The organism is Actinomyces faecalis (genome assembly GCF_013184985.2).
In the GTDB taxonomy this organism is placed as follows: domain Bacteria; phylum Actinomycetota; class Actinomycetes; order Actinomycetales; family Actinomycetaceae; genus Actinomyces; species Actinomyces faecalis.
In genome coordinates, this window is record NZ_CP063418.1 from 2,414,982 (window position 1) to 2,472,652 (window position 57,671).

Annotated in this window: 49 protein-coding genes, 1 tRNA gene and 1 riboswitch (2 of these 51 cut by a window edge); of the genes, 19 read left to right on the plus strand and 31 right to left on the minus strand. The window is 69.4% G+C overall.

Features of this window, described 5'->3' with window-relative positions; translation table 11 throughout:
• The 14 genes from efeO to HRL51_RS10420 form a co-directional block, all read right to left on the minus strand.
• On the minus strand, positions 1-906 hold the 5' portion of the coding sequence (gene efeO, locus HRL51_RS10355) for an iron uptake system protein EfeO (protein ID WP_244960166.1). It extends 438 nt beyond the left edge of the window; the window shows 906 of its 1,344 coding nt (coding positions 1-906); its start codon is at positions 904-906; its stop codon lies off the left edge, out of view.
• A 68-nt stretch (positions 907-974) separates the two neighbouring features.
• Positions 975-1,895, minus strand: coding sequence for an iron uptake transporter permease EfeU (gene efeU, locus HRL51_RS10360; protein WP_172119326.1), 921 nt, complete (start codon positions 1,893-1,895; stop codon positions 975-977).
• A 233-nt stretch (positions 1,896-2,128) separates the two neighbouring features.
• Positions 2,129-3,415 (minus strand): adenylosuccinate synthase, encoded by a 1,287-nt coding sequence (locus tag HRL51_RS10365; RefSeq protein ID WP_172119325.1) that lies wholly within the window; start codon positions 3,413-3,415, stop codon positions 2,129-2,131.
• Between the two features lie 137 nt (positions 3,416-3,552).
• On the minus strand, positions 3,553-5,472 hold the full coding sequence (locus HRL51_RS11950; RefSeq protein ID WP_172191696.1) for an ATP-binding cassette domain-containing protein: 1,920 nt from the start codon (positions 5,470-5,472) through the stop codon (positions 3,553-3,555).
• The gene (locus tag HRL51_RS10375; RefSeq protein WP_172191698.1) at positions 5,472-6,737 is read right to left on the minus strand and encodes a peptidoglycan-binding domain-containing protein; all 1,266 of its coding nucleotides are present in this window, start codon (positions 6,735-6,737) and stop codon (positions 5,472-5,474) included. Before HRL51_RS10375 ends, HRL51_RS11950 begins: the two co-directional genes overlap by 1 nt.
• Positions 6,734-7,489, minus strand: coding sequence for a hypothetical protein (locus HRL51_RS10380; protein WP_172191700.1), 756 nt, complete (start codon positions 7,487-7,489; stop codon positions 6,734-6,736). Before HRL51_RS10380 ends, HRL51_RS10375 begins: the two co-directional genes overlap by 4 nt.
• Positions 7,490-7,747: 258 nt before the next feature.
• Positions 7,748-7,963 carry a peptidoglycan-binding domain-containing protein gene (locus HRL51_RS12035; protein ID WP_172191702.1) on the minus strand — a complete coding sequence of 72 codons (216 nt, stop codon included), beginning with the start codon at positions 7,961-7,963 and terminating at the stop codon, positions 7,748-7,750.
• Positions 7,964-8,526: 563 nt separating this feature from the next.
• Positions 8,527-9,582, minus strand: a complete 1,056-nt coding sequence (gene fbaA / locus HRL51_RS10390; RefSeq protein ID WP_172191704.1) for a class II fructose-bisphosphate aldolase — start codon at positions 9,580-9,582, stop codon at positions 8,527-8,529.
• Between the two features lie 254 nt (positions 9,583-9,836).
• Entirely contained in the window at positions 9,837-10,457 is a 621-nt protein-coding gene (locus HRL51_RS10395) for a TrmH family RNA methyltransferase (RefSeq protein ID WP_244960297.1), read from the minus strand.
• Between the two features lie 131 nt (positions 10,458-10,588).
• Positions 10,589-11,260, minus strand: a complete 672-nt coding sequence (locus HRL51_RS10400) for a hypothetical protein (protein WP_172119319.1) — start codon at positions 11,258-11,260, stop codon at positions 10,589-10,591.
• A gap of 23 nt (positions 11,261-11,283) precedes the next feature.
• Positions 11,284-11,853 carry an orotate phosphoribosyltransferase gene (pyrE, locus tag HRL51_RS10405; protein ID WP_172119318.1) on the minus strand — a complete coding sequence of 190 codons (570 nt, stop codon included), beginning with the start codon at positions 11,851-11,853 and terminating at the stop codon, positions 11,284-11,286.
• A gap of 120 nt (positions 11,854-11,973) precedes the next feature.
• Positions 11,974-12,471, minus strand: a complete 498-nt coding sequence (gene tpx / locus HRL51_RS10410; protein WP_172119317.1) for a thiol peroxidase — start codon at positions 12,469-12,471, stop codon at positions 11,974-11,976.
• Positions 12,472-12,688: 217 nt separating this feature from the next.
• Positions 12,689-13,573: a serine hydrolase domain-containing protein gene (locus HRL51_RS10415; protein WP_172191706.1), complete on the minus strand. Its 885-nt coding sequence runs from the start codon at positions 13,571-13,573 to the stop codon at positions 12,689-12,691.
• Positions 13,574-13,588: 15 nt separating this feature from the next.
• Entirely contained in the window at positions 13,589-14,386 is a 798-nt protein-coding gene (locus HRL51_RS10420) for an NADPH-dependent oxidoreductase (protein ID WP_172191708.1), read from the minus strand.
• 207 nt (positions 14,387-14,593) lie between these two features.
• Between HRL51_RS10420 and HRL51_RS10425 the strand changes: the two genes are divergently transcribed.
• Positions 14,594-15,364, plus strand: coding sequence for a 3'-5' exonuclease (locus tag HRL51_RS10425; protein WP_244960167.1), 771 nt, complete (start codon positions 14,594-14,596; stop codon positions 15,362-15,364).
• Positions 15,365-15,474: 110 nt separating this feature from the next.
• Here HRL51_RS10425 and HRL51_RS10430 read toward each other — a convergent pair whose 3' ends face one another.
• The 3 genes from HRL51_RS10430 to HRL51_RS10440 form a co-directional block, all read right to left on the minus strand.
• Positions 15,475-16,674, minus strand: coding sequence for a hypothetical protein (locus HRL51_RS10430; RefSeq protein ID WP_172191712.1), 1,200 nt, complete (start codon positions 16,672-16,674; stop codon positions 15,475-15,477).
• Positions 16,671-17,354: a dCTP deaminase gene (gene dcd, locus HRL51_RS10435; RefSeq protein WP_172119342.1), complete on the minus strand. Its 684-nt coding sequence runs from the start codon at positions 17,352-17,354 to the stop codon at positions 16,671-16,673. The genes HRL51_RS10430 and dcd overlap by 4 nt, the downstream gene beginning before the upstream one ends.
• Positions 17,355-17,439: 85 nt before the next feature.
• Entirely contained in the window at positions 17,440-17,982 is a 543-nt protein-coding gene (locus HRL51_RS10440; RefSeq protein ID WP_172191714.1) for a TM2 domain-containing protein, read from the minus strand.
• 77 nt (positions 17,983-18,059) lie between these two features.
• On the opposite strand from HRL51_RS10440, the gene HRL51_RS10445 reads away from it, so the two are divergent.
• Positions 18,060-18,133 (plus strand) — tRNA-Gly (locus tag HRL51_RS10445).
• A 117-nt stretch (positions 18,134-18,250) separates the two neighbouring features.
• On the opposite strand, the gene HRL51_RS10450 is transcribed toward HRL51_RS10445, so the two are convergent.
• From HRL51_RS10450 to HRL51_RS10460, 3 genes are all read right to left on the minus strand, one after another.
• On the minus strand, positions 18,251-18,490 hold the full coding sequence (locus HRL51_RS10450; RefSeq protein WP_172191716.1) for a hypothetical protein: 240 nt from the start codon (positions 18,488-18,490) through the stop codon (positions 18,251-18,253).
• Positions 18,448-18,960: a hypothetical protein gene (locus tag HRL51_RS10455; RefSeq protein WP_172191718.1), complete on the minus strand. Its 513-nt coding sequence runs from the start codon at positions 18,958-18,960 to the stop codon at positions 18,448-18,450. Before HRL51_RS10455 ends, HRL51_RS10450 begins: the two co-directional genes overlap by 43 nt.
• Before the next feature lie 188 nt (positions 18,961-19,148).
• Positions 19,149-19,997: an exodeoxyribonuclease III gene (locus HRL51_RS10460; protein WP_172119257.1), complete on the minus strand. Its 849-nt coding sequence runs from the start codon at positions 19,995-19,997 to the stop codon at positions 19,149-19,151.
• 58 nt (positions 19,998-20,055) lie between these two features.
• Here HRL51_RS10460 and HRL51_RS10465 point away from each other — a divergent pair, with 58 nt between their 5' ends.
• A complete protein-coding gene (locus HRL51_RS10465) occupies positions 20,056-20,859 on the plus strand; it encodes an SDR family NAD(P)-dependent oxidoreductase (RefSeq protein ID WP_172191720.1) in 804 nt (267 codons plus the stop codon).
• 145 nt (positions 20,860-21,004) lie between these two features.
• Here HRL51_RS10465 and HRL51_RS10470 read toward each other — a convergent pair whose 3' ends face one another.
• Complete coding sequence (locus tag HRL51_RS10470) at positions 21,005-21,850, minus strand: M50 family metallopeptidase (protein ID WP_244960168.1); 846 nt, start codon at positions 21,848-21,850, stop codon at positions 21,005-21,007.
• A 218-nt stretch (positions 21,851-22,068) separates the two neighbouring features.
• On the opposite strand from HRL51_RS10470, the gene HRL51_RS10475 reads away from it, so the two are divergent.
• The 6 genes from HRL51_RS10475 (at position 22,069) to HRL51_RS10500 (ending at position 28,352) form a co-directional block, all read left to right on the plus strand.
• Complete coding sequence (locus HRL51_RS10475; protein ID WP_172191722.1) at positions 22,069-22,614, plus strand: (deoxy)nucleoside triphosphate pyrophosphohydrolase; 546 nt, start codon at positions 22,069-22,071, stop codon at positions 22,612-22,614.
• Between the two features lie 76 nt (positions 22,615-22,690).
• Positions 22,691-23,386: a TetR/AcrR family transcriptional regulator gene (locus HRL51_RS10480; protein ID WP_172119254.1), complete on the plus strand. Its 696-nt coding sequence runs from the start codon at positions 22,691-22,693 to the stop codon at positions 23,384-23,386.
• Between the two features lie 124 nt (positions 23,387-23,510).
• Positions 23,511-24,623, plus strand: coding sequence for a variant leucine-rich repeat-containing protein (locus HRL51_RS10485; RefSeq protein WP_172119253.1), 1,113 nt, complete (start codon positions 23,511-23,513; stop codon positions 24,621-24,623).
• Positions 24,624-24,640: 17 nt separating this feature from the next.
• Entirely contained in the window at positions 24,641-25,915 is a 1,275-nt protein-coding gene (locus tag HRL51_RS10490; RefSeq protein ID WP_172191724.1) for an MFS transporter, read from the plus strand.
• Positions 25,916-25,965: 50 nt separating this feature from the next.
• Positions 25,966-27,174 carry a glycosyltransferase 87 family protein gene (locus HRL51_RS10495; RefSeq protein ID WP_244960169.1) on the plus strand — a complete coding sequence of 403 codons (1,209 nt, stop codon included), beginning with the start codon at positions 25,966-25,968 and terminating at the stop codon, positions 27,172-27,174.
• Positions 27,175-27,230: 56 nt separating this feature from the next.
• Positions 27,231-28,352 (plus strand): App1 family protein phosphatidate phosphatase, encoded by a 1,122-nt coding sequence (locus HRL51_RS10500; RefSeq protein WP_172191728.1) that lies wholly within the window; start codon positions 27,231-27,233, stop codon positions 28,350-28,352.
• A gap of 228 nt (positions 28,353-28,580) precedes the next feature.
• On the opposite strand, the gene HRL51_RS10505 is transcribed toward HRL51_RS10500, so the two are convergent.
• Positions 28,581-29,459: a VIT1/CCC1 transporter family protein gene (locus tag HRL51_RS10505; RefSeq protein WP_218957636.1), complete on the minus strand. Its 879-nt coding sequence runs from the start codon at positions 29,457-29,459 to the stop codon at positions 28,581-28,583.
• A 282-nt stretch (positions 29,460-29,741) separates the two neighbouring features.
• On the opposite strand from HRL51_RS10505, the gene HRL51_RS10510 reads away from it, so the two are divergent.
• Positions 29,742-30,047, plus strand: coding sequence for a YtxH domain-containing protein (locus tag HRL51_RS10510; RefSeq protein ID WP_172119249.1), 306 nt, complete (start codon positions 29,742-29,744; stop codon positions 30,045-30,047).
• Between the two features lie 184 nt (positions 30,048-30,231).
• Here the strand turns inward: HRL51_RS10510 and HRL51_RS10515 are convergent, their stop codons facing one another.
• Positions 30,232-31,068 (minus strand): trimeric intracellular cation channel family protein, encoded by an 837-nt coding sequence (locus HRL51_RS10515; protein ID WP_172192018.1) that lies wholly within the window; start codon positions 31,066-31,068, stop codon positions 30,232-30,234.
• Between the two features lie 173 nt (positions 31,069-31,241).
• Between HRL51_RS10515 and HRL51_RS10520 the strand changes: the two genes are divergently transcribed.
• The 4 genes from HRL51_RS10520 (at position 31,242) to HRL51_RS10535 (ending at position 35,427) form a co-directional block, all read left to right on the plus strand.
• On the plus strand, positions 31,242-31,703 hold the full coding sequence (locus HRL51_RS10520; RefSeq protein ID WP_172191730.1) for a hypothetical protein: 462 nt from the start codon (positions 31,242-31,244) through the stop codon (positions 31,701-31,703).
• Positions 31,704-31,713: 10 nt separating this feature from the next.
• Positions 31,714-32,493: an ATP-binding cassette domain-containing protein gene (locus HRL51_RS10525; RefSeq protein WP_172191732.1), complete on the plus strand. Its 780-nt coding sequence runs from the start codon at positions 31,714-31,716 to the stop codon at positions 32,491-32,493.
• Between the two features lie 242 nt (positions 32,494-32,735).
• Complete coding sequence (locus tag HRL51_RS10530; RefSeq protein WP_172191734.1) at positions 32,736-33,803, plus strand: DUF7224 domain-containing protein; 1,068 nt, start codon at positions 32,736-32,738, stop codon at positions 33,801-33,803.
• Between the two features lie 706 nt (positions 33,804-34,509).
• Entirely contained in the window at positions 34,510-35,427 is a 918-nt protein-coding gene (locus HRL51_RS10535; protein ID WP_172191736.1) for a cation diffusion facilitator family transporter, read from the plus strand.
• Positions 35,428-35,569: 142 nt separating this feature from the next.
• Here HRL51_RS10535 and HRL51_RS10540 read toward each other — a convergent pair whose 3' ends face one another.
• Positions 35,570-37,417, minus strand: a complete 1,848-nt coding sequence (locus HRL51_RS10540; RefSeq protein ID WP_244960170.1) for an ABC transporter ATP-binding protein — start codon at positions 37,415-37,417, stop codon at positions 35,570-35,572.
• Positions 37,414-39,414, minus strand: coding sequence for an ATP-binding cassette domain-containing protein (locus HRL51_RS10545; protein WP_244960171.1), 2,001 nt, complete (start codon positions 39,412-39,414; stop codon positions 37,414-37,416). The genes HRL51_RS10540 and HRL51_RS10545 overlap by 4 nt, the downstream gene beginning before the upstream one ends.
• A gap of 151 nt (positions 39,415-39,565) precedes the next feature.
• On the opposite strand from HRL51_RS10545, the gene HRL51_RS10550 reads away from it, so the two are divergent.
• Complete coding sequence (locus tag HRL51_RS10550) at positions 39,566-40,492, plus strand: copper homeostasis protein CutC (protein ID WP_172192024.1); 927 nt, start codon at positions 39,566-39,568, stop codon at positions 40,490-40,492.
• Positions 40,493-40,827: 335 nt separating this feature from the next.
• Positions 40,828-41,658, plus strand: a complete 831-nt coding sequence (locus HRL51_RS10555; RefSeq protein WP_235954000.1) for a hypothetical protein — start codon at positions 40,828-40,830, stop codon at positions 41,656-41,658.
• Positions 41,659-41,827: 169 nt separating this feature from the next.
• Here HRL51_RS10555 and metE read toward each other — a convergent pair whose 3' ends face one another.
• Together metE and HRL51_RS10565 are read right to left on the minus strand one after the other, a co-directional pair.
• Complete coding sequence (gene metE / locus HRL51_RS10560) at positions 41,828-44,245, minus strand: 5-methyltetrahydropteroyltriglutamate--homocysteine S-methyltransferase (protein WP_172191740.1); 2,418 nt, start codon at positions 44,243-44,245, stop codon at positions 41,828-41,830.
• Between the two features lie 123 nt (positions 44,246-44,368).
• Positions 44,369-45,445 carry a methylenetetrahydrofolate reductase gene (locus tag HRL51_RS10565; protein ID WP_172191742.1) on the minus strand — a complete coding sequence of 359 codons (1,077 nt, stop codon included), beginning with the start codon at positions 45,443-45,445 and terminating at the stop codon, positions 44,369-44,371.
• Positions 45,439-45,523: riboswitch (SAM riboswitch) on the minus strand. It overlaps the preceding gene by 7 nt.
• 309 nt (positions 45,524-45,832) lie before the next feature.
• Between HRL51_RS10565 and HRL51_RS10570 the strand changes: the two genes are divergently transcribed.
• Entirely contained in the window at positions 45,833-46,657 is an 825-nt protein-coding gene (locus tag HRL51_RS10570; protein WP_172119242.1) for an alpha/beta hydrolase family protein, read from the plus strand.
• A gap of 115 nt (positions 46,658-46,772) precedes the next feature.
• On the opposite strand, the gene HRL51_RS10575 is transcribed toward HRL51_RS10570, so the two are convergent.
• Positions 46,773-47,894 carry an endonuclease/exonuclease/phosphatase family protein gene (locus tag HRL51_RS10575; RefSeq protein ID WP_172191744.1) on the minus strand — a complete coding sequence of 374 codons (1,122 nt, stop codon included), beginning with the start codon at positions 47,892-47,894 and terminating at the stop codon, positions 46,773-46,775.
• A gap of 240 nt (positions 47,895-48,134) precedes the next feature.
• On the opposite strand from HRL51_RS10575, the gene HRL51_RS10585 reads away from it, so the two are divergent.
• Complete coding sequence (locus tag HRL51_RS10585) at positions 48,135-53,186, plus strand: DUF3418 domain-containing protein (protein WP_244960173.1); 5,052 nt, start codon at positions 48,135-48,137, stop codon at positions 53,184-53,186.
• A 175-nt stretch (positions 53,187-53,361) separates the two neighbouring features.
• Here HRL51_RS10585 and HRL51_RS10590 read toward each other — a convergent pair whose 3' ends face one another.
• Together HRL51_RS10590 and HRL51_RS10595 are read right to left on the minus strand one after the other, a co-directional pair.
• On the minus strand, positions 53,362-54,891 hold the full coding sequence (locus tag HRL51_RS10590; protein ID WP_172191746.1) for a phospholipase D-like domain-containing protein: 1,530 nt from the start codon (positions 54,889-54,891) through the stop codon (positions 53,362-53,364).
• A 111-nt stretch (positions 54,892-55,002) separates the two neighbouring features.
• A complete protein-coding gene (locus tag HRL51_RS10595; protein ID WP_244960174.1) occupies positions 55,003-55,911 on the minus strand; it encodes a hemagglutinin in 909 nt (302 codons plus the stop codon).
• 94 nt (positions 55,912-56,005) lie between these two features.
• Between HRL51_RS10595 and HRL51_RS10600 the strand changes: the two genes are divergently transcribed.
• Positions 56,006-56,542 (plus strand): SprT-like domain-containing protein, encoded by a 537-nt coding sequence (locus HRL51_RS10600; protein WP_172119239.1) that lies wholly within the window; start codon positions 56,006-56,008, stop codon positions 56,540-56,542.
• A gap of 261 nt (positions 56,543-56,803) precedes the next feature.
• Here HRL51_RS10600 and HRL51_RS10605 read toward each other — a convergent pair whose 3' ends face one another.
• On the minus strand, positions 56,804-57,671 hold the 3' portion of the coding sequence (locus HRL51_RS10605) for an ROK family glucokinase (RefSeq protein WP_172191748.1). It continues 80 nt past the right edge of the window; only the last 868 of its 948 coding nucleotides appear in the window; the start codon falls outside the window, past its right edge; it ends in the stop codon at positions 56,804-56,806.

A 57,671-nucleotide genomic window follows, 5' to 3' on the forward strand; every position in this document is an offset into this window, starting at 1 on the left:
GCCAGGCCCCTCGACCTTGCCATAGACCAGGTCGTAGAGCTTCTGGGTGTCCTCGACGAGCTTGTCGGCCACTGCCTGGCGGGCGGCAGCATCAGCGAAGGCGAAGGGGGAACCCTCACCGCCGTCCCACAGGTCCGCCTCGATGCGGTGCCAGCCGGTCCACTCGGCGATCACCGAGGGGTCGGTCGTCTCGACGCGGGCGTCAGCCGCCAGGTCCTGGATACGCAGGTCAAGAGCCTCGTCCAGGTCACCCGCGGTCTCGATGCCGAAGGACTCGGCCGTCGGCTCGATGCGCTCGTAGTGCTGGCGTGCCAATGGGAAGAGCTCCTTGGCCTTCTCCGTGTCCCCGCCGGTGTAGGCCTCAGTGAAGGTTGTGGTGGCCTCCAGCAGCTGGCCCACCTGGTCACGCACGTAGGCGGTGTAGTTGGTCACCGCTTGCTTCTCCAGCTCGGCGACGTCCTCAGAGACCTCGACGGCGACGCCCTTGGTGATCGTCAGCTCGGTGACTCCCTTGAGCTCTCCTACCATGTTCGGCTTGCAGGCGGCGTAGTACGTGCCCTCGGACAGGGCCGTGGTCAGCGAGGCCGTGGTGCCCGGGCCGATGTTCTCCTGCTCGGAGACGATCTGCAGCTTGTTCTCCGTCAGGATCTCAAACTCGTTGGCCACCGTGCCGTTGTTGGTCATGGTGAAGGTGACCACGCCGGAGGGGAAGGAGGTGGTGGACAGCTCCAGGCCGTCGTCGGTGATGGTGACGGTGACCTCGGTGGCCCCCGCAGAGGGGCCGGAGGAGGCGGGCTTGTTGTCCACGCAGCCAGCCAGGCCAAAGCCGGCCAGGGCCAGCAGCGGCAGGGTGAGGGCGGTGCGGCGCGAGGTGCCACGCAGGGCGGGTCGGACGGGAGTGTTCACGTCGTTCTCCTATAGGTGTGGTTGTGGGACAGGTAGCAGTAGTCGATGGGGTGGGTGCCCAGCCGCGCTCAGACAGAGGCGACGACGGAGCGGGAGCCGGCTGCGTCGTCGGCCCCGGAAGCCGGCACGCTCGGGACCTGGGCTGAGGCCACGCGCCTGGCCGTGCCGCGAACCTGGCGGGTGAAGAGAAGGAGCGTGGGCACGATGTAGAGCCACCAGGCGACGACCTGGAGCACCGTGGGCTGGACCTCGACCTGGAACATCGCCTTGGCCACGATGTAGAGCCAGTGGACCGGCGAGCTCTGTCCCGGCAGGTAGTCGGAGACGTCCCAGGCGTGGTTCATGATGCCGGGCAGGAGGCCCGCCTCCTGGAAGTCGGCGACGGCGTAGGAGACCACACCCGCTGCCACGAGGATGAGGAAGTAGCCGGTCACGGCAAAGAAGAGCCGCATGTTGATGCGGGCAGCCCCCTTGTAGACGAGCCACCCCAGCACGACTGAGATGACGAGGCCCACCACCACGCCGGCGCTGGTGGCCACCACGTGGTTCTCCACCGAGGACTTGACGGTGGCCCAGATGAACAGGGCGGTCTCCAGGCCCTCGCGACCCACCGAGATGATGGCGATCCACACCACGCCCCAGCCGGATGAGGACCCCGACAGCGCGTGCTCCAGGTTCCCCTCGATGCCCTTCCGGAGCATGCGGGCGTTGCGGCCCATCCAGAAGATCATCCAGGTCACCATGGCGACCGCGACGAGCGAGAGGCTGCCGCCGATGATCTCCTGGGCCCGGAAGGTCAGGGTCTTAGGCCCCCAGGTGAGGACCGCGCCCAGCGCCAGGGGCAGGCAGGCGGCGACGGCGACGCCGAGCCACATCTTGGGCAGGACGTCGCGCCGTCCGCTTCGAACCAGGTAGGCAGCGATGATGCCGACGATGAGCGCGGCCTCAAAGCCCTCGCGCAGCGCGATGAGCAGGTTGGCGATGAACACGACGAGTCCTCAGGAAGCGGCAGCGGGGCCTCCCGCCCCGCCAGAACTTTCCGAAGGCTAACCTTACTTAGGCAATCCTGACAACCCTGATCGTTGGCGTCCTTCCGGTAGTCGGGCGACGCCGTCGTCACCCCTCACGACGCAACGGCGGCCAGCCACCCGAGGTGACCGGCCGCCGTCGTCATGGACCAGGCACTCAGGCTGGCAACCAGCCCTCGCACCCAGCCGTAGGCTCAGCCCAGCAGCTTGTGGCGCGTGATCGTGGCCTCCCGCCCCGCACCCACGCCAATGGCACTGACACGCGTGCGCGCCAGCTCCTCGATACGCAGCACGTAGTCCTGCGCGGCCCGGGGCAGATCAGAGAACTCACGCACACCGGTGATGTCCTCGCTCCAGCCAGGCAGCTCCTCGTAGACCGGCTTGGCGTGGTGGAAGCTGGTCTGGGTCAGCGGCATCTCCTCGGTGCGCTCGCCGTCGACGTCGTAGGCCACGCACACCGGGATGGTCTCGTGGCCGGTCAGCACGTCGAGCTTGGTCATGACCAGGTCCGTCAGGCCGTTGACACGGCAGGCGTAGCGGGTGATAACAGCGTCGTGCCAGCCACAGCGGCGCGGGCGCCCGGTGGTGACGCCGAACTCACCACCCTCGTTGCGCAGACGCTCACCCATGTCATCAAGCAGCTCAGTGGGGAAGGGACCCTCACCCACACGGGTGGTGTAGGCCTTGACCACGCCTACCACCGAGTCGATGCGCGTGGGGCCCACGCCCGTGCCCGTGCAGGCACCACCCGCGGTGGGGTTGGAGGAGGTGACAAAGGGGTAGGTGCCGTGGTCGATGTCTAGCATCGTGGCCTGACCAGCCTCGAAGAGAACGGTCTTGCCAGCGTCCAGGGCGTTGTTGAGCTCCAGGGAGCAGTCGATCACCATGGGACGCACGCGCTCGGCGTAGGACAGCAGCTCGTCGGCAACCTCGTCCGGGTCGATGGCTGGGCGGTTGAAGACCTTGAGGAACAGGCCATTCTTCTGGTCCAGGGCCGAGTGGACCTTCTGACGCAGGATCGACTCGTCGAACAGGTCCTGGACACGGATGCCCACACGGTTCATCTTGTCCGCGTAGGTGGGGCCAATGCCACGGCCGGTGGTGCCCAGCTGACGGGTGCCGAGGAAGCGCTCCGTGGTGCGGTCCAGGACGCGGTTGTAGGAGGGGATGATGTGGGCGTTGGCGGACAGGCGCAGGCTGGAGGCGTCCTTGCCACGCGACTCGATCTCCGCGATCTCGCTGAAGAGGACCTCCAGGTCCACCACCACGCCGTTGCCAATGATCGGCACGACGCCAGGCGTGAGCACGCCGGCAGGCAGGAGGTGGAAGGCAAACTTCTCCCCGTCGATGACGACGGTGTGGCCGGCGTTGTTACCGCCGTTGAACTTCACCACGTAGTCGACGTCCTGACCGAGCTGGTCAGTCGCCTTTCCCTTGCCCTCATCGCCCCACTGGGCACCGACGACAACAACCGCAGGCATGGCTGCTCCCCTTGCTAGAGACCGGCGCGACTGAGCGCACGCCGCGCGCCAGCCTACCGGAGAACGGCGACTGGCCCCGGGCCATCCGCCCCGCGAAGGGTGCGAGCGGGGGTAGGGGCGGGCGCCCGCGCACCCGATCACACCCGCAGGGCGTCCGAGGGCTCGATCCGGGATGCACGCCATGTCGCAAGCGCACCGCCGAGCATGCCGACGACGATCCCGCCGACGAGCCCGAACGGCAGCAGCACCGGGTCGAGGACCGGCTGCCACCCGCGTGCGACGGTGACGCCGAGAATCGCGAGGACGGAGGCGTACGCGCCCAGGACCCCGCCGACGAGCCCGATGACGATGCTCTCCACCAGGACGAGCGCCGTCACGTGCGCGCGTCTGCCGCCGATCGCGCGACGCAGTCCGAACTCCCCTGCGCGCTCGTACACGGCCGTCGTCATCGCATTCGTCAGGGAGAGCACCGCCGCGAGCAGGGTGACACCGGTCAGGGTCATGAGCATCGTCGCGAGGTTGGACTCGATGGTCTCGCGCAGCCCCTGAGGGTCGGGCGGGGCATCGACGGAGACCTGCTCGGACGCGCTGGGGATCCAGGCGACGGGTGCCTGGCCCGCGACCTGGGCCGCCGCGCCAGGGTCGACGTGCAGCTCGACGCTCGCCCACTGGATGGGGGCTATCCCAGCGGCGTCGTGCTCCGTGACGATAAGGGAGCTAAGTAGCCCCGCCTGGAGACCGGCTTCGGTCACGACGCCGACGACGCGATGGGGGGCGCCGTCGATCCACAGGACGGGCTCGGCGAGGAGGGGCCCGAGGTTGAGGTCCGCCGCAGCCTGGGAGCCGACGAGCACCTCGCCGTCCCTGAGAGTGTCGAGCACCGCGCCCTGCGTGTCGACGGCGAGGAGGTCGCCGGGCAGGCGTGCGCCCACGACGCCGATGAGGTTGCGCTCGACAGCGCCGCTGGCTCGTGCGCGCTGCGCGGACTGCGGCAGGGTGCTCGCCACGACCTGGCCGTGGTTGACGGTGACGAGGCAGGAACGCACGCCTGCGACGTCACCGAGCCTGTCGAGCGACTCCTCGGAGACTGCCTGGGCGGTCACAGCGGCGCGGGACTCCTCGGTGAGGGCGGGGCTCGTGAGGGTGACCCGCTGGTTGCGCTGCGCGTCGAAGAGCCCGGAGACCTGCGCCTGGGCCGTCGTCGACAGGCCGGCCGTCGTCAGTGCCAGCGCGACACCGAGGGTGACGGAGGCGATGAGGGCCACCGCCCGCGAGCGCTTGGACCACAGGCCCTTCCAGGCGTCAATGAGGCCGTCGACCGGTCGGAGGCGGGAGGGACGCCCCTCCGGGCGGGGCGCCTCGACCGGGTCGCGCGAGCTGACGGCGGGCTCGTCCTCGTGCACGCGCCCGTCGAGTACGTGGAGCCTGCGTGCGGCACGGGCGGCGACGGCGGAGTCGTGCGTGACGACGAGGAGGGTGGTGCCCCGTTCATGGAGCCTCTCCAGCGTCCTCATGACCTGCGCCCCGGTGGCACGATCGAGGTTGCCGGTGGGCTCGTCGGCGACGACGACGGGGGCTCCTGAGGCGACGGCCCGGGCGATGGCGACGCGCTGGCGCTCCCCGCCCGACAACCGCGAGGCCCTCTGCCACTCCTTGTGCGCGAGGCCGACGAACTCGAGGGCCTCGTGGGCGAGCTCGTTGCGTCGCCGCTGCGGCAGGCCACGGTAGAGCGTGCCGAGTGCGACGTTGTCGAGGACGGTGCGGCTGTTGAGGAGGTGGAAGGACTGGAAGATGAAGGCGATGGTCTGGGAGCGAAGACGAGCCCTCGCGGTGTCACCGAGCCGGGTGGTCTCCTGCCCGTTGACGAGGTAGCTGCCGCTCGTCGGTGTGTCGAGGAGCCCGATCTGGTTGAGGAGGGTCGACTTACCGGACCCGGAGGGACCTTCGATCGCCACGTACTCGCCCTGCTTGATGCGCACGGTGACACCGTGCAGGGCGGGGACCGGGACCTCGCCCGCGTAGGTGCGGCACACGTCCCTCAGCTCAAGGAGAGCCATCAGCGGTCCACCCTGACCTGTGTCCCCTCCCGGACACCGGCACCCGCGTCTGGCTCCGCGATGGCGCACGTTCCATTCACACAGGCGAGCCGTGTGACGGGGGTCTGCCGCAGTGAGCCGTCGTCACCGACGGCCAGGACGCTGGAGGTCCCGTCGGCGGCGGTCGCGATGGCACGCTCGGGCAGGATGAGGACGTTCGTGAGAGGCTCGGTGAGGTCGAGGGTGACGAGGACGTCACTGTGGCCTTCCCAGTCCTGCGGGAGGTCGCCGCTCTGAGGGGTGAGGACGGCGCGCACGCCGACGCCGCCCGAGCTGCCGGCGTCTGCGTCGGCTCCTACCGTGCTCTGGGAGGCGCTCGCGTCGGGCCCCTGCGTCTGTGGGCTGACGCTCGTGATGGACACGGGCACGCTCGTCGTGCCGAGGGTGGCAGTTGCCGACATCCCGGTGACCACTCGTGCCGATACCGGGCCGGTGATACTGGTGGTGAGTGTGAGACCGCCGTCGGAGGTGGTGAGGTACGCGTTGTCCCCGGTCAGAAGGGTGCCAACGTTAGGTACGGCAGTGACGGTGACGGGCGTCGTCGGCAGGATGAGGACCTCGCTGAGCGGAAGGAAGACCTCGGTTCGCTGGCTCTGGGAGGCACCGGAGCCGTCCGTGGCCCCGCGCGCGGGGGCGTCGGAGGGTGTCACCTGCGCGGTGGGCTGGGCGCTCGCGCCGGCGGCGGGCGGGGCGTCGGTCGCGGGACGGGTGGGGGCGTCCGCACCCACCGCGTGGTAGAGGCCCGTGAGGGCCCGCACGGTGGCGGTGCCGAGCACGCCGTCGGCGACCAGACCGTAGCCGAGGTCGGTGAGAGCCTGCTGGAGGAGGACGACGTCGTTACCTGTGTCCCCTGGGCCGAGATCCCGGTACAACGGGAACGTTCCGCGCAGGACGATGACGGGGCGGTCGTTGACCCAGGCGGCGACCTGCCCGCTCGTCAGGCTGCCACCCGCGTCGACGCCGGCACGTGTGAGCACGGCGCGTCCCTCCGGGACGGGCAGGGCAACCTTCTGGCTCGTGGCCGCGGCAGCGTTGGCCATGAGGGTCGTACGCTCGGTGAGGTCGCCTCTCGCCACCGTGACGAGCACCGGGCCCGGGGTGGGAGCCTGGGCGGAGGCCTCACGCTGGGCGGGTGACTGGAAGTGGCTGGCCGCCGCCCATGTCCCGGCGACGAGGGCGGCGGCAGTCAGCACGGCGACGAGGATGACGAGGAGACGGTGCCTCACGCCCCGCCCCTCGCGATGATCTGCTCGGCGGTGGCACGCTGCTGCTCGAGCTGGAGACGGACCGGTTCGAGGTCGGCGACGTGCTGCGCAACGAAGTCCTGCCTGAGGTTCCACTCGGCCTCGTAGAGCTGGTCGAACCATCCGGAGGAGCGCCGGCAGGCGGCGTCGGCGGTGGCGACGCGAAGCTCGTCCGCCGTCGGCGCCCCCGTCGTCTGCCAGCCCCAGGCCGCCACGAGGGACTCAGGCGGCTGGGCTCCGGGCAGCCAGGGCCGATCAGGCAGGTCGACGATGCCGAGGGGAGTCATGCACGCGCGCCAGCTCTCCGCGGCCGTGACGAGCTGAGGGGACGAGAAGTCTACCGCGAGCCGATTGAGCCCACTGTGAATACCGCCCTCACCCGCCTCCTGCGGAACAGACGTAGGCAATGGGGAGCCGCCGTTGAGGGCGGTGTCCGCCTCCGTACTGCACTCGTTGAAGTCCGTCCAGAACTCGTCGCTCTCATTTCCGTAGAGACTTCCTCCGGCTGCCGCGATCTTGTCCTCGAGAAGGTCCCGCGGGTCAGGGGCGAGCCGGTAGCCGTACGTGGCGGCGACCGTCTCGTTGAACACGGCGGAATAGCCGTCGGCAGCCTGTGTCTGGGGCGCGGGGGCCGAGGCATCGTGGCGCACCTGGAATGACTCGTGCCCCCGCTCGTGCATGCAGTTCGCCTGGACGACGTCGAAGGCCTGAGCGACGACGGCGAAACTCGTCACATAGGGGTCAGTCGGCAGCGTCCACCGGGTCTGATCCTGAGGCACGTGGACCGGCTGCACGTCGCTGGAGCTACCCGCTGACGTGTCTGCACCCTGCGACGACGTCTCCCCCGGCGAGCCCGAGCAGGCCCCCAGGGCTAAGGCCGCCACGGTCATGACACCGAGCACTCGCGCGCTTGACCTCCACGTGCGCGAGCCCGCACCGTCCACGCCGCTCATCTACGCCGCCTCCATACAGTCACCAGGTCCCGGCCCGCCTCAGTTCCACCGGCCGATGGACCCGTTGGACGCGCGCCAGCGCATGGCACTCCCTGTGTTGGGGCTATAGACGCCATCTGCAGTGAGTCCGTATCGGTTCTGAATGTTGAGAACGGCCCTCCGCGTACCAGAGCCGTAGTAGCCATCGACATCGATGTACTGCCCCTCAGCGGGCGGAGCGGTACTGATACTCACGATACCGGGGAGAATCACCATCGCCAGCAGGCGGACGCTACCTTGAGTGAGATTCTCATGTCGTGATTCCTTGAGGGATGGGGTCCGCACCGTTGCGGACAGGCTGAGTTTACGGCGAGCAAGAAGGCCCGGCAACCGGAACCGCTACCGCTCCCGGGCCTTCGCGCAGTCCCCCTCTGACCGCATTCACAACCTCCCGAGGAAACAAGCGACCGCCGGCGGGCCGCCGGCAGACGGTCGTCTGGAAGGGGAGCGCACAGACGGGCAAGCGAGGCGGCGTCAGGCCAGGCGGGGCCGGCCCCCGCGCTCGATCACCCAAGGTTGCACTCATCTCACAAGGATGCACAGCGGAAACCTTGGGAGATCGGTGCAGCCTTGTGAGCACACGGGGTGGGTGGGCGTGCGCTCGGAAGTGGAGGTGCGCCTGGGGTGGATCGGTGTGGACCACCGTCCGCAGCCATCCTCCGCAGCCACCGTCCGGCAGCACAGCCACCGGCAGACCACGCCGCCCGGCGTCTCGCGGGAGACGCCGGGCGGCGGTCAGGAGGCTGTCCACGCCGTCGGGGCGACGACGCGGAACCGACTCAGTGCTGCTTGGAAGCGGAGCCGACCGAGCCGAGGCGCTCGCAGGCCTCGACCACACGGGCGGCCATGCCCTTCTCAGCGGCCTTGCCCCACGCGCGCGGGTCGTAGGCCTTCTTGTTGCCGACCTCGTCGTCAACCTTGAGCACGCCGTCGTAGTTCTTGAACATGTGGTCGACAACCGGACGCGTGAAGGCGTACTGGGTGTCGGTGTCCACGTTCATCTTGATGACACCGTTGCGCACGGCAGTGGCGATCTCCTCGGCGGTGGAGCCGGAGCCACCGTGCATGACCAGGTCGAAGGGAGACTTCTTGTCCCCGACCTTGGTCTGCAGGCGGTCACCCAGACGACGGGCGACCTCGTCCTGGATCTCGCCCAGGAGCTCCGGACGCAGCTTGACGTGGCCGGGCTTGTAGGCGCCGTGGACGTTGCCGAAGGTCAGAGCGGTGGTGTAACGGCCGTTCTCACCCAGGCCGAGGGCCTCGACGGCGGCCCAGGCGTCGTCAGCGGTGGTGTAGAGGTTGGCGTTCTCCGCCCCCTTGATGCCGTCTTCCTCGCCGCCAACAGCACCGATCTCGATCTCGAGGATGGTGCTCGCCTGCTTGGACAGGGCCAGCAGCTCCTTGGCGATGGCGATGTTGTCCTCGAGGGTCTCGGCGGAGCCGTCCCACATGTGGGACTGGAAGGCGGTGGGCTCACCGCGCTTGGCCTGCTCGACCTCGATCTCCAGCAGCGGGCGCAGCCACGGGTCGATCATGCCCTTGGGGCAGTGGTCGGTGTGCAGGGCAAAGGTGATCGGGTAAAGGCCCTCGATGGCGTAGGCGTAGGCGGACATGGCCAGGGATCCCTTGACCTTGTCGGCACGGGAGGAGCCGGACCAGTAGGCGGCACCGCCGTTGGAGACCTGGACGATGCCGTCAGACTCAGCCTCGGCGAAGCCCTGAAGGGCGGCGGAAAGAGTCTGCGACGAGGTGACGTTGATCGCGGGGATGGCGTAGCCGCCAGCCTTCGCGCGGTCGAGCATGTCGGCGTAGGACTCCGGGGTTGCAATGGCCACTGGATGCCTCCTGAGTATTCAAAGTGCAGTGGTGCAGTACTGATTGTCCCACGGATGGCGGCCGGCGGAAACCGGCTGAACGTCCCGGACACCCCGGAGGCCCACGACACTCCGTTCCTCACCCGGGCGTCGCAGGTGCTCTCATCGTCGCTTTCCACTGTGAACAGTCGATCCCCACGCGGGCGGCGCGGGGATCGACTGTTCACAGTGGAAAGCGATGCAATGCCGTCGTCGCCCGGTGCGGGGACACAGCCTCAGTCCGGCGCAGGGCCGGCGTGCTGGAGCACCCAGCTGTGCATGGCGATCGCCGCGGCTGCCGCCACGTTGATCGAGCGGGTCGAGCCGTACTGCCCGATCCGCAGCAGACGGGTACAGCCGGCACGCAGCTCCTCACTGATCCCCTCTCCCTCTGAGCCGAAGACCAGCAGACAGCGCTCCGGCAGCCCGACGCGCTCGATCTGGACCGAGCCCGGTCCGTTGTCGATCGCGATCGGCTCGTAACCGGTCTGCGCGGCCCACTCCAGCAGGCCACCGGGCTCAGGGTGGTGACGCACGTCGAGGTAGCGGTTAGTGACCATCGCCCCGCGCTTGTTCCACCGGCGTCGGCCCACCACGTGCACGGCGCCGACGTTGAAGGCGTTGGCAGTGCGCACGATCGAGCCGATGTTGAGGTCCTGCGTGACGTTCTCGATCGCCACGTGCAGCGGATGCGCCCGAGCGGCCAGGTCCGCACGAACCGCCTCGACGCTCCAGTACCGGTAGCGGTCAACGACGTTGCGCCGGTCCCCCTCACGCAGCAGGTCCCGGTCATAGCGTGGGTCCGTCGGCCACGCCGCCTCTCCCCCGGGCCACGGGCCGACGCCGACCTCCCGCACGTCCGCCGGGCGGTCCTGCTCGGGTGGGAGGGCCGCCCAGTAGCCGGCGTTGTCACGCCCTGCGGACCAGCCGCGACGCTGCGCCTCATCAGGCAGGTCCGAAGCCCGACCACCCAGCCTGTCCTGACCGTTCACAGGACGTCGACCGTGTGCAGCACGCCAGGGTGCTCCGGCGTGAAGCCCTGGGCCGGTTGGCGCCCCAGACGGCGGTTCCACAGGATGTTGAAGGGGCTGGCCACCAGCCGGTTGTACCCCAGCACGAGCTCGCTGTAACGGCGTCCCACGGTCTCCACCTCCTCCCAGGCTGCCGCGTACTCGGCCACCGCACCGGCGAGGGGATCGGAGTCAGGCACGGCAGCGGCGTCGCCTGCCCCGCTCGGGGCCGCCATGACGGCGCCCATGGCCTCGTGAAGGCTCTCCTCCCGCCGCGCACGCTGCGTGGGAGTGCCGGTCATGGTGGCGAAGGCGACGGCGGACTCGGCACGCTCGCGGGCGCCGTCGGTCAGCAGGCCGCGCGCGTCTGCCTGACGCACCAGGTCCTCGGCAGCACGGTGGTGGCGGATAAGGACCGCCTCCAGGCCGCGCCAGAACTGGTCGATCGTCTCCCCGGCAGCGTACAGCCTGCGGCCGTGCCGCCACACGAGCCCCAGGCACCCGACGGTGAGCAGGAGCAGCACACAGACCACGAGTCCAGCAACCGCCTGGCCGGACCAGCTCTCAGCGGGCGCAGGCTGTGGCCCGGACGCGGCAACCGGCTGCCAGGCTGCGGTCAGCCCCGCCCTCAGGCTCGACACGATCAGCACGGCCACGCCCCAGGTACCGGACCTCAGCGCAGGCCTAGGTCATCCAGGTCGAGCGCGGCGTAGTAGGGCAGGCCGGCGGCCTCGACGCGCTCACGGGCGCCTGTGTCACGGTCGACGATGACGGCGACCGCGCGCACGTTGGCGCCTGCCTCACGCAGGGCCTCGACCGCTTCCAGCGGGGACCCACCGGTGGTAGAGGTGTCCTCCAGGACGACGACGTCTCGTCCGGCCACGTCCGGTCCCTCGATACGACGCTTCATGCCGTGGTCCTTGGCAGCCTTGCGGACCACGAAGGCGTCCAGGTCGAGCCCGCGCGAGGCTGCGGCGTGGAGCATCGCGGTCGCCACAGGGTCGGCCCCCATGGTCAGGCCACCGACCGCCGCGATCTCGTCAGTACCTAGGCCGGCCTCCTCGAGCATGTCGAGCATGACGTGGCCGATGAGCGGGGCCGCCTCATGGTGGAGGGTGGCGCGGCGCATGTCCACGTAGAAGTCGGACTCCAGTCCGGACGCGAGGGTGACTTTGCCTCGCACCACGGCGAGGTCGTTGACGAGCTGGGCCAGGCGGGCACGGTGGGAGTCGTTGGCGATCACGTTCCTAAGGGTAGGCGACGACGGCGCCAAGCCCCCTCCTCCTGAGGTGAGATCGCGCCTTCAGTGTGGGAACGAGTCTGTCGCGCTCGTTCCCACACTGAAGACGCGATCTCAGCAGGGTCAGGCGAGAGCGGCGATCGCAGCCTCGTAGTCAGGCTCCTGGCCGATCTCGGGAACCTGCTCGGTGTAGGTGACCTTGCCGTCCGCGTCGATGACGACGACGGCCCGCGAGTACAGCCCGGCAAGCGGGCCGTCAGCCATGGTCAGGCCGTAGTCCGCCCCGAAGGTGGACCGGAATCCGGAGGCGGTGACGACGCCGTCGAGCCCCTCGGCGCCGCAGAAGCGAGCCTGGGCGAAGGGCAGGTCCATGGACACGCACACCACGGTGGTGTTGTCCAGCTCGGCCGCACGCTTGTTGAATTCACGCACGGACTGGGCGCACACGCCCGTGTCGACGGAGGGGAAGACGGACAGGACGACGCGGCGGCCGGCCAGCTGCTCGCTGGTGACCGACGCGAGGTCCGCGCCGACGAGGTCGAAGGCCGGGGCGGCCGAGCCGATGGCGGGCAGCTCGCCCACGGTGGAGACGGGGTCGTTGTGCAGCGTGATTGAAGCCATGCACCCAATCATCTCATTCAATGAGTTGCAGCACCAGGGATCACAGTAACTTCTCGGTTCCGTCTGCCGAGACGGGGGGGCGCATCAACGCCCCTCCCCGCGGACAACCTTTTCGTAAGCTGGACAACCAAGAACCAGGGTTTTGCGTTGTCCAGCTTACGAAAAGGTTGTCCGTCTTGGAGAAGAGGTGTTAGCTGCAGCGACGCCCGCACCCGGCTTAGAAGGCGAGCAGCTGGTCGTTCAGCGCCGGCCACGCCTCCACGTGCATCCGCCCGAAGGGCCGGGCTCCCAGGAACACGGCCTGTCGTCCGGCCACCGGGTCCACCCAGACGAAGGAACCAGCCTGGCCGAAGTGGCCGAAGGTCTGCGGGCTGTTGCCCGATCCCGTCCAGTGCGGCTGCTTGGTCCCACGAATCTCCAGACCCAGCCCGAAGTCGTTGGGAGACTGCCGCCCGTACCCCGGCAGCACGCCGTCGAGCCCGGGGAAGACGACGGAGCAGGCCTCCTGGGCCAGCGACGGTGACACGAGCGTGGGCGCAGCCAGCTCGCGGGCGAAGAGTGACAGGTCCTCGGCGCTGCCCTGGCCGGAGTAGGCCGGCGAGCCAGGCACGCTCACGCTCGCCATCCCCAGCGGCTCCAGAACCGTGGTCTCCACCCACTCCTCCAACGGCGTGCCAGTAGCCTCGACCAGACGCCGCCCCAGGATCTCGATACCGCGGTTGGAGTAGACGCGTCGGCGCGCCGGCGGGGCCAGCACGGCGTCGGAGTCAAAGGCGATGCCCGAGGAGTGGGACAGCAGGTGACGGACGGTCGCACCGGGCAGCGCAACCTGGTGGCTGCTTCCCCCACCGGCACCAGACCCGTCGTCGCGTCCCGCGCCTGGCGTGGCGGGGTCGTCCAGGCTCAGCAGCCCTCGCTCGACGGCGACCAGCGCGCTCCAGGCGACGATCGGCTTGGTGACGGAGGCGAAGGGGAAGACCTCGTCGGTCTCGCCCGCCTGGGCCAGCACCTGTCCGCCACCGGTCAGCACCAGGCCCACCGGGAAGCTGAAGGCCTCCAGCGCAGGCAGGACCCGGCCGTCGTGCGTAGCAGAGTCAGTCACGCGGTCACCTCCGGCCTAGTCCAGGCAGAGCCTCTGCTCGTGAAGCACCTCGGCCACCGGGAAGGCCGAGGAGCCGCCCTTGCCCAGGGCACGTGCGATCTGGGTGGTGAAGGAGTCGACGCGGCGGCCGGTGTCGCGCATGTCGTAGTACTGCTCGACGACGTCGTCGTAGGCCGCGAGCGCCTCCTCGTGCAGCCCCAGGTCCGGGTAGGAGTTGGTGCCCACGGTGATCTCACGCGGCAGGCGCGGCTTGAACTGGGGCTCCTGCCCGGGGTGGCCCACCATGAGACCAAGCAGGGGGTAGGTGCGGTCGGGCAGGCCGAGGGCTGAGATGACGCGACGCGGGTCGGCGCCGATCGAGCCGAGGTAGGTGGTACCCAGCCCCAGCGACTCTGCCGCGACGACGACGTTCTGCGCCGCGATCACCACGTCCTCCACGCCCTGGAGGAACAAGGTGGTGCGCTCCAGCGGCTCCAGGGACGCGCCGGCACGCTCGCGCAGGACGGCGTTGCGGTGGAGGTCGACGACGAAGACCAGCAGCTCCCCGTTGGTGCCGCCTACGTAGGGCTGGCCGGAGACCTCACGCAGCTCCTCGCGCAGGGCCGGGTCGGTGACCCGGATGATGGTCACCTGCTGCTGGAACGAGGAGGTGGCCGAGTGACGGGCGACCTCCAGCAGGGTCTCCATGACCTCGGGGCTGACCGGCTCGTCGGTGTAGGCGCGGATGGTGCGGTGGGCAAGCTGGGAGCGGATCGTGCTGTTGAGGACCGGGGCCCCAGGAGCGGTGCGCAGGGCGGATGCGGCGTCAGTCATGAGGCGAGCCTAACGCCGGGCGCCAGACCCGTGCCGAGAGCCAGCCTCCGTCAAAGGCCCACTCGACCGCCTATGCGCCGGCCGACCGCCTGTTCCCCGGCCGACCGCTAGACTCGCGCCCCTGCAGTGGTCGGTGGAGGCACGGGTGGTCCGTCGGCGCGGAGGTGGTTGGCGGAGGTACCCACAGTCCCGGATAGCATGTCAGCGATGCCCTTCTACCGTCGTTCACGCAGACTTGGCCCTCTCCCCACAGTCGGCCCAGCGCCGCGGTCCGCCACCGCGCCGGCCCCGCAGCCAGCTGACCCCTGCGAGGTGGGCTACGCCGTCGTCGACCTGGAGACCACGGGACTGTCCCCGACCACTGACTCGATCCTGGAGATCGGACTGGTTCTGACCGGGCCCGACGGCCTGCCCCAGCGCGAGTGGTCGACCCTCGTCAACCCGGGCGCGGGCCCGGACGGAACGATCGAGGTCGGCCCGACCTTCATCCACGGGCTGCGACCTACCGACCTCACCGACGCACCAGGCCTAGACGACGTCGCCGACCTCCTGGCGCGTGACCTCGCCGGCCGGGTGGTCGTAGCGCACAACGCACGCTTCGACGTCGGCTTCCTGACCCAGGCGCTAGGCAGGCGCGGCCACCTCGCACGCGGCGCACGCGTCCCGCGCGTGTGCACGATGGAGTGGGCGCGGCACTTCATGACCACGCCCTCGCGGCGGCTGACCACGTGCTGCGAGGTGGCTGGCGTCGAGATCGGCCGCCATCACAGCGCGCTGGACGACGCCCAGGCCGCTGCCGGCCTGCTGCGCCACTACATGTCCGTAGGCCGCGAGCGCGGTGAGGAGGCGCTGGCGTGGTCCCGCACGCTCGCCGACGCCGCCGCCTTTCGCGGCTGGTCGTGGGACGACGGCGCGGCCCGCCTCCAGGAGCAGCACCTGGCCCCGCGCCCGGGCCCAGGCGTGCCGCGCACGCGCTGACGCAGCCCGTTCTGCTCTGCGGACAACCTTTTCGTAAAACGGACAAGGTAAACCTGCGGATCTTGGTTGTCGAACTTACGAAAAGGTTGTCCACCGGAGAGGAGAGGGAGTTACAAGGAGACCAGGAACCCGTCCTCGTCCAGGGCCTGGCCGCCGGCGGCCTCGATCAGAGCGCGGGCCGCAGCCTCGATGAGCGCAGCAGCCGCCTCACGCTCGCCACGACGCGTACGCGTCAGCCGAGCAGGGTCACGATCAGCCAGGTCCAGCGGCCGCCACACGATCTGGTGGACGACGACGCCCTGCACGGCCCACGGCTCCCCGGCCACGGCCAGCGGCACGTACTCGGCCGCCTCGACCTGGACCTCGACGTGCCCCCAACCGGGACGGTCCTCGTCCACCGGAGCGACGACGGCGTAGCCCGTACGCACCTCCTCCAGCGGCAAGCCCGCTCGGGCCGCCCCGGCTGCGGCCGCCGCAGCCTCCTCCTCACGCTGCCGGGCGGCGGACCACGCCCGGTCCAGGCGCTCAGCCCCGAGCAGCTCAGTCAGCCGGTCCAGCTCCTCCTGGGGAACGGCAGCCAGACCCGTCGGCCCCTCGGGCGCCTGCGGCACGAGCTGAGGCCGGGCTCCGGGTAGAACCGGCGCGAGGACGGCCTGGCAGGCGTCGGGCGTCAGCCACACCGGCGCGTAGACGTCGAGGTTGACGCTGGTACCTGGGTCAGGCTGGACGAGCACGCCCACGCTCGGCCTGCTGGCGACGTGCGGCCGGCCGCCCTGGACCCGCCGACCGGCCGGCTCACCCGCACCGGCCCCGTTGCCCGCTCCTGCAGGCGCGTCTCCACGCAGCAGGATCGCCCCGGCCAAGCGGCGGGCGATCGCCTGCAGGCGCGTCAGGGCCACCAGCTCCGTGCCGGCTGGCTGAGCCAGCGGGAACGCGTCCGCCACCGGGTCGGTACCCGCCAGCTCAGGCGGCAAGGCTCCCCGACGCTCCGGCTCGCACTCCAGGATCATGAGGCTGGCCGCCCACTCCGGCAGCCCTATGAGCGCACGCAGCTCGCTGTCGAGCGGCCAGGGGCCCTGCAGCTCAGCGCCGGGAAGCAGCTGAAGGCGTGCGGCCCCCACCCACCCCGCCTGGACGTCCTGGGACACCGCGAGGGCCTCGACCTCCTCGGGGGTGACGTCGTCGGCCAGGACGAGGGCGTGCCGCTCCTCCAGACGACCCACCGGAAGCATTCCGGCCACGGAGAAGGTCAGGGTGTCCGTGGGCAGGGAGACTGACAGGTCCGGCTGGCGCTCGACGTCGCCGCTCATGCCTGGCCCTGGCTCGCCGCCGCTCGCGCACCACCCTCGCGGCCGCCACCGTGGGAGGGCAGGTCCGAGAAGGAGGCGACGCCGTCGGCCAGCGGGCCGGGGTCCTCGATACGCGTGCGCAGGAAGCTGCGGTAGGAGCGCGAGGCCGTGGGGCCGCGCTGCCCCTGGTAGCGAGAGCCCGTAGCGCCGGCGCCATAGGGCGCCTCAGCCGGGCTGGACAGGCGGAAGAAGCACAGCTGGCCCACCTTCATACCGGGCCAGAGCTTGATCGGCATCGTCGCGGTGTTGGACAGCTCCAGCGTGACGTGCCCGGTGAAGCCGGGGTCAATAAAACCGGCGGTGGAGTGGGTGAGCAGGCCCAGGCGCCCCAGGCTCGACTTGCCCTCCAGACGCGCGGCGACGTCGTCAGGCAGGGTGACGCGCTCGTAGGTGGCGCCCAGGACGAACTCGCCGGGGTGGAGGATGAAGGGCTCGTCGGGGCCGACGTCCACCAGGTGGGTCAGCTCAGGCTGGTCGACCGCGGGGTCGATGACCGGGTAGCGGTGGTTGTCGAACAGACGGAACCAGCGGTCCAGGCGCACGTCGATAGACGCAGGCTGGATCATCGAGGGGTCGTAGGGGTCCAGGCGTACGCGTCCGGCGTCGAGCTCAGCGCGAATGTCACGATCAGAGAGCAGCACGGGACTGATTGTGCCAGCCGCGGCTGGGTAGGGCACGAGAATCGGGACGACGACGGCGCCTACCCGGCCGTCGCAGCCACAGGCCTCACTCCTTGAGCGGAACGCCCCGGGCGTCCGTGCCCCACGGCTGCGCGCCGGGCTGAGCGGTGAGGATGAGGATTCCCTCGACAATGCCCCAGATCGCAGAGACCCATGAGAGGAAGCCCAGCGAGATCAGGGAGATCAGCAGCTGGGTGACAGCCTTGCCGGTGTTCCCGAGGTAGAAGTTGTGAATACCTAGGCCTCCCAGGAAGATTCCGAGCAGGCCCGCGGCCAGCTTGGACTTCTGGTTGTCCACGTACCCGGGCTGGGCGTAGCCCTGGGGATAGGCCTGAGCACCCTGGGCGTAAGCCTGCTGAGCGTAGGTCGGGTCCGTGTAGGGCTGCTGCTGGGTATAGGGCTGCTGGGCGTACGCAGTGTCGGTGTAAGGCTGCTGAGCGTACGGCTGCTGGGAGTATCCCGAGACCGGCTGCCCGTAGGCCTGGGCATTGACCTGACCAAACTGGTCGCTACCGGCGTCCGCCGACGCGGAGGACAGCGGGGCCGATCCCGAGGACAGGGGATCGGAGGGCTGGGGTGTGGTGGTCATTGCTGCCTCTCGGTCATTTGCAGAACAGGGTCCTACGTAGGGTATGCTGCTCCCGCACCTCACCGCACGGTGAGCACGCGGGTGTAGTTCAATGGTAGAACTTCAGCTTCCCAAGCTGACAGCGCGGGTTCGATTCCCGTCACCCGCTCCACGGGTTTCCGTTGAGACGGCGCCGCAGTCCCCTCAGGCGACTGGCTCGGCGCAGGCGACGGCACCGCAGTCTTCTTCCGCTGTGCGTAGCAGGTGGCGTTCCTGACGACCTTCTCGTTCACGTCGAGGACCACACCGCTGCCGTCAGCCTTGCTGTTCCAGCCGTGAGGGTGTAGGTCGCCTCAACCATGCCCAGGTCCTTCTCCCCGGTGTCCCCGTACTGCGTGGAGTTCTTGTCGAAGTACAGGTTCGGGTGCACCGTCACCTTGACCTGCTTGTAGACGGCCTCGCCGCCGTCAAGGCTGAGGAAGAAGGTCACCGGGTAGACCCCTGGTACCTGGTTGTCGACCTCGGACACGACCGAGACCGGACGCGGCGCTGCTCCGGCTTGTCCTCCTCCGTCGTCGTCACGGACCCGAGGTCAGAGCCGCCGTTCGCGAGCTGGGTCAGGTCGTAGGAACGGATCCACTCCAGCGAGTGGCTCGCCTTGTAGTCGTCTCCCACCCGGATCTCCAGGTCATGGGCCTCGATGTACTGGAAGATCTCCACGTGGATCGTGCCGTTGCCGCTCACACCTCCGTCAACCGGCACCGTCACGTCAGAGCCCGGAGTCACGATGGTCGCACCACCCAGACCCGCCGGACCGTATCCGTAGACGTCAGCCAGACGACTGGCCGAGGGGTTGGTATCGAACCGCCCGTCATAACCGACGTTGTTCACCGACCAGCCGGTCTCCTCAAGGTTCTTCTTGACGCGGGTCAGGTCGAGGTTCCACAGACCACCGGTGAACAGGGCGGCGTCAACTGTCCAGCTGGTAGGCAGGCGCACCCAGCTCACTCCCCACTTTCCCCTTTGCTCACGCCGTAAATCCCCACGGGTACGCCGTAGGCACGCAGGGGACCAAGGTCTCACCACGCCTCCTGGCAAGCACAGCCAGACCTCCGCAACAGCCTCACCGTGTACGTGGGCCCCACGTCCCGCCCAGCAAGGCGAAGGGCGCACCGGCCCCGGCTCGGTCAGTCGATGTCCACGATCACCGGAACGTGGTCCGAGGCCCCCTTGCCCTTGCGCTCGTTCCGGTCGATCGCGGCACCGCTCACCCGCGACGCAAGCGTCGGTGACGCGTAGACAAAGTCGATCCGCATGCCCTCGTTCCGTGGAAAACGCAGCTTCTGGTAGTCCCAGTACGTGTAGTTGGTGACCCGCGAGCGCGTCACCTCCTCCATGCCTACCTCCTCAAAAGCCGCAAAGGCTGCTCTCTCCGGGCTCGACACGTGAGTCGCCCCCTCGAAGGCGGCCATGTCCCACACGTCCTCGTCGCGCGGGGCCACATTCCAGTCACCCACCAGCGCCAGCGGGAGGTTCGGGTCCTCGTCCAGCCAGGCGGCCACGTTCTCGCGCAGGGCACGCAGCCAGTCCAGCTTGTAGGTGTAGTGCGGGTGGGTGAGCTCGCGACCGTTGGGGACGTACAGGCTCCACAGCCGCACCGGGGCACAGGCGCGCGCTGCAACGCCGGGCACGGACGCCGTCGTCGAGGCCGGCCGGCCACCCACCGTCACCCCCAGGGCACGGGCCTCAACCACCGCACCGCCCAGGGACGCCGACTCCCAGGTCGGCTGGTCGGGGAAGGAGGTGACGACGTCGGACAGCCCCACCCGGGAGGCCACGGCCACACCGTTCCACTGGTTGAGGCCGTGGACGGCCAGCTCGTAGCCTGCGGCCTCAAAAGGCTCGCGAGGGAACTGCTCGGGCTTGCACTTGATCTCCTGCATCGCCAGGACGTCAATGTCCTCGCGCTCCAGGAAGGCGATGACGCGGTCGACACGAGTGCGGACGGAGTTGACGTTCCAGGTAGCCAGGCGCATGGGGGCAGGCTAGCCGAGCCGGGTACCACCCGCGCCGACGCTCACCTAGGCTCATGCCATGGGAACCGCACTCGTCACCGGAGCCACCAGCGGTATCGGGCTGGAGCTCGCCTGGCAGCTGGCCGCCGCCCAGCACGACCTCGTCCTCGTGGCCCGCACGGCCTCACGCCTGGAGGAGCTGGCCGAGGACCTCAGGCAGCTTGCCGGCGCCCAGGTCCAGGTCATCGCCGCCGACCTGTCTGAGCCCATCGGCATCGAGGTCGTCGCGCAGCGCCTGCAGGTGGGACGCGCCGCCGGACCACGCCCCGCCGAGGTCGCCCAGCGGCCGGTGGACCTGCTGGTCAACAACGCCGGGTTCGCCGTGGGTCAGAAGCTCGTCGGTGGTGACGTCGAGCAGGAGCGCCGAGCCATGTCCGTCATGGTGCGAGCCGTCATGGAGCTCACCCACGCGGCCCTGCCCGGGATGGTTGACCGAGGGCACGGCGCCGTGCTCAACGTCTCCTCCGCCACGGCGCTGACCGCCATGGGAACCTACGCCGCCCACAAGGCCTGGGTACGTACCTTCACCGAGGGACTGGCCTCCGAGCTGCGTGGCACGGGCGTGACCGCAACCGTCGTCAACCCCGGCCTGACCCACTCGGAGTTCCACGCACGGGCGCAGATGGATGAGGACGCCTGGCCCGCCTTCGCCTGGCTCAGTGCCGAGGACGTGGCACGCGAGGCGCTCGCCGCGGTACGCCGTGGACAGGTGATCTGTACGCCGTCGCTCCGCTACCTGGCCGTCAACGCCGCCCTGCGGATAAGCCCACGCTGGCTCGTGCGACGCGTGGCCGGGCACGCCTCAGTGCGCAACCAGTACTGAGGCTGGAAGTTGTCCATCCCCCGTCCCTGGCACGGCTGGCATCGTGCCAGGGACGGGATTTTTCCTGGGCCGCACAAGTGCGTAGGCGGTAGGTCCCGGTCTCACAGGCGATTCTCGTGCTCCCCAGTTTCAGCCCGCCAGCCGTCTAAACCACGAGCCCCCAGGCGAGCCAGCCCACCCATGCCGTGGCGACGCCGTCGGCCAGGAACCATGACACCAGCCATAACCATGCGGGCACGTGCGTGAGCCGAGCGAGGGTGCCATGGTCCTGGTGGCGGTTGGCGCTACGGGCGACGTCGCCGAGCGAGCCCCACGCGCCGAGCAGGAGCACCAGGCCGACGCCTACGACGGCACCCGCGCGCCACAGGCCGCCCAGCCACCACAACCCACCTGTCACCGCGACGACCGCCAGCACCACGCCCACCGTGCGCAGTGAGCGCGACATCACCAGCAGCACGAGCAGCACCAGCAGACCCGTGGCAAGCACCGCACCGCTCCAGCCACGCAGCGCCGCCGCGACCAGTGCCGCGCCCAGGAATGCAGGTGCGGGGTAACCAGCCCAGGTGGTCAAGACCCGGCCGAGACCACGGGGCTTGCCCGAGGTCACCGCGTGACCGGAGAGATCCTTGGCCACCACAAAACCACGGAAGCGTCGCCCCACCAGGATGCCCACAGCGGCGTGCCCTGCCTCGTGCACCACCGTCACCAGCGTGCGTCCCCAGCGGTGGGCAGGAGGCCAGGCCAGGTACATCGCGAGGATCACCAGGGCCGGCCAGAGGGTGGCGACGGTGGCAGGTTCGACCGGGGTGGTACGTTGGGAAAGCGCAGACCATAGGTCGGTCCAGGTGAGGGTCTGGGCGGTATCAGCAGGAAGCTGGGCTGTGCCGGTGGGGAGCCGGGCCGCAGCGGCGGGAGCGGGGCCCGCCAGGAATAGCGCTGGCAAAACATCGACCAAGGGCACAGTCAGGGACACAGGCATGGACGCGATCACGGCTGCAGCGTGGCAGGACGTCCTGGTCACGGGCTGGGAGATGGCAATTTCCCCCTCCGCGCCATCAACCTCATCGTTTTCGCTCTTGAACAGTCGGTTTCATTGCGGGCCGCTACGAAAGCGACTGTTCAGGGGCGAAAGCGACGCGATGAGGAGGTACACAGTGGGGGAGCTGCACGGCAGGCGGGAGATGAGCGGGCAACGCTAGCCTTGAAGAGATGAGCCCCTCCACCTCTGTACAGACTTCTCAGCACGCCTCACGCCTGGTCGTCGCCGCCGCAGTCCTCGACTCCCTCGCCCATCCCACCGCCATGCTGTGCGCGGCCCGCTCCTACCCCGCTGAGCACGCGGGCCAGTACGAGCTGCCGGGCGGCAAGGTCGAGCCCGGAGAGACGCCGACACAGGCCCTGGCCCGCGAGCTGCGCGAGGAGATCAGCCTGGAGGTCAGGCTAGGCGCTGAGGTCGCACCGACGCCGCTGCTCGCCGTAGCCGCGCCCGCCGCCGACCCTACGACGGTGGGCTCCGCCGTCGTCGACCACCCCTGGCCCGGTGACGATCAGCCCGCCTGGCCCGCGATGCACGGCTACCGCATGCGCGTGTGGCTCGCCGAGCGAGCTGACGCCGCCCAAGGCCCGGTGCAGGGCAGCTCGCACCAGTCACTGGGGTGGATCGCCCTGGAGCGAGCCCACGAACTTCCCTGGCTTCCCGCCGACCTGCCGATCCTGGACGCCGTCCTGGCAGCAGCTTCCGCCTGCCACGAGTAGCAGCCTGGGTGCCTACCAAGGCAGCGCTTTGTGACACCCTTCCCAGATCCGTCACTTTCTGAGTTAGGCTTCCCTCATGCCAAAGATCATGGGGAGCTCACTCGCCGAGCACCGCGAGCGGATGCGTACGGCGCTCTTTGACGCCCTGTCCGAGCTCATGAGCCAGCGCTCCTTCGACAAGATCACGCTGTCCGACGTCGCCACTCACGCCGGTGTGGGCCGCACAGCCGTGTACAACCACTTCGCGGACAAGGAGGACCTCCTCCTGGCCTTCATGGAGCACGAGACCGCGCGCTACTCCGAGCAGCTCTCACGCGCCCTGGCCGGGATCGAGGACCCGATCGACCGGCTGCGCGTCTACGTGCGCCAGCAGGCGCTCCTCAAGCGCCACTACCACTTCCCCACCTCTGGACCTCTGGCGCACTCGGTCTCGCGAGGTACCGCCGGGCGCCTGCGCACCCACGCCGGGCTCATGATGCAGATGCTCTCCCAGATCCTCACCGACGCGATGGACAAGGGCGTGATCCCGCGCCAGGACCCCGGCATCGTCATGCCGCTGATCCACGCCGCCATCATGGGAGGCCGCCCCACGCCCACCAAGGCGGACGCCCGGGCCGCCTATCTGGAGGCGCTCGACGTCTTCATCCTGCGAGCAGTAGGCGCTGAGGTCCCCGCGCACGCCGTGCCCGTGATCGACCAGACCACCAGCACCGAGCCCCTGGAGGGCACTCGGAACGACGCCGCGCCTGAGGTGGTACAGGCCGCCGGCTGAGCCTGCCTCGCTCAGGTAGTCTCTTCCAGTCGGAGCCCGTCAGCCTCTGACCACGCCGCGAGCCACGCCCCTTCGTCACGGGGCCCCGCGTGCCATAGTGGGCATAACCCAGGAGGACTACAGCATGTCTCGGTCTCAGGACGATCTCGTCGCACGCGCGAGCGACCCGAACGCCGAGCTCGCGACCCTGCACGAGCTCGCCCAGAACTACCCTGGCCTGCGCCCCTACATCGCCACCAACCCGCGGACCTACCCGGCCCTGCTGGACTGGCTCGCCACGCTGGGCGACCCGGCCGTCGACGCCGCGCTGGCCTCGCGTGCCACCGGCCACCCCGCTGCTGGTGACGCGGTGGCCCCGACCTCGGTGCTCTCCTCGCCCACTGCTGACTCAGCAGCGATGACTGCGCTCCCCACGCCCCAGAGCGCCCCGACCGTCTCTGCAGCCTCCGCCGCCCAGCCGGCGACGCAGACCTACCCGGCATCCACGTCCCCGAGAGCCACAGCCGCTGTGCCGCCCGTCGTCCAGCCTGGCCCGTCCCCGGTTGGCGTCCCCCAGCCCGCCACCTGGGCGGGAGGCTCGGACAGCGGGGTCTTCGGCGTCGGAGTCGCTGAGAGCCAGGAGCCCTCGGGACGGCGCCGCTCCACGATCGTGCTGGCGATCCTGGCCGCCGTGGCCCTCGTCCTGGTTATCTCGATCGTCGTGTGGTTCTCCACCTCCGGTGGTGACGAGCCCACCGCGAGCGCCCCCACGGGCCAGGCCCAGCAGGAACAGGCTCCCGCCACCCAGGACGCTCCCACGCAGGAGACCAGCCCGAGCGCCGAGCCGTCCCCCACACCCAGCCCTACCCCCACCCAGAGCCAGGCCCTGCGCGCGCCGGCCCCCACCGGCGCCGTCGAGATGGGCTCCTTCTCCGCTCCCAGCGGCAACATCGCCTGCACCCTGGGCGAGGACTCCGTCTCCTGCACGATCAACGAGCACCACTTCACTCCCGAGGACGCCTCCTGCAGCTCTGACCCCACCGCCCCCTTCACCGTGACGGTGACCAAGGACGGCCAGGCGCTGGGCAGCTGCGGCGGCGCCGGCGCCGTGGGAGGGGCCGCCCTGAGTTACGGCTCCTCAGCCAAGAACGACTCCTTCGCCTGCACCGCGACCGAGGCGGCGATCAGCTGCTGGAGCCAGGTGAGCGGTCAGGGATTCTCCCTCTCACGCGAGGACGCCCTCGGGACGGTTCGCTAGAGCCTCCCATGCACCGGATGACCTCAACCTACGGGCGGATCCTCGTCAGGCCCGGCGCCTGGCAGTTCTCCCTGGCGGGCCTGCTCGCGCGCTTCCCCATGTCGATGGTGGGGATCTCCACCATCCTGGCGGTCCAGGGCCTGTACGGCTCCTACTCCGCCGCCGGTACCGTCAGCGCGGCGAACATCATCGCGGCCGCCGTCGGCTCTCCCCTCCTGGCACGACTGGTCGACTCCTACGGCCAGGCCCGTGTCATGGTGCCAGCGCTCCTAGGCTCCTCCGCCTCCTTGCTCGGCCTCATCGTCGCCACGCAGGAGGTCGCGCCGCTGTGGACGCTCATCATCCTGTCGGGCCTGGCCGGCGGCCTGGGAGGGTCCATGGGCTCGCTCGTGCGCTCACGGTGGACCACCCTGCTCGACTCCCCCGACGACGTCCACACCGCCTTCTCCCTGGAGGCGGCCCTGGACGAGGTCTCCTTCATGATCGGTCCTGTGCTGGCCACGGCCCTGTGCACGACGCCCGTGCTGCCGGTGACCAGCGGCTGGATCGTCGCCCTGACCCTCCAGCTCGTCGGCGGCCTGTGGTTCCTCTCCCAGCGCGCCACCGAGCCCACGCCGCACCCGCGGGCCCCGGCGCGTGCCCGCCGTCGAGCGGCTGACGACGACGCACGAGCCACCGACCTCGACGCCCTCGCCCCGGCCAGGCTCCCCTCCGTCCTGTCCTACGGGTCGGTACGAGCCATCGTCCTCATCTTCCTGTGCGCCGGCATCATGTTCGGCGCTAACGACGTCTCCGCCGTCGCCTTCGCCACCGAGCTGGACCAGAAGAGCTTCTCCGGCGTGGCGCTGGCCTGCTGGGCCACGGGCTCGCTCATCGCCGCGCTCGTCTACGGCGCACGCACCTGGGGCTGGCCGCTGTGGAAGCAGCTGGGAGTCGGCATGGTGTGGCTGGCCCTGGGGGCCTCGACCTTCCTGCTGGCCCCCAACCTCGCGGTCCTTGCTGTCCTCTACGTCCTGGTGGGGCTGGGCACCGCCCCCACCATCACCTCGGGCAACAACATCGTCCAGGTCACGGTCGCCCCCGGGCAGCTGACGGAGGGGCTGGCCTGGATCGGCACCGCCATGAACATCGGTGTCTCACTGGGGTCGATGCTCGGCGGCCAGGCTATTGACGTCGCCGCCTCCCGCGGCGGGTACACCCTGACCATGTGCGCGGCGTGGATCGGCGTCGTGGTTCTGCTCGTCGGCCTGCGCACCCTGCGCGGCGCCCGCACCCAGGGGCACCTGGGCTGATGGGTCCAGGACGCTGGACGCGGTGGGCCGAGCCTACATGGACCCAGGTGATGGCGTGGTGCGCCGTCGCCGTCGCCTGCTACCCCAGGCTCTGGGACAAGGCGGGCGAGCCCCTGTTCAAGCTCGACGCGTGGATCTACTACCACGCCGTCGCCCAGTGGCGGGCGGGCGGCAGCCTCTACGACTGGTGGGCCAACCCGGACCAGTACCTGTGGCCCTTCACCTACACGCCCTTTGCCGCCTGGGCCTTCACACCGCTGACCTGGTTGGACGACCGCAGCGTCCAGGTGCTGCTGGTGCTGACCACGCCCGCGTGCGTGGGGGTGACGGCCTGGGCCACGGCCCGTGCGCTCGGGGCGCGTTCCCGACAGGCCTGGGCGCTGGCGCCGTGGGCCGCGCTGGTCGGCGTGAACGTGATCGAGCCGGCCTTCAAGTCGATGGAGTACGGCCAGGTCAACGCTGTCCTCATGATGCTCGTGGCACTGGACCTGCTGGTCGTCCCCGTGCGCTCACCGTGGCACGGGGTGCTGTCGGGCCTTGCGGCTGCCTTCAAGCTGACCCCGGCGATCACCGTGCTGGTTCTCCTGGCTCGCAGGCAGTGGCGTGCCGCGGCCACCATGGCAGGATCCGCAGCCGGCGTGACCGCGCTGTGCTGGCTCGTCTCGCCTCGCGAGTCCACCCAGTTCTTCCTCTCCGCCATGTGGGACCCGGGGCGAGCCGGCTTTGCCGACTACTCCGGCAACCAGAACCTCAAGGGCCTGGTCGCACGGTGGCTGCCGGAGAGCCTGTGGACGCCGGTGTGGGCGCTGGCGGTGCTTGCCGCACTGGCCGGCGCGTGGATGCTGCTGCGCCGTCTGAACGGGCTGTCCGCGACGCCGTCGGACGGCGGCACCGTGCTCAGTCTCCAGGTCACGGTCACGATGACGCTGGGACTGCTTGTCTCCCCGATCTCCTGGTCCCACCACTGGGTGTGGTGCGTGCCGGCGCTCATCGCGCTGGCCGTCGCGGCGTGCCGGTGGGACTCCCCTGCGCTCGCGAGCACGGTGGCCGCTGGGGTGACGGTGTTCGTCCTGGCGATGCAGTGGTGGTTCCCGGAGCAGAACCACGTGGAGCAGGACTGGCCGGTGTGGGCGACCGTCGTGGGATCGTCCTACACGTTGTGGGCGATCGGCACCGGGATCGTGCTGGCTCACGAGGCGCGACGCCTGGCGTCCCAGCACGTCCCGACCCGGCAGGCCGTTCGCGCTGAGGCCGCGTAGCCCGAGCCCTGATCGCGCCTGAGCCACGACAGGCACGTCCCCGCTAGGATCCTGGTGTGCCGTTCTCTGACATCGCCCGCGCCGCCGAGGACCTCCTTCACCGGGACATGATCCCGGCCCTACGCGCCCGCGGCTGGCGACCGCGCGTGGTGGCCTATCACGGCTACGGGTCTGCTGGCGACCGGGGCTCGATGGCACGCGTCCTGGCACGCATGGTGATGCGTCCGCAGGACGCGCCGGCCGAGGGACCGCTCTTCCGGTCCATCCCGGACTCGCTGCCCGCCACCGCTACCGAGGTCCGCGACCTCGCGCTGGACTCCCTCATTGACGCCCAACGCGGCTGGCGCCAGTTCATTGACGTGCCCGTCCCCTACCTGCCCGTCACCATCCGTGTGGGGAGCGCCTCGGTACGTACTCGTGCCGACCGCGGCGGGTACGTGGACGTGGTCGTCCGTGACCACGGCCTGGAGCCTGGCTGCCACGAGGTGGAGATCGACGCTGCCGGTGCCGGGACCGTGCACACTCGTGTCACCATCGTGGCGCCCGGTCCCCAGCTCGGCATCGTCTGCGACATCGACGACACCGTCATGGTCACCAACGTCCCTCGCGCCTTCATCGCCGGCTGGAACCTCCTGGTCAAGAACGCCTCCAACCGTGAGGCGGTACCGGGGATGCCGGAGCTGCTCACCCGCGTCAGTCAGGCCCACCCGCAGGCACCGCTGGTCTTCCTGTCGACCGGGGCGTGGAACGCGGTGCCGACGCTGCGTTCCTTCTTCAAGAAGCACTCCGTCCCTGAGGCGCCCATGCTCATGACCGACTGGGGACCGACCAACACCGGTTGGTTCCGCTCCGGGATCGAGCACAAGCGCACCGAGCTGCGGCGTCTCCTCATCGACCTGCCGGAGGTGCAGTGGCTGCTCATCGGAGACGACGGCCAGCACGACCTGCTCATCTACTCTGAGGTCGTGCGTGAGCACTCTGACCGGGTCGCCGCCGTGGCCATCCGGCGCCTGTCCCAGAAGGAGCAGGTGCTCGCCGGCAGCCAGATCGCCCACCCGATGGGCCTGGGGCCGCAGGCGCGCACCCTGGCTGAGGCGGACGTCCCGGTGGTGCAGGGGCGCGACGGCTACGCCCTGGCCCGCACGCTGCCGCGGTGGATCACCCAGGGCGAGGCGTAGTCGGGGCAGGCTGGGCGGGATCGACCTGGCCAGCGCCCTCGCTCTCGCCTCTCAACAGTCAGTTTCGCAGCGGCCCGCTACGAGAGCGAGTGTTCCGGGGCGAGGGCGACGGTGCGGGAGAGGGCTGGAACAGGGCCGACCAGCCGTCACGACGCCATACGTGCCACCGCAGACCCACATACGCTCGCACTCACACAGGCCTCACGCACGCGCAGGCCACGCTCCAGGTCAGACCGAGACCCCGATGAGGTGCCCGATCCCCCACGTCACCGCCATCGCCAGCGCCCCGCCGGCCATGTTGCGGATGACAGCCGGTCGCACCGGCGCCTCACCCAGGCGTGCCGAGACACCACCTGTCAGTGCCAGTCCCACGAGGACCGCCGCGAAGGTCAGGGGGATCTTGACCGCTGTGGGCAGCAGGACGATCGCCAGCATCGGCAGCAGCGAGCCGAGGATGAAGGCCACCGCGCTGGAGAAGGCTGCGTGCCACGGGTTGGTGTACTCGTCCTCACGCAGGCCGAGCTCAGCCTCCAGGTGCGCGCCGACGGCGTCGTGCGCCGTGAGCTCGCGAGCCACCGTCATCGCGGTGGCTGGGCTCAGCCCCTTGGCCCGGTAGTGGGACGCCAGCTCGTCAATGCCCGCCTCCGGGTCCTGGGCGAGCTCCTCACGCTGGCGTACCACCAGCGCCCGCTCCGTGTCCGACTGGGTCGAGACCGAGACGTACTCGCCCGCAGCCATCGAGACCGCACCCGCCAGGACGCCAGCGACGCCGGCGGTCAGGATCGCGCTCGTGTTCTCAGGCGTCGCTGCGGCAACACCGATCACCAGGCCGGCGACCGAGACGATACCGTCGTTCGCGCCCAGGACCCCGGCGCGCAGCCAGTTCAGCCGTGAGGCCAGGGAGACGGCGGCGTCGCGCGGGTCCCGCTGGTCAGTCGTGCTGCTCGGCACTGAGGGGGCGTGGGCCGCTGCGTCGTCAGCCAGCGCAAAGGTGCTCAGCGCGCTGTCCAGGGGCGCCCGGGCGTCCAGGACCGGGAGCGCCGACGGCGTCCCGGCGTCCTCAGGCAGAGGGCGGGTGCTGCTCGTGGTCGTCTCGGTCCTGCTCATGACTTAATAGTAGAAGCAATCAATACTGCCGTATAGCAACGTGAGTCTTACCTAAGGAAGGTGGGGCTGCCCTGCCTGACGACGGAGCCAGCACCCAGGCCACACCACTGCACCGTCCCTCACCCGCTGTCACGCGTCCCAGCAGCCTCACGCCCGACGCTCTCGCGGTGCACAGCATCCCGTCAGACCAGCCCGCCGCACGAGCATCGCCAGCCCACCCTCTTGCTACGCTGCACTGGGCTCCACCGCCCGCGATGTCGTCGTCCAGCACAGGAGGCAGCCATGGCCAGCAAGATCCCCTTCATCCTCGGTCTCGGCGCGGGATACGTCCTCGGGACCCGAGCAGGACGCGCCCGGTACGAGCGCATCAAGGCCGCCGCCACGCGAGTGGCTGAGCAGCCTTTCGTGCGCGAGAAGGTCGACTCAGCCTCAGCCAAGGCCACGAGCTTCGCACGCCAGCAGGGCGAGGTCATCACGGACAAGGTGGTCGAGGCCGTCAAGGAGCGTCTCTTCGGCGCCCCCGCACCGCAGGCCGCCACCCCGTCCCAACCCATCGAGGTCGACGACGCCGAGGTCCGTTCCGTCTGAGATCCCAGCGCCAGCTCCCCTATCTGATCGTCGCTACCCCTTCACCTCACTCGTTACCCGGCCGTGCGTGCGGCAGGGGTGCGAAGGACACAACGGGGTAGCGACGACAACGAAGGGATAGCAGCGACTATGGGAGAGGGGACTACAGGCCATCACGGTTCCTCATGTTGCGGGGCCGGTAGATCTAGAGGTCCTGCGGGTCCAGCGGCTCGTGGCGTCGCGGCGTCGAGCGCGGTACTGGCCTCGCCCACCGGGGGCGCCCCATGAGCGAGCGCCGCCAGCCCTCACGCACGGTGCCACCCTCATCGGGTGCACCGACCGACCCGACCGGCCACCTGCGCCGCGGTCCTGCGGACAGGCGCGCCGCTCGCCGTCGTTCGCGCTCACGCTGGACGTCCGAGGAGACCGGAAGCCGCCACGAGCGCCAGTAGGCCAGTAGGCACATACCTGCACCTACCGCCGTCGCCGCCACCATCGCCCAGGTGGCCGGGATGCCGACGACGACGAGCGCAACCTCCGTCCCGGCCGAGCACAGGGCCGGGACGGCGTACAGCTTGTTCCCGCCGAAGACCGCCGGGGTCTCGCCCACGGAGATGTCGCGGATCATCGAGCCGCCCACCGCCGTCAGGCACCCCAGCAGCAGCGCCGGCATGACGCCGAGGCCGTTGACCAGGGCCTTGGAGGCGCCGGTAGCCGCCCAGGTCCCGAGCACGACGGCGTCGGCGACGACGAGGAAGCGCCTGGCCGGGCGCGAGCCGAAGGGAAGCCACCAGGCCACGAGCGCACCTGCGCAGGCAGTGTAGAGGTAGTAGGGGTCGGTCAGCGCGAAGGGCGGGCCTGCCTGGATCATGAGGTCGCGCAGGATGCCGCCCCCGGTGGCGGTGAGCATCGCCAGCACCACGAAGCCCACGAGGTCAAAGTTCTTACGACGTGCGATGAGGCCGCCCAGGATCCCGTTGAGGAGGACACCGGACAGGTCGAGCGCACGGAAGGTGCTCGACAACGCCTCAGGGACCGGCATCTCGACGGCGGCGTGAAGAACTGGGGCGAGCACGGCGACAGCCTAGCCAACAACGCCTATCCCCTGGATCCAGGTCCGAGGCATCGAAAATGCGAGCACATCAGCCTTGACACGCAGGGGGGTGAGTCGAAGATGATGTTACTCGCGCCGGCACTAGCTCAAAGGGGAGCATCATGAGCACGCCCACCATCACACGCTTCATGACGATATTCTCAGCTGTCTCCTTAGTCCTCCTGAGTATCCCCGTGACCGCTACTGCCGTGGCGTGGGGGCCACTATCCTCCTCGTACAACGGCTCGGTCCGAGTCAGCGGATCAGGCTCGTTCACCAACAGCGGGAACACACGCGCTACCACCACCTACACGATCACAGATCGTCAGCAGGAAGGGAATTCGGTCTACGGGTCGACGCGCGGATACATTTACGGACCTGCTGCTGACGGTTCTGTGGGGTGGCAGTTCCGAGATATCGGATCCACCCCAGAGTTTTCCAACACCACACGTACCTACACAACTTCCTTCCGGTTGAACGCCACTGGTACAAAGGCCCGGGGGGAGATCTACGTCTGCGCACAAATGGGTTTCCCCGTCCCCGACTCTTGCTCCGACGCCGCCTACCCGTCCTTCAACTACTGACGCACCTCGCATGTCAGCGCAGCAGGCGGCTCCCGTCGTCACGATCACTAATCTCAGTGTCACACGTGGACGTCACCAAGTTCTTTCAGATATCACGTTGGCACTCAAGCCAGGTGTCACCGCCATATGTGGACAGAACGGCTCCGGCAAAAGCACCCTGCTTCTCGCCCTGGCCGAGCTCCTGCCCCACTCAGGCTCAGTTGAGATAGCTCCCTCAGCCGATTCCGACGCTAACGACGACAGCGACGCTCGCCGCCACCGTTCACGCCCTCAGATCGGATATCTCCCACAGAATCCTTCCTTCCCGGGAAGCTTTACCGTCGAGGAGGCGCTCCACTACGTCGCTTGGCTGTGGAAGCTATCCGAGCAAGACGCAGCCCAACGCATTGACAGCCTCTTGGACAGCCTCGACCTGGCCGTTCACCGCCACACTCGTATCTCCCGGCTCTCGGGAGGTACCAACAGACGTGCCATGCTCTGCCTGGAGATGCTCCATGAGCCCCTACTGCTCCTCCTTGATGAGCCCACCGCTGGGCTGGACTTCGTCAGTGCCTCCGCCTGTCGCCGAGCCATCTCCGCCTACGCCCGAACCCACATCGTCGTGATGGCATCCCACAGCATCGACGATCTCGAGCTCATTGCCAATCAGGTTGCGGTCCTTAGCAGCTCCACGATGATCTGGAGCGGTTCACCTGATTCCCTCACCGCTGCCAGGACCTCAGGATCACGGACCGAGACTTTGCAGCAGGCTCTGACCACCCTGCTTCTTGATGGTGCGTACGGCTCATGACATACGACAACGCTTCCTCTCCTGCGAGAGAGACGGCCGCAGGCTCAGATTCACCACATCAGCCTGACCGCCATGGACACCGACGCAGCGTTCTTCACACCTCCTGCTCACCAGCCTGGTGGGCTCCTGTCCTCATCCTGACGCCAAGCATCGACACCTACGCCCGTGGGCAAGTCTGGGCATATGAGTGGCTGCGCGCTGCAGACACCATCGCCTTCTCGGTCATCTTCACCGCCCCTCTCATGGCGGGTATCTCAGCCTGGGAGGCCCGTCGCCTCCACGCCTGCCGCCACATCATCACGCGTGCTCCTCGCGGCATCCGTGCGCTTGCCTCTGTCCCTCTCCTGGTCACCGCTACCTACGCCGTCGGCCTTCTCCTCGCCGTGGCCATCACCTCACCTCTCGTCCTCAACCGCACCGAAGGACTTTTACCGCATCCCGCGGACTCACTTGAGCTGATCACCGCCCTCACGATCGGCGTGCTCATGTCCTTCCTCGGGACGCTCTTCGGCTGGCTCGTCCCACGACTCCTGACCCCGGTGATCACGCTACTGGGAGCATTCGCAGCCATCATGGCCTCCTACATCGCTGGCTCTGGCCTCGGACTCGTGTCAGCAGGGGGCGCGACGGCCAGCTTGGCTGGGCTCAGGATCAGTACCGGCCCCTGGGCGTGGCGCACAGGCGGATGCCTCGTCCTTGTAGCCCTGGCAGGATCCGCTCTCGCACGTGCTGCACGGAAACCGCTCACACCACGCGCCTGTACTGCATGGGTACTTGCCATGCTGGCTGTGGTTGGGGTTGCCAGTAGCTCTCTGTCTACCTTTGAGGGCAACCGCTTCTCTCCCGACCCCTCAGGAAAGACCACCTGCACGGCCATAGACACTGGGAATGCCACGCTCCAGGCCTGCCTCTACCCCGGCTACACCAGTCAAGCCAGCACGTTAAGACAGCAGCTCGGTCCCGTCCTGACTGACCTTGCCACGGTCGAGGTGCCAATCCCTGACACCATCTCTCAGGACCCGAGGGCTGACGGGCCCCGGACCCTCTACCTCTCAGGAGATGATCTTCTCCGCTCCGACGACGGACGCCTCCTGCTCGCACTGTCTTCCTGGTACGTCCCTCGCACCTGCACCTTGACCTCCTCTCAGACCCTAGACGCCTACCTTGTGGTGGCAGCCTGGATCGGGACACGGGGAGAGACACAGGAACAGCCAGTAGTCGACGGCATCACCCCGGCCACACTCCACACCCCGACGACGACACGGCGACTACAGGAGGCGATCAGTGTCCTGGCGCAGTGTGAGGAGTAGGACCGCCGTAAGCCGATGCGCATGGACCATCGCGAGATACTTCCGGATCCACATCCTTATGATGACCTGCCTGGCAGCCGTCCTGGGGTGCCTCTTCCTGCCGCATGGTCCGGTTCGCGTTCCGGGTCGGCTCGACGTCTACGCCGTTGTCACCAACACTCTGCCGCTTCTGCCTGCCCTCGGCTGCGGAGCATGTCTGAGTCGGTTCGGCCCCCGAGAGGCCCACAGCCCACGGGGGTGGCCCTACCTTCCGGTCCTCCTGGCGCTGGTCTGTAGCACGATCCTAGGGATCACCAGCATGCTGGCTCACTGTTCCGGCGTCCCCACCTTCACCAGAAACCTCGTCCTTCTTCTCAGCATGCTAGGACTCATCAGCTGGGCTCTGACATACCTGGTAGGAGCGGCGAGCATCAGTGTGTACGTCATCGTCTGCTGGCTGTGGGGAGTGGACGCCTTCGGCCAGGTGGCAGCCTGGGCCCCACTCATGGCAGGACCTCAGCGAGGACGAGCTGAGACCGCAGCAACGATCGTCTGTGTCGCCCTCGTCTGCGTCCTCCTACGGTATGGGCGCGGGTTGCGTCTGCGCCCACCACACGCATAGCTCCTCCTCTACGCTCACGTCGTCGGTGCCGGCCCATCCTCCTCCTTGCGGCCCACCGAAAACACGATTCGCCCCGTCGCCCCGGCCGCACGCACACTGGAGCTCATGACCTCACCGCGCTACTCCCCGCCCAAGGACCTGTCCGCCTACGCGTGGCTCTCCATCGCGGCAGCCCTAGGCACCATCGCCCTGAAGTCCGGGGCCGCGTGGATGACAGGCTCGGTGGGTCTGCTCTCTGACGCCGCGGAGTCCCTGGTCAACCTGGTCGCAGCCGTGATCGCGCTCATCGTGCTGCGCATCTCGATCCGGCCCGCCGACGAGGACCACCAGTTCGGCCACTCCAAGGCGGAGTACTTCTCGGCGGTCGTCGAGGGCGTCATGATCTTCGTGGCGGCGGCCTTCATCATCTTCTCAGCCATCGAGCGTCTCATCAGCCCCACGATGCCCGAGCGGCTGGTAGCCGGGCTGGCGATCTCGGTCCTCGCCTCCCTCATCAACGGCGCCGTGGCCTGGGTGCTCTACCGCAAGGGCACGGCGGAGAGCTCCGCGACGCTGGTCGCCGACGCCAAGCACCTGGCCACGGACGTACTCACCAGCGTGGCCGTGCTCATCGGGGTGGGGCTGGTGGCCGTCACCGGCCAGCCCCTGCTCGACGCCGTCGTGGCGCTCGGAGCGGGCCTGAACATCATGTGGACCGGCTTCCGCCTGATTCGTGACTCCGTCGCCGGCCTGATGGACATCGCCCCGTCAGCAGAGTCGCTGGCCAGGATCACCTCAGTACTCGACCGCCACCGCCGCACCGGCGTCGTCGACTTCCACGCCGTGCGCGTACGGGAGGCAGGAAACCGCCGTTTTGCCGAGATGCACGTCCTGGTTCCCGGCGCGTGGAGCGTCAAGCAGGGGCACGACTTCACCGAGCGGCTCATCGACGACCTCGTCGCCGAGGATCCTCGCCTACGGGTGTCGGCCCATCTGGAGCCGATTGAGGACCCCAAGTCCTACGCCGACGTCGACGACGTCTGAGCCTGGTCTGCGCCGCCCCGTTCACCCTGTACCCGTCCCCGTCATCTGAATCGTGGTTTCTTGTACGGGAACGGGGTGTACGCGGTGCGCAGCCCCCGGTCCCGTACAAGAAACCACGATTCAGATGGGCGCCCCACCAACCTCAGGACGCTTCACGCGCCACGAGCCTGGCCAGCGGGCCGCCCTCCTCGTCCAGCAGCTGCTGGGGCGCCCCGGACTGCACCACGCGCCCGCCGTCGAGCACGACGACGTGGTCCGCCAGCCCGATCTGGTGCAACCGGTGCGTCACCTCCACCACCGTGACATCGCGTTCACGCGCCCACTCCCGCACGTTCGCCCGTACCCGGGCGTCCAGGTCCGGGTCCAGGTGGGAGGTGAACTCGTCGAGCACGAGCACGCTCGGCTCTGCCACCAGCGCCCGAGCCAGGGCCAGGCGCTGGCGCTGCCCGCCCGAGACACTCCCGCCCCGCTCACCGACGACGGCGTCGTAGCCGCCTGGCACCGCCTCCACGTCCTCGTGCACGCAGGCCGTCCGGCAGGCCTGCTCCACCTGGGCGAGCGTGGCCGACGGCGCAGCGAGCCGGACGTTGTCCGCCACGGTGCCGCGCAGCAGCGCCGCCTCCTGGGCCACCAGCGCCACCTCACGGCGCAGGGAGTCCGCCGATACCTGCGGCAACGCGGTCCCGTCCACACGTACCGTCCCGGTCTGCGGGTCATCGAAGCGCAGAGCCAGCCGGGCCAGGGTCGTCTTGCCTGAGCCAGAGACTCCGACCAGGCTCGTCCACCGCCCGGCCCGCGCCGTCAGGCTCACGTCATGCACAACCGGCCGCGACTGACCGGGATAGGCATAGGTCACCGACTCCCAGCGCAGCTCGTGCGCCCTGTGGGACAGCTCGCCCTCACCGTCGACCAGCTCCGGCTCCGCGGTGACGACGGCGTGGACCCTCTCAGCAGCAGCCAGGGCACCCGACAGCGCGCCGGCCAGGTCCTCCACGCCACGCACCGTCTCACCCAGCCGGAGCACCGCCGCCGTCGCAGCGGCCAGGGCCGCGAGGCTGACGCGACCGGCCACCACGTCCGGTGCGCCGACGGCGAGCACGGCCACCGGAGCCAGGAGCACCAGGAGCTGGACCGCCAGTCGTCGAAGCGACAGCGCCAGGCTCAGTGGCAGGGTCGCGCGGGCGAGGGCGTCGTCGAGACCGGCCGTGGCCTCCAGCCGATCGCCGGTGCGGCCGTAGCCGACGATCTCACGCACGCCCTGGACGGAGTCGGTGACGTGCTGGGTGAGATCGGCCCGCAGGGCAACGGCACGACGCGCCGACTCACGGCTCACGCCCCAGCCCAGCGTCGGCACGACGGCCACAGCCAGGACGGTCGCCGCCACTGCCACACAGGCCACCGGCCAGGACGTGGCGGCACCCACCGCCACGAGCACCACGGCGGGGACCACCACTGCGCTGACGGCCGGGGCGAAGGTGTGGGCGTAGAAGGTCTCGACACGGTCGACGTCCTTGGTGGCGCGCGCCAGGAGGTCGCCCGAGCGGGCAGTGACCATCACCCTGGGGGCACGCGGAGCCAGGGCGGAGAAGAGCTCAGCACGCAGGATCTCCAGGCACTGGAAGGCCACGAGGTGACCGAGGTACTGCTCGCCGTAGCGCAAGGCCGCCTTGGCCGCGGCCAGGACGACCATGGCCGCTAGCGGCTGCCACAGCCGTGGGTGGCGCCCCGCCACCAGGTCCTGGGCGGCGTCAGCCACCGCCCAGGCCGCGAGCGCGAAGAGTCCTACTCCTAGCAGCTGGGCGAGGACGCGGCAGGCCGCGGAGGCCGCCAGCGGCCTGAGCACAGGGCGGGTGGCTCGCACGAGCCAGGCCACGAGCGCAAGCGTGGGCGGTCGTGGGCGGCTACGAGCACTGGCGCTCGCAGGAGACTCATCTGGGCTGCGGCGGGAGTCCTGGCCCGGCTGCTGACGAGGGCTGACGGAGGCACTCACCGCGCACCTGCCTGGTCCACGGTCAGCACGCGGTCGCAGGCGGTCAGCGCCCCGGCACGGTGGGAGACGGTGATGACGGTACGTCCCTCGGACAGCCGCTCAATGGCCTGGACGATCTGGGCCTCGCTGGCCAGGTCCACCTGGCTGGTGGGCTCGTCCAGGAGCAGCAGGGGCCGGTCCGCCAGGAAGGCACGCGCCAGGGACAGGCGCTGGGCCTGTCCCCCGGACAGGCCCATACCCTGCTCACCGACGGCGGTGTCCAGGCCCTGCGGCATGGCACGAACCTCCTCAGCCAGGTTGGCTGCCTCCAGGGCCCACCACAGGCGCTGGGGCGTGGCCGTGGGGTCTGCCAGGCGCAGGTTGTCCGCGACGGTGCCTGTCAGCAGCCACGTGGACTGGGTCACCAGGGCGCTGGCGGCTCTGACCTGGTCCTGCGTGTCAGCGGTGGAGACCGTGCCGTTGACGCTCACGGTTCCTGACGCCGGAAGCAGGTCGCCGGACAGCAGTGCCATGAGAGTCGACTTGCCGGCGCCCGAGGGCCCGACGACGGCGAGCCTCTGACCGGCTGGGACCTCCAGGTCCACGCCCGTCAGCACCGGGGAGGCACCGTGATCCCGGCCTGGACGCTCGTCGCCCGGGGCACCCGCACCAGGCCGGCGACCGACGGCAGACGGGAGGCTGGCACCGGGCTGGTGAGCTCCAGGGTGCTGGCCGCCGCCCGGTTGGTGACGCGGCCCTGCGGACCGCTGCGGGTGTCCCGGCCGTCCGTCGGGACGTCCTCCTGGATGGCCGGCACCGACTGTCACCGGCGCCGGCCAGGCTGCGCTCACTGCGCGCAGGACGACCGCAGGCTCGGTAGGCGTCCTCTCGCCGGTGGCTGCGTCGTCGTCGGGCTGAGGCCTGTGCGCGGGCGCCGCACCAGTGGGCCGACGGCGTGCAAGGAGGCGGCGCATGACCCGCTGGTTCGCCATGCCGCCCATCCCCACGTAGAAGAAGGAGCCGACGTGGTCCAGCGGCTCCAGCAGGGTCAGGCAGACCAGTACCAGGGCGAGGGCGCTGCCCAGGTCGAGGGCTCCGCTGCTGAGCCTTGCCAGCGCCAGGGCGGCTGCGACGGTGACCAGCAGGAGGGAGAAGAGGCCGTCGGTGACCAGGATGACGAGCTGGTTTCCCGCCAGCAGCCGCATGAGGGCACGCCGGTTGGCCTCACCGCGCTCGCGCAGCAGGGCGGCGCGGCGGGTGGCTGCCCGGGCCAGGGCAAGGGTGGTCAGGCCCTGGAGCGCGTCAAGGTACTCTGCCGCCAGGCGCGTGCGCTGGCTGCGCGATCCTCCTGAGGAGCGTCGCAGCCGCTTGTGGGCCAGGGCGATACCACCGGGGACCGCCACGAAGAGCACCGCGAGGACCGCTGCGGACGAGGGGTCCACAGTCACGGCCGTCAGCACCAGGACCAGCAGCGGGGAGGCTACCGCCGCGATCGTGGGAGCCAGAAAGGTCTGCCGGTAGGCCGCGACACGCTCGGCGCCGTCGGTCAGCAGGGCGACGGTGGCGCCGGAACGCGTCTCAGCGACGGCTCCCGGCCCCAGACCCATCAGGTGTCCCAGCAGCCGACGGCGGATGTGCCCCTCCTCCCGGGTAGCGCTGACGCGGGCAAGAAGCTGGGTGGCGCCGGCGCAGACCGCGGCGACCAGCGCGGCAAGCGCCGCCTGGAGCGCGAGAGAACGCCAGTCTGCGGTCGACGTCGGGCCGGCCAGGACTGTCAAGGAGGTTGCCGGGGCCATCGCTGAGTCTGAGGACGGGGGAGCGACGCCAGCGCGCGCGGAGGACCCAGCGGTGGCGAGCGCACCCAGTCCGCGACCCAGGCTGATCAGCACCCAGGCCTGTGCCAGGGCGCCAGCGACCGTCACGGCAGCCGCGACGGCTGTGGCGACCTGGCCACGACGCGAGATCAGGCCCGGCGACGCCGCTGAGTGGGCGTCGCGGCCGCGGACAGGGTGGGACATGGCACTTTCCTCCTTGCCCACGAGCGAGGGCGGGCGCGGACATTGTCCCCCAGGAGTGGGACACGAGATGACGACGTCGCGTCGCCACCGGCGCAGGCGGCAAACCCGCACGTCGTCGTCGACTACGTGCCAGACTCAGGACATGAACGCGATGAGGCTCACAGGTACGGCACCTTCTCTGCGCCACCTGTCACCTCCGCCTCCCGAGGCCACGCCGTGGCGGGACATGCCTCACGTCGTCGTCGAGATCTGCACGGAGAACGTTGAGGGGATCCGGCTGTCCGCTCGCGCCGGTGCTGACCGCGCCGAACTGTGCGCCAACCTCGGCGCTGGGGGCACCACGCCTTCGATCGGCGAGGTGGAGTCCGCGATCTTCGCAGCGGCGGAGGAGATCGAGCACCGCCGTACGCTGGCAGGTCCGCACTGGGCCAAGCGACCTGACGCCGCCCCCTTTGGCTTGCGCGTCATGATCCGGCCTCGTGGCGGCTCCTTCGTGTTCAGCTCGGACGAGGGCCGCGCCATGGTGGCAGATGTGCGACGCATCGCTGCGCTGGCGAGGGAGATGAGCGAGTACACCAGACCACAGCGAGTAGCTGGTGCCGCAGGACCCCAGCCTCCGGCAGTCGAGATCGGCTTCGTCATGGGCGTGCTCACCGACGAGCACGTCATCGACCGCGGGCTGCTGCGCCTGCTTGTGGACACGGCCGACGGCGCACCGGTGACCTTCAACAAGGCGATCGACGTCACCCGCGACCTCGTCGAGGCCTACGGAGACCTCGGCGGACTAGGGGTGGACTACGTCCTGACCTCGGGAGGCTCCGCTACGGCGCTGGAAGGTGCCGAGGTGCTGCGCGGGCTCGTGAGCACCCCGGGCGGGCCCCGGGTCATTGCCGCCGGCCACGTACGCCCCTCGAACACCGCCGAGGTCATCGAGCGGACCGGGGTGCGCGAGATCCACATGCGCTGCTCCCGCGAGGACTGCGCGCCGGGCGAGCCCCAGCGCACCGACGAGGCTAGGGTCCGCCGCGCCGTTGAGGCTGCCCGGTCCCTGGGCAGGCCCGCTGCCGTTACCCCTTGACCGTGTTCGCTACCCCTTTGCCGCACCTGCTACCCGAGGTAACGTCAAAAAGAGGAGCGATAGTCACCAAGGGGTAGCGAATAATGGGAAAGGGAGCACCAGATTCCCACAGGTCACTTCCGCCCCACCAGCACGTGTCCGGGCTGCACAGGCGTCCCTCGCAACACCCGCGAGAACATCGATCCACAGGCCGCCAGCAGGCACTCGATACACCGCGCAATCCTTGTGACATGTGGACCGCACCCATCACCATCACGTTGGTCAAAGACCTTCCTCTTCACGGGGTGAGTCCCAGCGCTTTCTCCCGATCGGCGCATCGTCCAGACAGCCCCTTCATGCCTCTCCTGCGCGGCGCCTACGTCAACCGCCAGGAGTTCACAGCCCTAGATCTCAGCCAGCGCCACCTCACCCGCGTGTGCGCACTGCGGCTCGTGGGCAGATTGAGCCCCGAGGCAGCCATCGCCCGCGAGTCCGCGGCTGTCCTCCATGGACTACCACTGATCGGTAGCCTCCCGGACCGGGTTCAGCTAGTCCGGCGTGGACGCAGCGGCGGCAAGACGAGCGCTGCGACCCGCACTCTCCCGGCCCCCGAGGACTGCGAGATTATCGAGATCGACGGAGTCCGCGTCACCAGCGTGGCCCAGACCCTCGTCGACCTGGGCCGGCGTCGGCCATTCGCCTCCAACCTGACGAGTCTTGACGACGCCCTGCGACGCGGAAGCGTCACCAAGGATCAGCTCCTCACCCTCGTGAACGCCCACCCACATACAGCAGGCAATATCCGCATCCGCCGGTGGATTGAGGTCGCAGACCCACGCTCTGAGTCTCCAGGAGAGAGCCTCAGCCGTGCGGTCATGCTTGAGCACCACCTACCGCCCCCGAGTCTCCAAGCCAAGATCTGCGACCCACGAGGGCGCTTCATCGGACGTGTCGACTTCATCTGGCCAGACCGTGGTGTCATCGGCGAGTTCGATGGCAACGTCAAGTACGGGCGTCAGATGTCCGGCCGTTCCCTTGATGAGGTCATCCAGGCTGAGCGCCGGCGCGAGATCGCCCTTGAGCAGGCCTCAGGTATGCGAGTCGTGCGCTGGGTATGGAAGGACGCATGGCACCGTGAACCGTTGCTGCACATTCTGGCCGATGTCGGCCTCAACCGCACCCACTGACAGTACGCTCGCTACCCCCTCACTGTGTTCGCCACCCCTTCGTCTTGCCCGCTACCCCGCCGCACGCACAGGCGGGTAGCGAGAAAAACGAAGGGGTAGCGACGGTGGCGAAGAGGTAGCGAACACGAGACTCTTCGGGTAACCAGCGACACCAGCCCCACAACAGGGCTCAGTGCCGCGCGCGCACTCGCTGAGCAGCCTCCACCAGGTGTCGCAGGCTCGCCACCGTCTCCTCATACCCCCGCGTCTTGAGCCCACAGTCCGGGTTGGCCCACAGCTGCCCAATGCCCAGCGCCGCCACGGCACGCTCCAGCAATTCCTCGCACTCGTCCGCCTTTGGCACGCGAGGAGAGTGGATGTCCCACACGCCCGGTCCCAGCTGCCGCTCAAAACCGTGCTCAGCCACCGCCGGCAGAATGTCCATCCGCGAGCGCGAGGCCTCGATCGAGGTGACGTCAGCGTCCAGGTGGTCCACCGCGTCAATCACGACGTCGAACTCGGAGTAGCACAGGTGGGTGTGGATCTGCGTGGCGGCTCCTGCCCCACCCGTTGCCAGGCGGAAGGCGCCCACTGACCACTCCAGGTAGTCCGCACGGTCAGCCTGGCGCAGCGGCAGCGTCTCGCGGATCGCCGGCTCGTCCACCTGGATCACCGCGATCCCAGCCGCCTCCAGGTCCGCCACCTCAGCGCGTAGCGCGATCCCCAGCTGGTCCGCCACCAGCGCACGCGGCACGTCATCACGCACAAAGGACCAGGCCATGATCGTCACCGGCCCGGTGAGCATGCCCTTGAGAGGCTTGTCCGTCAGTGACTGCGCGTAGGAGGACCAGGCCACCGTCATCGGCGCAGGCCTGCTCACATCGCCCCACAGGATCGAGGGCCGCGTGCACCGTGATCCATAGGACTGCACCCAGCCGTGCTCGGTCGTCAGGAAGCCGTCGAGCAGCTCGGCGAAGTACTGCACCATGTCATTGCGCTCAGCCTCACCGTGGACAAGCACGTCCAGCCCGATCTCCTCCTGGAGGTCCACCACGCGGGCGATCTCGTCACGCATCGCCTGCTCGTAACCATCCTGGTCGAGCTCACCCCGGCGCCACGCAGCCCGAGCGGTGCGGATCTGAGAGGTCTGCGGGAAGGAGCCGATCGTCGTCGTCGGAAGAAGCGGAAGCCCCAGGCGCTCCGCCTGGGCCTCCTGACGGTCGGCATAGGGTGCTCGCTGGCGGTCAGCCGCGCTCACGGCGGCGACGGCGGAACGCACCTGTGCCCGGTTCACGCCCGGGTGGGCGGCCCGCTCAGCGCGCAGGCGGGCATCCAGCGCGAGCTCCTGCGCCACCGCCTGCCGCCCCTGGGCGAGCCCACGGGCCAGCACACAGACCTCGGCGACCTTCTGGTCAGCGAAGGCCAGCCACGAACGCACGTCTGCCGGCAGCGAGGTCTCACGCTCGGCGTCGTGCGGCACGTGCTGGAGCGAGGTGGAGGTGCCTACCACCAGCGGCGCGTCCTCAGGCAGGTCACGGCGCAGGCCCTCGAGGAGCTCCAGCGCAGCCTGAAGGTCGGTACGCCAGACATTGCGCCCCGAGACCACGCCAGCCACCACGGTCTTGCCGCCGAGCGCCCGCAGGTCCTGCGCCGTCGGCCGCTGCCCGGCCACCAGATCCAGGGCCACGCCCTCGATCTCGGTAGCAGCGAGGACGGGCAGGGCGTCCCCCAGCGATCCGTAGGTTCCGGCCACCAGTACCTGGGGGCGCTCGGCGATCGCGCCGATCCAGGCGTAGGCGGCGCGGGTAGCCTCCAGCACCTGCTGGCGGGGCACGTCCCAGGCGTCACAGACCAGCGCCGGCTCGTCAAGCTGGACCCACTGGGCACCAGCGGCCCACAGGTCGCTCAGGAGGTGGCCGTAGGCGGCAAGCAGGTCTGTCAGTCGGTCCAGCGGGTGGAAGCCGGGGGCGGCCTCGTCAGAGGCCTTGGCCAGCAGCAGGTAGGTGACTGGCCCGACGACGACGGGGCGCGGCACCTGCTCACCGGCGCGCACGGCCTCCAGTACCTGGGCACCGGGGCCGTCGGTGGGGTCGACGGCGGCGAAGCCGGGCACGTAGTCCAGGGGCGTGTGCTCGTCGAGCTCGGGAACGAGGTAGTGGTAGTTGGAGTCCAGCCACTTGGTCATCTCCAGCGCGGCACGCTCGCCCTGCCCGCGGGCGGCCGTGAAGTAGCCGTCAAGGTCCGTGCCCGGGTGACCCTCAGCCGCGCGACCGCGCAGGTCGGCGAATCGGGTGGGCAGGGCACCCAGAGATGTCGTGACCTGAAGGACCTGGTCGTAGTAGGTGAAGTCTGCCGGGACGGCGCTCAGGCCCTCCAGGCCGAGGTCACGGAGGTGGGCGCGGGTAGCCGAGCGCAGGGACCGGGCGGACTGACGCACGGTGGGCAGGTCACACGAGCCCTTCCAGTAGGACTCCACCGCGCGCTTGAGCTCACGATTGGCGCCGATGCGTGGGTAGCCGAGGATCGTAGCCGGTGGCAAGGGCGTGGTGGGGATGCGAGAGCTCGTGGCAGCGGTTGGCACGGCGCTGGGGCTGTTGGTGGTGGTCATGGGGTGTCTTCCTGTCTGGCAGTCGTTGACGGCGGTGTGCTCGCGGCATGGGGGCGGGCGAGGCGGCGTAGCCTCTGCGGCATCGGCCGGTGGCGGGCCCGCGGCGGCGGGGCCCACCACCCTTCAGGGCCGAGCCGCGTCCGGCATTCGGCCGGTCAACCGCGCACTGGAACCTGGCACGGCGTTGATGTAGGCGCGGGCGATCTCGCGCTGGGTGTAGCGGTCAGGACGCGCGCCATCGAGGACACCGCCCAGACGGAACTGGGAGATGACGTCTAGGGCGGGGCGCGTGCGGTTGAAGGTGTAGAGGTGCAGGCCTGGGGCGCCTCCCTCGATGAGGTCGCCAGCGAGCTGGAGGGTGGCGTCGATGCCGGCAGTGACTACTCCGGCGCCCTGGCGCGACCGCAGGGTCTGGGCCAGTGAGCCCGGCACGCTCACGCCGGTCAGGTCCTCCAGGCGGGTGAGGCGTCGCAGGTCGGTCAGCGGGATGATTCCGGGCAGGATCGGCATGGTCACGCCGCAGTAGCTGGCGGCACGGGTCAGGGCAAGGTAGTCCTCGGCCTCGTAGAAGACCTGGGTGATGGCCAGGTCCGCGCCTGCTGCCTGCTTGGCGGCGAGCACCTCGATCTCCCGGGCGTAGTCGACAGCGGCAGGGTAGGCGGCCACAGCGATCTGGACGTGGCGGGTACCGTCGTCGAAGTACTCGGCCTCTACCTCACGGATGACGCGGACGAGCTGGTCGGCGTGCCGCAGCTCGCCGACGACGTCCTCAGCCGCCACACCACGTGGTGGGTCCCCGCGCAGGGCGAGGAAGCGCCGCACGCCCATGTCGAGGAAGAGGCGGACGATCTCGACGACGTTAGCCTTGCGGTAGCCGATGCACGTCAGGTGCGCCATGAGAGGGACGTCTGAGGTGGCCAGGACGTGGGCGACGACGTCCTCTGAGGGGTTGTGCTCGCGCACCACGTGCAGGCGCGTCGGGGAGCCCGCTGCCGCGGTGGGGCCGCCCACCGTCGTGACGAAGCGAGGCCGGTAGGTCACTGAGACGAAGTCGGGGCGGGCCACCAGCAGCCGGTCGAGCGCGCCCCAGGTCTGCGAGGAGTAGCGGCCCGGGCGAGGCGGAAAGAGCTCCAGGGACAGGCTCGGTGCGGTCCTGCGGGCATCTGGCTGTGCCAGGGAGTGCGACATGATGTTCTCCATCGGTCCTGGCGGAAGCACCCCGCACGAGGGTTGCTGCGGCGTCATTGAGCCAGGTCTCTCAGCCGCTCTGGATGGATGTTGAGGCAGACCTTACCCTCATGCCAGGGCCCGGACGCAAATCGCTCCATACCGCGAGAAACTAACCATTCGATTGACTTTCCGTCGCCGTCGCTACCCCTCCGTCTTGCTCGCACCCCTGCCATACGCACCAGCGGGTAGCGACTATGGCTCAGAGGTAGCGGCCAGCGGGAGATGGGAGCGAACCCCGCACCCTCCAGACCAGTACCAAGACACGCAGCCTCGGGAACATCACGCTGCCAGCGCAATCCCGCAGGCCTAAGACCCAGGTCCATCGCCCATGAGCGCGCACTGTCCTAGGTTGAATACATGACTGACGTCCGCATCGACACGGCACGGGGCATCTGCCTGTCCGGGACGATCCTGCTGCCCGACGGCGTCCCCGACCTTGACCCGGAGACGCTCACCAGGCTTGTGCGCGAGGGCGGCACCGCTCCAGCGCGCCACGAGGCCGTCATTGTCCTGGTCCACGACTTCCTCACCGACCGCCACGGCTTCGGCTACCGCTTGGACCAGCTCGCGGCACGGTACCGTCAGGCCGGCTACGCCACCTTCCAGTTCGACTTCTCCGGCCTGGGCGAGTCCGATGATGACATCGTCACCCTGGCAGGGGAGAGCGATGACCTCCAGGCGGTGTGCGGCTGGCTGGAGGACCTGGGGTACGCGCGCCAAGGCGTGCACGCCAACGGCTTCGGGGCGACGGCGGTGCTGCTGGCCCGGCCCGAGCCCGTGCGTGCCGTCGTGCTCTCCGGAGCCGTGGTCAGCCCCCAGTCGATCCTGTGGGAGAACGTCTTCTCCCCCGAGCAGCTCGATGAACTCGACCGGCACGGACTGACCCGTCTGGTGGACGACAACCCCAACTCCCGCCAGTGGAACGTCCTGTCCAAGCAGACCCTGGCTGATGTCTCCCTGCAGGAGCCCACCCAGCTCATGGCAGACCTTCCCTGGCCGGTGCTCATGCTGCACGGCGCACTGACCGAGGAGTTCCCGGACTCCACCGCCGGAGCGACCGAGGGCTTCGCACTGCTGCGCGACGGCAGCCAGCTCGTCCAGGTCCACGCCGAGGACGCGCAGGAGGCGCAGGCTCAGGTGGCGCAGCTGGGCCTGGACTGGTTCGCACGGCGGCTGCGCTGAGACTGCGTGGCGGCTGCGCTGACTATCCCGCCTCCCACACGACTCAGCCCAGCCAGCTCACTGTGTCCGGGCCCCGGTCCAGCCTCCAGCGCCTCATCGCCTGCAGCCCGTCGCCCTAGCGCGCAGTCAGATCCACCACCAGCGCCCGGTGATCCGAACCCGCCACCTCCACGACCTCCGCCCGGCTCGTGCGCCAGCTGGCGCGGTCCACCAAGACGTGGTCGATCGTCGCCCCGAACCACGCCGTCCGTGTAGAAGTGGGCCAGGTCGCTAGACCTCCCACCCCACCCTGGACCCCGGCGTCCACGCAACCGCCCAGGTCGCGCAGGACCGCATGGTCCAGAGTAGCGTTGACATCGCCTGCCACCACGAGTCCTGCTTCAGGAAGCTGGCAGCGCTGGATCACCTCCTCCACGGAGCTGGCCCACAGGTCCATCGTGGAGGGCAGAGGGGCGACGGTGTGCACTCCCAGAAGTGTCGGCCGCAGGTGTCCCTGGAGCTCGCTGCCACCCACTGGTGTCAGGTAGACCGCACCATGCCCCATGCCGGGGGCATCGTGCTGCTCATAGGGGCCGATCACGGCGGAGGTGAGAACCGTCGTCGTCAGCTCACTGCCTGCCTCACCGGCGGTGAAGACCGTGAAGGAAAAGCCGTCCTGGCCGGTGAGCTCCAGCAGCTGGTCGGTGAGCTGCTCGGTGGCCTCCAGCAGGACGACGACGTCAGGCACGATCCTGCGCATCTCCAGTGCGAGGTCGATCGCCTTGGCTCGTCCTTGGAAGGTGTTGAAGGACAGGACCTTCAGGTTGCCTACCCAGTCGCTGGGGTCGGTGCTGACCACCTGGGCCACTGCCGGCCTGACATCGTCATCCTGATGCAGGCCTCGGTCTGCCAGTACCCAGGCGTGTGTCCCGGCCACGAGCACGAGGACAACCGCGATGACGGCGCGCCGGCGCCCCAGGCTCCGGCGCCAGGCTCCCACAAGCGCCAGCACCACGAAGACCAGGCCGACCGCCGCGAACAGGACCACCAGCGCGCTGCGCACCGCCAGAACCTGGGTGAAGGGTGCGCGCGTGGACAGGCGCAGGGCAGGGTTGACTCCTCCCAGCAGGTCCGGGGCGAGGCTGAGCAGGCCGACGCCGCAGATCACCGCAGTGACCGCCCATCCCAGGAGGTGGGTGGTCCGCCGCCACCAGCTCAGTGGTGCGCCGGGACCGGCTTCATCGTGGGAATCGTCCATGGCCCCATCATTACCCCGTCCGCACCTCCCGTCACGACTTCTAGCCCTCCTACCTCCGGCACAGGAGCTCACGACGCCTTGACGTCATGCCCCATCACCACTGGCCGCCTACCGCTCACCGCACCACAGGCACGCCGCCACACTCACGCACCCGCATCCCCACAAGCACGTACGCCCCCAGGCGAAGGCCAGGTCTCACCGGTGCCACGGGGTAGGCCATGGGGGACAATGGCTGCCGGTATGAGCACTGAGACGACACCCTCCGACGCCGGGACCACCGCCGTCCACACCGAGGCAACCACCTCCCCCGCCCCAGACTCTGAGGACATCCCGAGACCTGGCCGCGAGTGCCGGTCCTCACGCGGCCGTAGGCACACCGGGCGCGGGAGGGACCGTGGCCGCCGTTCCTGGCCCGGCTTCACCCCCGAGCAGCTGGCTGCACGCGCCGCGAGCGTGCCAGCCCTGGTCTACCCGGAAGAGCTTCCCGTCTCAGCACGCCGCCAGGAGATCGCTGAGGCGGTCACCCACCACCAGGTGGTCATCGTCGCCGGCGAGACCGGCTCAGGAAAGACCACCCAGCTGCCCAAGATCTGCCTGGAGCTGGGACGCGGGGTCAGCGGGATGATCGGACACACCCAGCCGCGCCGTATCGCGGCCCGCTCCGTGGCCGAGCGCATCGCCCACGAGCTGGGCACGGCGATCGGCCACGACGGCGTGGTGGGCTACCAGGTGCGCTTCACCGAGGAGACCGGCCCCAACACCCTGGTCAAGCTCATGACGGACGGCATCCTGCTCGCCGAGATCCAGACCGACCCGATGCTGCGCCGCTACGACACGATCATCGTGGACGAGGCCCACGAGCGCAGCCTCAACATCGACTTCATCCTGGGCTACCTCGCGCGCCTGCTTCCGCAGCGCCCGGACCTCAAGGTCATCATCACCTCTGCCACCATCGACTCCGAGCGCTTTGCCGCCCACTTCGCCCAGGAGATCACTCGCGAGAGCCCACGCGCGCAGGCCTGCGCCCCCAGCGGGACGGACGACGGCGCAGCCACCTCGGCCCCGGACGACGCGGGCACTGAGCCCACCGCCCGCGTGCCCGCTCCTGTCATCCAGGTCTCCGGGCGTACCTACCCCGTCGAGATCCGCTACCGCCCCCTGCTGGCCGACGACGGGCTGGGCGAGGTGCGCGATCCCAACCGGCACGCCGGTGGTCACGTCCCAGGCGTCGACGCAGGCTCTCGTCCTGCGGCAACAAGCCAGCCCGCCTCACCCCTGACGGACATCGACGCCCTCAGCGAGGCCGAGCTGGAGGCGCTGACCGCACCCGAGCCCCAGGTCCAGGACTCCCTGGCGCCAGGCGGTACCTCGCAGCACGTGCCCCGGCCCGCAGCCGGCGCCGCCCCCATGGCCACGGCACCGGCCGGTGAGCTCACCGACGCCGAGCTCGCGGCCCTGACCTCTCCGGACCCTGCCGTGCGTGCCGCTGCCCGCGCCCGCCGCGCGCAGGTACGTGCGGCCGGGCAGGCCCGCACCAGCGGTGCAGCAGCGACGTCGTCGGCCGCCTCCGTCCCGGCCGCGAGCAGCTCACGACCGCTGGCCCAGGCTGGCGCATCCTCGTCCCCGGCCGCGCCTGCACCGCAGCAGACCAGGCCCGCCCCGCGCTCCCAGGCCCCCACCGAGGACCGTGACCAGGTAACCGGAATCCTCGACGCCGTCGACGAGCTCATGGCCACCGGGCCCGGTGACATCCTCGTCTTCCTCGCCGGCGAGCGGGACATCCGGGACACCGAGTCGGCTCTTATCGACCACCTGGGCCCGCGCTACACGGTGGACGGACGCACGCGCACGCCCGGGGCGGTTGAGGTGGTACCGCTGTACTCGCGGCTGACCGCAGCCGAGCAGCACCGAGTCTTCGAGGCGCACTCGTGCCGGCGTATCGTCCTGGCGACGAACGTCGCCGAGACCTCGCTGACCGTTCCCGGTATCCGCTACGTCATCGACCCCGGGCTCGCCCGCATCTCGCGCTACTCCAACCGCACCAAGGTCCAGCGGCTGCCGATCGAGCCGGTCTCGCAGGCCAGCGCGAACCAGCGTTCGGGCCGTTGCGGGCGCGTGGCCGACGGTATCGCCATCCGCCTGTACTCCGAGGCGGACTACCTCTCGCGCCCGGAGTACACCGAGCCTGAGATCCTGCGCACCTCCTTGGCCAGCGTCATCCTCCAGATGGCGAACCTCGGCCTGGGCGCGGTCGAGGACTTCCCCTTCCTGGACGCCCCGGACCACCGCGCGGTGCGTGACGGGATCCAGCTGCTCACCGAGATCGGCGCGATCGAGCCTGCTGGCAGCAGCCGGGCGGGGCGTGGTCAGGGCTCTGGCCGGGGACCGCGCCTGACCGAGGTGGGGCGGCGCCTGGCCCGGTTGCCGATCGATCCGCGCCTGGGCCGGATGCTGCTGCGTGCCGGCGAGCTGGGCTGCGCGGGTGAGGTCATGGTGATCGTGGCGGCACTGTCTATCCAGGACGTACGCGAGCGACCCCTGGACAGACAGGAGGCTGCGGACGCCCTGCACCGACGCTTCGCAGACCCCACCAGTGACTTCCTGACCTATCTGAACCTCTGGCGCTACCTGCGCACCCAGGGCCGTGAGCTGTCCGGCTCAGCCTTCCGCCGCATGTGCAAGGCTGAGTTCCTTCACTACCTGCGCGTACGCGAGTGGCAGGACGTCCACACTCAGCTCCGCCAGCTCTCCCGGCCGCTAGGCCTGGACGCCGCCCCGGTGGAGCTGCCGACGGCACGCTCGATCCGCGCCGCACGCGAGGCGCTGGAGCCTGGGTCTCACGCCGCGCAGATCGCGCACGGGGACGTGGCGGCAGCGGTCGTGGCCCTGGGCAAGAGCGCGGACACCCCGGATGCCGACGCCATCCACCGCTCACTGCTGGTGGGACTGCTGTCCAACGTCGGTCACTGGGACGAGCGGCGCCGGGAGTACTGCGGTGCGCGTGGCACCCGCTTCATGATCTGGCCGGGATCAGGCCTGCGCCGCAAGACCTATGACTGGGTGATGACCGCCGAGCTGGTGGAGACCAGCCACCTCTTCGCCCGGACGGTAGCCAAGGTCGACTCCCGCTGGGTCGAGGAGACCGCGCGCGAGGCCGGCCTGCTGCGCCAGGTCTTCGGTGAGCCCTACTGGTCCACCAGGAACGGCTGCGCCATGGTCCATGAGAAGGTCATGGTCTACGGGATGACGCTGGCCGCTGACCGGCCCGCCACACTGGCCTCGGTGGGCACGCCGGCAGCACGCGAGGTGGCGCGTGAGATGTTCCTGCGCTCGGGCCTGGTCGAGGGAGGCTGGCACGCCCGTCACGGCTTCGTGACCCGTAACCGGGACCTCATCGAGGAGCTCAGCGACGTCGAGCAGCGCCGGCGTGAGCACGGTCTGCTGGCCAGCGATGAGGCCCTGTACCGGTTCTACGACGACCGCGTGCCTGACGAGGTCACCGGCGCCAGTGACTTCGACGCCTGGTGGAAGCGGGAGAGGAGCCGCAACCCGCACCTGCTGGACTACACCCGTGAGCTGCTGCTGCCCGGGGCCGACGAGGCGGACCTCGCCTCCGGCTATCCTGACACCTGGGTCCAGGGGGATCTCACCCTCGGGCTGGACTACGTCTTCGAGCCCGGTCGGGCCGACGACGGGGTGAGTGTGCTCGTGCCCATCGAGGTACTAGGCCGGTTGGACCCGGCCGGCTTTGACTGGCTGGTGCCGGGGATGCGGCCCGAGCTCGTCGTGGCCACGATCCGGGCACTGCCCAAGCGGGTGCGCCGTCAGCTTGTGCCCGCCCCGGACGTCGGCGCCCAGGTGTGGGCCGCCATGCGCGAGGAGCACCAGGCCTCCGCGGGCGCGAGCGCCCCACAGGTGAGCTTCCAGGAGGCCTTCACCAACGCCGTCGGCCGGCTGCGCGGGGTCGAGGTGACGGACGCCGACTGGGCCGAGGCCGAGGATCACCTGCCCGACCACCTGCGAGTCTCCTTCGTGGCCCTAGACTCCCATGAGCGCGAGATCGGCCGGGGCAAGGACCTGGTCGCGCTGCAAAAGCGTCTGTCCGGGCGCACCGAGGCCGCTGTGCGCTCGGTAGTGCGCGGGGCCCTGGCCCAGGCGATGGCCGAGGCGCAGGACCGCGAGCGCGCACGTACCCGGCGCGGCAAGAAGGCTCGCCGCAAGGACAACGACGGCGCCGCCCTCGGCAGTGCTGGGAGCCGGGCTGTATCGTCAGCCGGCGCCGGAGCACCACGAGACAGGATCCCCGACCAGGGTGCCGGAGGTGCCGGGAGGCCGGCCAGCACAGGCCTGCACAGCGGCCTGGCGGAACGCCGGGGCCTGACTGACTGGCCCCGGGGTGTCCCGGGGCTGGACGGGCCGGAGCGCTCAACGATCCCGGCGACGGTGGAGTCCACCGGGACGGCGGGACTCGTGGTGCGCGGCTACCCCACGCTCGTGGCAGCGGGGGCATCGACGGCGGACCTGACGATCCTGCCTGACGCGCAGGCCCAGGAACGGGCACACGGGGAGGGGGTGACAGCCCTGGCGCTGGCGCGCACGCAGCTGCCGGTGGCACGGGTGACCAGCCGGTGGCGTCCCCAGGAGATCCTGGTGCTGGCTGCCTCACCGTACACGAGCACCGAGGCGCTCGTGGCGGACCTGCAGCTGGCAGCGGCACGCGCAGTCGCGGCCCAGTGGGAGCGTGACAGCGGGCGGCACCTGGCGCAGGTCCGCGAGCGCGCGGTCTTCGAGGAGCTGGTCGCAGCCATGCGCCAAGGGCTGGAGGACGAGATCTACCGGGTGGCGCAGGTGGTAGCGCGCGTGCTCAGCGAGCAGCGTGCGGTGGGCAAGGCCGTGGAGGCGCACACTAGCCTGGCGCTGCTGTCGACCTTGCAGCAGGTGCGTGAGCACGTCGCCGAGCTGGTCTACCCGGGCTTCGTCTCAGCGACGCCAGCCAGCGAGCTCGTCCACCTGCCGCGCTTCCTCCAGGCACTGGCAGTGCGGGTGGACAAAGCGGAGTCATCGCCCTCGCAGGACGCGGCGCTGGCCTACCAGGTCACGCAGGCCGAGGAGATGCTGGCCAAGGCCCGCGCCAAGGCCGCTGGACTGCCGGACGATGCCGAGCGCGAGGCGGTACTGGTCCAGGCGCGCTGGCTCATCGAGGAGCTGCGGGTCAGCCTGTTTGCCCAGACGCTGGGAACGAGCCGAAAGGTGAGCCTGCAGCGGATCAGCAAGCTGCTGGCCAAGGTCTGAGGAGCCCAGGACCGCACTGGCTCCAGTCTGAGACGGGTGCGGCCAGGTCCGGTGGCCGAGGCGATAGTCCTGAGACGGAGCCTCGGTCCCCAGCCGATCAAGAATCCATGAACGCACCAGGGGCGATGCTGGGAGATGACGCGCTTGAGCCACAGCCTCAACCTGCGCCTGATCCTCAGAGCACCGCAGACAACAGGCGGAAGACGTTGTCAACGTAGCGACGGTGCCACGGTTCCTTGGCCCACTCCTGGGCCGTGAGCTCGGTGGAGACCTCACGGTAGACGGCGTCATTCTCACGCAGGAGGTCGTCGAGGTCACCGCCGAAGGCCAGCAGCATGACCTCGTAGTTGAGGGTGAAGGACCGGAAGTCCATGTTGGACGAGCCGATCACCGCCACCTCACCGTCAATCGTCATGTACTTCGCGTGCAGCACCGTCGGCGCCGGGTAACGGTAGATCCTCACCCCAGCAGCCAGCAGGGTCCCGTAGTAGGAGCGCTGAGCGTGGTTGACGATGAGGTGGTCCGACTCCAGCCCCACGAAGAGCTCCACGTCCACACCACGGTAGGCGGCGCTCGTGATAGCCGAGAGCAGGGCCTCGTCCGGGATGAAGTACGGGCTGGTGATGGACACCTGCTTGGTGGCGTTCTGGATGAGGGAGATGAACATCCGCAGGTTCGGCTCTGTAGGGTAGCCAGGGCCAGAGGGAATGATCTGCATCGCGTTGACCACGGCCCCCGGACGCCCAGGCTGCGGAGCAGGAGAGCCAACAACCCAGCCTGGCCTGCGTTGAAGACCTCCCTGGGAGCTGATGGCCGCACCTGCCGGAAGAAACTCCTCCTGCTGCAGAACCTCACCCGACTCGAAGAACCAGTCCATGGTGAACACAGCCTGCGCCTGCGCCACGACCTCCCCGGTCACCTCCACGCTGAGGTCGTGCCAGCGGCGTCCCGCCCGGATGTTGGAACGCAGCCGATAGCTGGGGTCAATGATGTTGTGCGAGCCGATGAAGGCCCGTTCACCATCGATAATCAGCAGCTTGCGGTGGTTGCGCAGGTCCGGGCGCCGGAATCGTCCCTTGAGGGGCAGGAGCGGCATCATGAGCCGCCACTGGATCCCGGCCGCCTCCCACCGGCGCCCCAGTCGGCGCCACCCCGGGTACTTGCGCGAGCCCAGGTGGTCCACGAGCAGACGGACCGTGACCCCACGGGCTGCCGCACGCTCCAGTGAGGAGTAGAAGACGTCAGTGACCTCGTCCCAGCTCTGGATGTAGAACTCGACGTGGACGTGATGACGTGCCTGGTCCACCGCCCTTGCCATGGCCTCGTAGGTGGGCGCAGCGTCACCGTGGAGGCCAACGACCTCGCCGGTCACGCAGGGCAGGCCCGTCAGGCACCGGTTCATGGCCAGCACGGTGGCCAGGTGCTCCGAGGGCTCAGCCCCCTCAGGCACGTCCGGCAGGCCGCTGGTCAGCCTGAGCGTGGCGTCGTTGGCCTCCTCCTGCTGCTCACGGCGGCGTCCGTGGACCCGGGGGCTGCCAAGGAAGATGTACAGCGGCAGCCCCACGACGGGGAGCAGGAAGATCAGCAGCAGCCACGCCGTTGACGAGGACGGGCGCCGGTTCTCTGGCACCGTCCCCAGGGCCGCGATCTTGATCGCGTACTCAATGACAACCCACACTGTCGCGAGCGTCGTCTGCCACTCCATAGCGAGATGATCTCACGGAGCACTGACATGCTGCCGGGGCCGTGCCCCAGGCCGTCCCAGGTCCCTCCCCAGACCACCCCGTGCCGCAGGCCCACTGACCCGGGGCTGGGCTCAGGGGGTCGAGGGCGTGGGGTCCCCGAAGAACGTGCGGAAATAGCCGTAGAAGTTCCAGTTGCCCCAGCTCGAGCAGCCGTCCCCTCCCCAGGCCACGGCCTCATTGGGCTGGTAGGGGGTGTAGTCGTACAGGCCGGCTGTGGCCTGGTTGCGCACCGTCAGCTCCGCGCCGCCGCACCCGGCCGACGGCGAGTAGGCCACCTGGGTCGGTACACCCGCCACCACCTGGTAGGAGCCCGGCGAGAGGCGGTAGCGCTGGAACTGGGAGGCCGCCCCGTAGACCTGGCGGAAGAAACCCGCCCACTGCGGGTCGCAGGCCGCGCCGTCTGGGCAGGCGTAGCCGGTGGCGGCCTCATAGTCCCAGGAGGTGAGGGTCTGCCCCGAGGCGGTGAGCAGGCCCTGCTCCTTGTGCAGCAGGACCAGCAGCACCTGCGGGTTGACACCGCAGGAGGAGGCGACCTTGGACACGATCTGCGCCGCGCTCTCGTCCTGCGCCCCGGTGTAGCCGCCTGGGCAGGCCGGCGTCGGCTCACGGTCCTCACTGGTGAAGGTGGCTGAGGCCAGGCATACGGTGCCGTCCTGACCGCTGCGGCAGCCGTCATTGACACGCGCGATGAAGTCCGCGACCTCCTGCCCGTCCATTGCCGCTGAGTCGTAGAAGACCTCATCGTCAATGATGTGCTCGGCGTCGAATCCCGTCATGTCCAGGGTCACCGGGGCCGGAGCCGAGCCCGCGGGCTCGACCTCACCTGCGCCGTCGTCGTGGGGGAGGACGAGGACAGCCGCTAGGCCAACCAGGACGGTGAGCACGCACACGCCCATCACGACTCCCACCAGGCCCAGCCCCGCACGGCGCGCCGGACCCTGTCTACGGCGGGGTGGGAGGGAGACGTGGCGAGATGACATCCCACCCACTCTCCCACACCTCACGCTGTTACCCCTCAAGCCTCCCGCACCTGTGCGGCGGCACGCCGAGCGCGTACCGGCTACGCTCGCGCCCGTGGAAGTCCCTGCCGTCCTCGCCCTGGCCCACCGTCTCATGGACGAGCACGGCGTGGGCGAGTGGGAGCTCGGCCTGGACCGCGCCAGGCGGCGGGCCGGGCTCACGGACCATGCACGCCGTCGGATCACCCTGTCCCGGGCACTCATGGAGCTCTACAGCGAGGAGGAGGTGCGCGAGACCGTCCTGCACGAGATCGCGCACGCACGGGTCGGCGCGCGCCACGGACACGACGCCGTCTGGGCCGCCGAGGCGAGGCGGATCGGCGCCTCCGGGCGTCGGCTCGTGCCGCGTGAGGCACCGACCGTGGCCGGGCGCTGGGTGGGGACCTGCCCCTCCGGGCACACCGTCAACCGCATGCGTCGCCCGGCCGCCCCGATGGCCTGTGCCCGCTGTGGGCGCCGCTTCTCGCTCGCCAACCTGCTCACCTGGACCTTCGACGGCGAGCCGGTCACCCCACAGCAGATCGGAGCGAGCTACGCCCGAGCGCTTACCCGTATCCAGAAGACGGCTCGCGAGAACGCACGCTCGGCATGACGGCGCACCTTCACTACCCGAGCATGCTCTCGCCGTCAACCACAGCGGACGTTCCCCGCATTGCGGTATGCCTCTGCCGTCTGTTGCGAACAGACGCCACAGCAACGCGCTCCCCAGGCCCGCACAGGCACGCCACGATGAACCAAGCACGTCGCCATCGTCGAAGCACGCCCGCGACGGATCTCCAGCGCAGCACACGCCTCGGGCCGGGAGCGACACGAAGCCGCTCCCGGCCCGAGACCTGGTGCGCGAGGAAGCAGCTCAGGCAGCTCGCGCCAGGTCGGCCGCGCCGACGAGCCCGGCGTCCTGGCCGGAGGCCGAGATGAGGACCGGAATCTGCGGGCGACGCGCGCGAGCCGTCAGGTACTGGTCAAAGGCCTTGGTCACGGGCGTCAGCAGGATGTCACCGGCCTCGGTCAGCCCTCCCGTCAGCACGATGACCTCGGGGTCGAGCACGGCAGCGAGGTCAGCCAGGCCCTGGCCCAGCGCGTCACCCAGCTGCTCGTAGCACTCCAGCGCCGCCAGGTCACCCTCACGGGCAGCCGCTGTCACAGCCTTGCCGGAGATCGTGTTCTGGTCCCCGCCGGAGAGGTCAATGATGCGGGCGGCGTAGGCCGGGCGGAACTTGGCCAGCTCCCAGCCGTTGACACCCAGCGCCGTGCCGGAGGCGTAGCGCTCCAGGCAGCCACGCAGGCCACAGCCGCAGGGACGCCCACCGGGAACCACGGTAATGTGCCCAATCTCCGCCGCGAAGCCAGCAGCACCACGCACGAGGTGCCCGTCAATGACGACGGCGCCACCCACACCGGTGCCCAGCGTCACCACGAGCACGTTGGCCTTGCCTGCCCCCACGCCGAAACGGGCCTCGGCCCAGCCGGCCGCGTTGGCGTCATTCTCGACGACGACGGGCAGGCCGACGCCCTCGGAGACGACGTCACCGATCTTGACGCCTGTCCAGTCCAGGTTCGTTCCCGAGGCCATGGTGTTACGGTCCGAGGAGACGAAGCCCGCTGCGCCGATGCCGACGCTTGTGACCTGCGGATGAGCAAGCTTGAGGTCGAGCGCAACCTCAATGATGGTGGCGAGGATGGCGTCACGGTCGTTAGCCGGAGAGTCCTTCTGTACACGG

Excerpts from the sequence above, each read along its gene's own strand:
- HRL51_RS10510 (WP_172119249.1), top strand. The coding sequence starts at position 29,742 with ATGGCCAGCAAGATCCCCTTCATCCTCGGTCTCGGCGCGGGATACGTC.
- HRL51_RS12035 (WP_172191702.1), bottom strand. The coding sequence starts at position 7,963 with ATGGTGATTCTCCCCGGTATCGTGAGTATCAGTACCGCTCCGCCCGCT.
- HRL51_RS10475 (WP_172191722.1), top strand. The coding sequence starts at position 22,069 with ATGAGCCCCTCCACCTCTGTACAGACTTCTCAGCACGCCTCACGCCTG.
- HRL51_RS10525 (WP_172191732.1), top strand. The coding sequence starts at position 31,714 with ATGTCAGCGCAGCAGGCGGCTCCCGTCGTCACGATCACTAATCTCAGT.
- HRL51_RS10590 (WP_172191746.1), bottom strand. The coding sequence starts at position 54,891 with ATGGAGTGGCAGACGACGCTCGCGACAGTGTGGGTTGTCATTGAGTAC.
- HRL51_RS10495 (WP_244960169.1), top strand. The coding sequence starts at position 25,966 with ATGGCGTGGTGCGCCGTCGCCGTCGCCTGCTACCCCAGGCTCTGGGAC.
- HRL51_RS10570 (WP_172119242.1), top strand. The coding sequence starts at position 45,833 with ATGACTGACGTCCGCATCGACACGGCACGGGGCATCTGCCTGTCCGGG.
- HRL51_RS10440 (WP_172191714.1), bottom strand. The coding sequence starts at position 17,982 with ATGACCACCACACCCCAGCCCTCCGATCCCCTGTCCTCGGGATCGGCC.
- HRL51_RS10550 (WP_172192024.1), top strand. The coding sequence starts at position 39,566 with ATGAGGCTCACAGGTACGGCACCTTCTCTGCGCCACCTGTCACCTCCG.
- HRL51_RS10545 (WP_244960171.1), bottom strand. The coding sequence starts at position 39,414 with ATGTCCCACCCTGTCCGCGGCCGCGACGCCCACTCAGCGGCGTCGCCG.
- HRL51_RS10535 (WP_172191736.1), top strand. The coding sequence starts at position 34,510 with ATGACCTCACCGCGCTACTCCCCGCCCAAGGACCTGTCCGCCTACGCG.
- tpx (WP_172119317.1), bottom strand. The coding sequence starts at position 12,471 with ATGGCTTCAATCACGCTGCACAACGACCCCGTCTCCACCGTGGGCGAG.
- HRL51_RS10485 (WP_172119253.1), top strand. The coding sequence starts at position 23,511 with ATGTCTCGGTCTCAGGACGATCTCGTCGCACGCGCGAGCGACCCGAAC.
- HRL51_RS10425 (WP_244960167.1), top strand. The coding sequence starts at position 14,594 with ATGCCCTTCTACCGTCGTTCACGCAGACTTGGCCCTCTCCCCACAGTC.
- HRL51_RS10565 (WP_172191742.1), bottom strand. The coding sequence starts at position 45,445 with ATGGAGAACATCATGTCGCACTCCCTGGCACAGCCAGATGCCCGCAGG.
- HRL51_RS10530 (WP_172191734.1), top strand. The coding sequence starts at position 32,736 with ATGGCGGGTATCTCAGCCTGGGAGGCCCGTCGCCTCCACGCCTGCCGC.
- HRL51_RS10465 (WP_172191720.1), top strand. The coding sequence starts at position 20,056 with ATGGGAACCGCACTCGTCACCGGAGCCACCAGCGGTATCGGGCTGGAG.
- HRL51_RS10365 (WP_172119325.1), bottom strand. The coding sequence starts at position 3,415 with ATGCCTGCGGTTGTTGTCGTCGGTGCCCAGTGGGGCGATGAGGGCAAG.
- HRL51_RS10575 (WP_172191744.1), bottom strand. The coding sequence starts at position 47,894 with ATGGACGATTCCCACGATGAAGCCGGTCCCGGCGCACCACTGAGCTGG.
- HRL51_RS10515 (WP_172192018.1), bottom strand. The coding sequence starts at position 31,068 with ATGCCGGTCCCTGAGGCGTTGTCGAGCACCTTCCGTGCGCTCGACCTG.
- HRL51_RS10505 (WP_218957636.1), bottom strand. The coding sequence starts at position 29,459 with ATGAGCAGGACCGAGACGACCACGAGCAGCACCCGCCCTCTGCCTGAG.
- HRL51_RS10555 (WP_235954000.1), top strand. The coding sequence starts at position 40,828 with ATGCCTCTCCTGCGCGGCGCCTACGTCAACCGCCAGGAGTTCACAGCC.
- metE (WP_172191740.1), bottom strand. The coding sequence starts at position 44,245 with ATGACCACCACCAACAGCCCCAGCGCCGTGCCAACCGCTGCCACGAGC.
- HRL51_RS10520 (WP_172191730.1), top strand. The coding sequence starts at position 31,242 with ATGAGCACGCCCACCATCACACGCTTCATGACGATATTCTCAGCTGTC.
- HRL51_RS10585 (WP_244960173.1), top strand. The coding sequence starts at position 48,135 with ATGAGCACTGAGACGACACCCTCCGACGCCGGGACCACCGCCGTCCAC.
- HRL51_RS10460 (WP_172119257.1), bottom strand. The coding sequence starts at position 19,997 with ATGCGCCTGGCTACCTGGAACGTCAACTCCGTCCGCACTCGTGTCGAC.
- HRL51_RS10595 (WP_244960174.1), bottom strand. The coding sequence starts at position 55,911 with ATGTCATCTCGCCACGTCTCCCTCCCACCCCGCCGTAGACAGGGTCCG.
- HRL51_RS10480 (WP_172119254.1), top strand. The coding sequence starts at position 22,691 with ATGCCAAAGATCATGGGGAGCTCACTCGCCGAGCACCGCGAGCGGATG.
- HRL51_RS10420 (WP_172191708.1), bottom strand. The coding sequence starts at position 14,386 with ATGACTGACGCCGCATCCGCCCTGCGCACCGCTCCTGGGGCCCCGGTC.
- HRL51_RS10430 (WP_172191712.1), bottom strand. The coding sequence starts at position 16,674 with ATGAGCGGCGACGTCGAGCGCCAGCCGGACCTGTCAGTCTCCCTGCCC.
- HRL51_RS11950 (WP_172191696.1), bottom strand. The coding sequence starts at position 5,472 with ATGGCTCTCCTTGAGCTGAGGGACGTGTGCCGCACCTACGCGGGCGAG.
- HRL51_RS10490 (WP_172191724.1), top strand. The coding sequence starts at position 24,641 with ATGACCTCAACCTACGGGCGGATCCTCGTCAGGCCCGGCGCCTGGCAG.